This window comes from Flavonifractor sp. An112 (assembly GCF_002161085.1).
GTDB lineage: Bacteria > Bacillota > Clostridia > Oscillospirales > Oscillospiraceae > Flavonifractor > Flavonifractor avicola.
Genome location: NZ_NFLU01000005.1, coordinates 1 through 57135, shown reverse-complemented (window position 1 = coordinate 57135; position 57135 = coordinate 1). Strand labels below are relative to the sequence as shown.

Here is a 57135-nt window from a genome sequence, read left to right as displayed (position 1 = left end):
GCCATGTGGTGCAGCAGAAACAGGGCATCGTGCGGCCGACCACCTGGATTAACGGACTGCCGGTAAATGATTCAGCATATTACGAAAACATGGCATCAGCGGGAAAGATTGACTCCGTTTCAATGCTCAATAATACTCAGTATGTAATACAAAAAATGGATCAACCGGTTCCTAAAAAGGGTGCAGTGCGCCCGAAATCAGATTCGCCAGATGATAAAGTCGAAAGGAAAGCTAAAAAGCCTAGAACTATTATTCCTTTGGACACAATTGCTGGTACTGTTTCGGCAAAGTTAAAGAAAACTTTGGGTGAGATTATTAAAAAACGAGCTGATGATGGTTCTGTGGAAGCTGATGATGGTTCTGTGGAAAGTGTAGTACCTATAAAACACGGACATGTCCCAAGCCTCATCTACTTACGCGCCCCCAGAGAAACAGAGCTTCCATATTGGGGTTCCGGGCCGACTACAACTTCCTCTACACTTGCGCGTAGACTTCAATTTGATGGTAGGGTAGTATTTGCGCATACTCCAACATCTTATAAAGGTTATGAAACAAAGCAACATATGCGGTGGGTGTCAACAGTATTTGCAAATCTCGTAAAAGCATCGGATGAAATTCAATGTTATTTTGATGGACCCAGCAAAACAATTATTGTAAGTGCAAATTTGAACACAACGCTGAAAAGTATTAAAAAATTAGTTGCTGAATACAAAACTTTGGGCGACTTAAAAAAGTTATTTAAGTCTGCTGATGCCAGAAAACCAAGGTCAAAGGCTCATATCTCGGAGCTTGAAGCTTTCAGCGATTATGATACCTTCCATATACGGACAGTTGATCCTCCAGACACCGATAAATATCGAGAAATATCGGAAACAGATGGGATGCATGCCGAGGTGAGAATAGTTTTAGAATTATTGTCTAGAGGGTCTCCATTTGATATAGATAATATTGGCGGACTCCGCGTACCCTGTTTGTGTTGTGCTGTTGTATTGCTTAAAGCATCTTCAATTGATAAAAGTAGGCGTAAAACGTTTCTGTCAGGACGTCACCCAATTTGTCGAATAGGTCCTTTGTGGCCGTCAAACAGTGCGGTAAAAGGAGTTTTGACTTATTTCTGGACTATTGGTAAACCGAAAGAGAGTTTAGAGACTATTGCAGAGAATAAGATCATGAAAATGTTTAGGGCAGCGGTTATGACGGTTACAGCTGTAGAAAGTAATAAAAGTCAGATTTATAGACTTAGAACTGACCAGGACTGTGATTCAGAAACAGAATCTGAAGATTAACCCGAAGCAAAACCTCAATAAGATTCAGAAGTGAAGCAAATTATTGACGGATTGATTCTTGCTAGTTGTCGTGCGACATGGAAATAGTTCCTTATTGCATTTTCAGAGCCATGAAACCAACAGTGTGCAATAAGCTATGCAACATTTATATCAGCTCTCTACAATAAAACAAGCACTGAGTGTGGACTTGTATGTACCATACTTTTCTGTTATCATGTCATTGTGAGCAAATAGGGATCGCCGTAATAGGGCGGTCCCTTTTGTATTGCCATTTTTCCGCCAAAGTATAGCAGCCCAAAAATTGGTAATGATAACTGTGAGGTGGTTGTGATCATGAAGCAGGAACAGCAGAATAAAAAGGACTCGCAGCCGTTGGTAGACATCCGTGATGTAAAGCTGGACAGCGGCCTGGAACAGCCAGAGCGCATCCGCTCGTTCCTCCGGCAGATCAAGAACCCTTACTGTTTCAAAGTGGGCAATGTTGTCGTCAACGTAGCCTATACGGAGGGGGGCGCTACTCTGAATGATTGCTTTGCGGATATGCTGTCGATCCTGTAATGATTTACCACAAGACGCGACTGGACTTTCTGAGGAGGCTGTGATAAGATAAGCATGGACAAAATCAGCGAAACTCCGGTCGTCATTCGGTGGTCCGGCCACCAATATTGCGACAGGAGCGGTAGCTATGCTAATCTCATCAGAGAAGATTTATAAAGCCGCCGACTACCTTAGACTCTCTAAGGAAGACGGCGACTTTTCTTTTTCCAGCAAAAAAGCGGAGAGCGACAGTATCTCCAGCCAGAGAAAAATCATCGAGCGGTTTGTGGCGCAGCAGCCAGACATTGAACTGGTTGCGGAGTATACCGACGATGGCTATACGGGAACCAATTTTGAGCGCCCCCAATTTCAAAAAATGATGGAAGCGGTGAAGGCGGGAAAGATTAACTGTATCATCGTCAAGGACCTGTCCCGGTTTGGCCGAGAGTATATTGATGCAGGCCGCTACATTGAGAAGATCTTTCCTCAGCTCGGGGTACGTTTTATCGCTGTCAACGACAATTACGATAGCCTCAAATTCTCCACAAGCGACAGCTTGATCGTCCCCATCAAGAATTTTCTCAATGATTCATACTGCCGGGATATCTCCATCAAGGTACGGAGCAACTTTGAAAGCCGGAGAAGAAACGGAGAATTTGTCTCCAACTACACCCCCTATGGATACCTGCGGGCCCCGGACGATAAGACTCAGCTTGTCATAGATGAAGTAGCAGGTGAAGTCGTCCGGGACATTTTCCGCTGGAAGGTCGAGGGCATGAGCCCGGTGACTATCGCGGAAAAGCTAAATGCCCGCGGTGTATTGTCCCCGTCCGAGCACAAGCGCTCGCTGGGTATCAATTATAAGACCGCCTTTCAAACGAATGCCCGCAGTAAGTGGAGCCCAAAATCGGTAATCCGGATTCTCACCAATGAGGTCTATACCGGCGTACTGATCCAGGGAAAGCGTACCACACCAAACTACAAGGTAAAGCACACCATCATAAAAGACGAACAGGATTGGAGCCGGATTGAACATGCCCATGAGCCGATCATCCAGGTGCGGGAATTTGAACTGGTCCAGAAGCTGATGCAGGAGGACAGCCGCCGGGCATCCGGCTCCGATACCGTCTATCCTCTGTCTGGTCGGGTCTATTGTGGAACCTGCGGAACCCTAGCAAAAAGGTACTCCGTAACCAACAATGGGGCAAAATATGCCTATTACACCTGCCCAAATGCCAAAAAGGATGGTAGCTGCGAAAAGCGCAGGATCTCGGAAAAGGAACTGGAGAGCACTGTCCTTGCCATTCTACAATCTGAGATTAAGTTGATTTTGAATATGGAGAAGGCCCTGAACCAGATTGAGGAACTGGCCTGGGAACACCGGGAGACAGCCCGTCTGGATAAGGCTATTGAGGTAAAATCGGCCGAGATGCAGAAGTGCCGGACGATGAAGGTCAGCATATATGAGGACCTACAGGACGGTTTGATCTCTCAGGAGGAGTTCCTCCAGATGAAAGACGGCTACTCCCAGCAAATCAGCGAGATTGAGCAGGACATTGGAAAATTAAAGAAAGAACGGGCCATGATCCAGGACGGGGTGGCAAATCGAAGTGGCTGGCTCTCCCAGTTTCGGGAATATCAGAATCTGCCGAGCCTGAGCCGTGCCTCGGTTGTCAATCTGGTGGATAAGATAGAGCTGTATCCCGATAAGAAAATCCGGGTGGTTCTCCGCTATCAGGATCAGCTTGCCAATATGGTAGAGTTCCTGCGGGAACAGGATGCAACAAAGAGTGTTCCTGAAGCGGAGGTGAGCTGACCATGGCAAGAAAAAAGAGAACGGCACCTGTGGCAGTGGAAGCATCCCCCCAGGAAACATCCATCACATTCAACACTGGACTATATGCCCGCCTGTCTGTGCTTGATAATGGCAAAGCGGATGGAGACCCCATTGAAAGCCAGGTCAAGATCATGGAGCAGTACCTCTCGGAGCACTCAGAGCTGAAACTGGTGGACCAATACCTGGACAACGGCTATTCTGGGGTCAGCTTTGAACGTCCTCAGTGGGAGCGACTGATGGATGATGTAAAGGCTGGTAAAATCGACTGCATCATTGTCAAGGACTTATCCCGCCTGGGAAGAAACTATATCGAGACCGGCAATTTTCTGGAGCGTATCTGCCCGAATCTGGGCATTCGGTTTATTTCAGTCAATGACAACTACGATACCCACAACATCCACTCCCGGGACGAACTGACGGTCTCCGTTAAAAATATTGTAAACGACTATTATGCAAAGGATATCTCCATGAAATCCGGCGCAGCGCTGAAAGCCAAACGTCAAAATGGCGATTATATCGGTAATTATGCCCCCCACGGCTATCGCAAGGACCCCGAAAACAAGAATCGTCTCTTGGTCGATCCGGAAACAGCGCCGGTGATCCAGCAGATTTATGAGTGGCGTGCCCAGGGGCTCGGTATCGGGACCATCGCCCGGATGCTTAATGAGCGGGATATCCCATCTCCGGGCCGGTATCGGTTTGAGCACGGGATCATTACCAACAACAATAAAAAAGGCAGCGCACTATTGTGGAACCGCCATGCTCTTTCTGATATTCTCCGCAATATCGCTTATATCGGACATCTGGCACAGGGAAAATGCACAGCAAGCCTGATTCGTGGAATACCTATCCACCGCACCCCTGAGTCAGAGTGGGATATCGTCTATAACACCCATGCGCCTATCGTATCACAAGAGCTTTTTGATCGGGTGCAGGCGGTAAATGAGGCCAACGCAAAGGCTTATAAGGCAGCTTATGGTACTTGCAGCCACCTGCCTACACGCAGCAATCCATACCGCGAGAAGCTGGTATGCGCAGACTGTGGGACCCAACTGAAGCTCTACCGGAGCATAAGCCATGACCGAAAAAAGGCATATTTCGTTTATATCTGCCCGACCTATGAGGAACATCGCGAACTGCGATGCACCAAAAAGTCGATCCGCTGTGATGACTTGGATGCCGCCGTTTTACAGGCACTGCGGGTGCAGATTGAACTCTTCTGCAATACCCAGGCGGTTCTTATGAAACTGGCAGAAAAGAGAGCGTCGGATCGTGACCATGACACACAGGCCAAAAGTGAGATACAAAAACTTCAGCAGGAAATCAAGCGAAAGCAAGGATATGCCCTGGCACTGTACGAGGATTACAAATCCGGACTCCTGACAAAGGAAGAATGTGTTATGGCACGGGAACAGTACCAAAAGGAAATCGAGGCCCTGAGAGAGCAGGTGGAACGTCTGGAGTGCCCTGAGGACAAAGCTGCCCAAGCCGTTGAGAAATCAAAAGAGTGGGAAAAGCGGTTCGAGGAATACCGATACGCCAAAGTGATCTCACAAGAGCTGATTTCTGCTTTTGTGGACCGGATTCAAGTCTGGGCGGATGGTTCCATCAAAATCACGTTCCTCTTTGACAATGAACTGAAAGCCCTTCAGGCCCAACACAAAATACTCCGAGAGGAGGTGGCGTGAGGTGGCGGAAAGACTTGCGGCCTATTACCGAACCTCGCTGGAAGATTTTAACCGTGCTCACGGCTTGGCCAACCAGAGCCAATCCATTGAAAATCAGCGAAAAGTCATCATGGAATACCTGCGAGGAAGTGGCGAGTTGTCTGCCTATTCTGTCCTTGAATTTATTGACGACGGATTGACTGGTACCAATACCGACCGTCCCCAATTCCAGGCTATGATCGAAGCGGCCCGCCAGGGAGAGGTGACCTGCATCGTTGTAAAGGATCTGTCTCGTTTTGGGCGGAACTACTTGGATGTGGGTGACTACCTCGAACACATATTCCCATTTCTGGGCGTGCGTGTCATTGCCGTCAATGATGGTTATGACAGTCAGAAATATATCGGTATGACCGGCGGCATGGATGTTGCCTTTCGGAACTTCATGTATGAGAATTACAGCCGAGACCTTTCCATAAAAGTCCGCTCCGCCATGCAAGCGCGTATGAAGGAGGGACGTTTTGTGAACCATGTGCCATACGGATACCAGAAGCACCCATCGGATAAGCACCAGATGGTGCCGGATAAAGAGACGGCACCGATCGTCCGTGAAATATTTCTCTCCATCATAGCTGGGAAAAGCACCACGCAAATTGCCAAGGAACTCAATGCGCGCGGCGTGCTTACCCCCCTGGAGTATAAGCAACACCGCCTCAAGCCGGCCTGCCGGGAACGGGATCTCATGTGGTCCCATGTGACCGTCCTCAATATCCTCCGAAATATCAAGTATACCGGGGTTATGACCAATCACACCAGAGAAAGTCGCTATATGCGAGACCGAAACCAACGAAGAGTGCCTCAGGAAGAGTGGATTGTCACAGAAGGGACACACGAGGCCATCGTGACTAAAGCGGAATATGAAGCAGCCCAGGCACAAATCAGGACCGTGAAAAACTATGGGCGTAAACCGCCGGATGGTTCTGACAGCGTGTTCTTTTGCGGCCATTGCGGACGCAAGCTGCGAAAATCATTTGGGCTGGACACGTACTTTGCCTGCGATACTCAGCTTTATCAGGAGCAGGCCGCCTGCGCCGGAATCCGGTGGAGTAAGACCGACCTGGAAGCGGTTCTCCTCCCCATCTACCGTACACAGCTTGTTCTGATGGGAGAGCAGGCCCGGAACATCCAGGCTGCCTTTCAGCAACATCCTAAGATCAACTGGGATAACCGATTGGAGAAAATTGACCAGGAAATTGCCCGGCAGAATGCCCGGAAGATCCAATACTACGAGGAATACCGGAGCGGAGAAATGAGCCGTGACCTGTTTTCCCAGCGGAAAGCTGCGCTGGCAGACCGCATTTCTGAACTACAGACGGAGCGTGCAAAAATCGAAGCAGAGCGGCAGCGAGAGCAAGAGGAACAGTCTGAACGACGTGCAGTCCAGGGTGAAGCGGAAAAGTATTTATCGGCCTTCACGGTGAGCGGTGAGGCATTCAAAGCGAGTATGTATGATGCAATCGACCGGGTAACCGTATTCAGCAACCATCATATTGAGGTGCGCTGGAAATTTGAAGATCTGTTCGCAAAATTCCACAAGGAAGAAAGGAGAGCTATATGAAGGTTGCCCTATATTTGAGAGTCGCAAGTGCGGACCAGAATGATAACAATGTGCTGTTATGGCAGGAAACCAGGCTGAGGGAATGGGCAAGGGAACAGGAACATGAGGTTGTGGCGGTGTTTCAAGATATGGCTCCAGGAAATACGCTGGACCGTCCCGGTCTTCAGGCTCTGCTCAGTGAAATAAATCAGAATCGGTTTGAAGCCGTAGCCGTGCATGGTGTCAGCAGACTTGTACGGGAGACCGCACTCGCATTGTCGCTTTCGGAGACCCTCGAAAATTCCGGAGTCAAGGTCTTTTCTTCTGGTGAGTCTGGAGACGTTCTCTCAGGATATACGATGGTTTTTGATGCCCTAAGGAAGGACTATTATCAGCGCCGTCACAGCAGAACACTTCGGCACAAGTAAATGAAAAGAAGGACTCATGACAATCCATGAGTCCTTCTTTTTGTTCACTTGGCAATCAGAAAAACGAACATTTTTCCTCATGATTTTCAAAGAATTTAAGCGTGCGGTTCTGGTAATAAAGTTGATTGAAAAGTCGAGGATATTCTGATATATTGTGTAAAACAGGCGCAACTAAAGCGGATAAATTACATTTTATGTTTTAGTTGACACATTAGGACGATCTGGGGCGCATCGTGATCCCCAAGGAGATCCGCCGCACCATGCGGATCCGGGAGGGCGATCCCCTGGAGATCTACACTGACAAGGACGGCGGCGTCATCTTTAAAAAGTACTCCCTCATGGGCGGGCTGGGGGACTTTGCCGGCCATATGTGCGAGACCCTGAACAAGACCACCGGCGAGATTGCTGTCATCACCGACCGGGACAGCTGCATCGCCGTGGCCGGCAGCGGACGGCGGGATCTGGCCGACAAGCAGATCTCTCCCGCTCTGGAGCAGATCATGGAGGGCCGCCAGATCTACCAACACAAGGAGGGCTCCGCTCCCATCCCCGTGTGCGAGGGCAACGACGCCTATCTGGTGTCCTGCGCCGCCCCTATCCTCTCGGAAGGGGATGTGCTGGGCTGCGTACTCTTTGCCGGTACCGAGGGAGCTCTCCACGACAGCGAAACCCAGTACAAGCTGGTTCAGACCATCGCCGGCTTTCTGGGCCGCCACATGGAGCCCTGACCCTTGTAACAGACCGCCTCCTTTGCTATACTGTGGGCAAAGGAGGCGGTCTTTATGCGTCTGTTTCTGGGCGTGGAGCTGCCAACCGTCTGGCGCGAAGCGCTGGACCGGGGGGCCGCCGCGCTGAAGAAGGCCGGGGTGCGGGCCAACTTCACCCGGCGGGACAACTATCATCTCACACTGGTCTTTCTGGGGGAGACCGACCGGGCGGAGGCAGCTGCCGCCGCCCTGGACCAGGTGGACGCACCCCCCTTTGCCCTCCGCTCCGCCTCTCCCGGCTGTTTTTCCAAAAAGGGCGGGGATATCTGGTGGCTGGGGGTGGAGCCCCTCCCCGGCCTGATGACCGCCCAGCGGCAGCTGGAGGCCGCCCTGAGAGAAGCCGGGTTTTCCCCGGAACGGCGGCCCTATCGCCCCCACATCACCCTGGCCCGGAAGGTGCGCTCTCCCGCCGGGCTGGAGCCCCTTACCATCCCCGGACTTTTCCCCACCCTGGAAACAGAGGCAAACCGGCTCACCCTCTTCTCCTCGGAGCGGGTGGACGGCGTGCTGCGCTACTTGCCTCTGTACCGGGCGGCCCTTTGATATGTAGCGGGCGGAGGCCGCCCGCGCTCAGGCACAGAACCGATGGTTGCCGATCTGGAGGATGAGAGGCCGGCTCCAGATCCAGCTGCTGGTGGCGGTGGCGGGGTTGAAATAATAGATGGCCCCGCCGCTGGGGTCCACCCCGTTAAGGGCGTCCCGGGCCGCCCGCACTGCCGATTCCGCCACCGGCTCATTGAACTGGCCGTCCACCATACAGGTAAAGGCCCCCGGCTGGTACACCACTCCGGCGATGGTGTTGGGGAAGGAGGGGTGCTCCACCCGGTTGAGGATCACCGCCCCCACCGCCACCTGGCCGCTGTAGGGCTCCCCCCGGGCCTCCGCCGAGATCACCCGGGCCAGCAGATCCACGCTGGTATCCTGGGCAGGCGAACCCCCGCCCGACATCCCCAGGGCCTCCAGGGTGGCGGGTCCCACGATGCCGTCGGCGGTCAGGCCGTTTTTCCGCTGAAAATACTTCACCGCCTGGGTGGTCTGACTGCCGAATACCCCGTCCACCGCCCCGTCGTAGTAGCCCCAGTTCTTCAGTTTGGTCTGGATCACCCGCACCTGCTCCCCGCTGGAGCCCTGGCGGTAGGTGGCCGCCTGGGCCTGCTGGGCAAAGGCGATGAGGGAAATGTTGACCGCGAACACCAGAGCCAGTGCCGCGATGCGTCTGCGTCTGTTCATACCTACCCCTCCAATCTCACTGGAGGTAGTGTACGGCGGCGGCGGGCCGGTTATGTGCGCCAATCCCTTCCTGCCTGCATAGGGCCAGTGGTTTTTGGAAATACTGGTACAAAACAGGAAAGGATGTGGGCAGGTGGTACAGGGCGTATCCCGGCAGGTCATTGTGGTAAAATCCCCCGATCCCCGATTTTTTGAGCAGGCCATTTTTATTGTAAAAGAGGATGCCTTCGGCAAGGGGGCCTCCGCCGAGGCGGTGCTCCAGGAGGCCCGCCGGGCTGCCGACGGCTATCTCAAACGCGCCTCCGGCTGGCGGCGGGTGTGCCGGAAGATCCCCGCCCCGGTGTATGCCGCCGGCGGTGCCCTGGGGGCCACGGTATGCTGGCTGCTGGCTATTCTGCTGTAAACACGGCAGGCGCGGAAACGCGCCTGCTTTTTTTCAGGCCGAAAATGTGGTAGAATGGGTTTACATTGCGGCGCAGTTACGCCGCCCCCGGGAGGACAGCATGAAAAAACTGCTTTTTGTATGTCACGGCAACATCTGCCGCAGCCCTATGGCTGAGTTTGTCATGAAGGATCTGGTCAAAAAGGCGGGGCTGGAGGATCAGTTCACCATCGCCTCCGCCGCCACCAGCGCCGAGGAGATCGGCAATCCGGTCTATCCCCCCGCCCGGCGGAAGCTGGCCGAACATGGCATCCGCTGCTCCGGCCACGCCGCCCGCCAGCTGACGGCGGCGGACTATGGCCGGTGGGACCTGTTTCTGGGCATGGACAGCGCCAACCTGCGGAATATGCGCCGGCTCTTTGGGGGCGACCCGGACGGCAAGGTCAAGGCACTGCTGTCCTATATTGGAGAGGACCGGGATATCTCCGACCCCTGGTACTCCGGCAACTTTGAGGCCACCTGGCGGGACGTGTACGCCGGCTGCTCCGCCCTGCTGGCCGCCCTGACCGGGGAGAAGCTGCCCAAGCTGGTGGTGGTGCTGGGCACCACCGCCTGCGGCAAGAGCGGCCTGGGGGTGGAACTGGCCAAGCGCTTTGGCGGCGAGATCGTGTCCGCCGACTCCCGTCAGGTGTATACCGGCCTGGACCTGGGCACCGGCAAGGTGACCGAGGAGGAGATGGACGGTGTGCCCCACCATATGCTGGACGTGGTGGCCCCCAACCAGCCCTACTCGGTGGCCGATTTCCAGGTGGGGGCCTACGCCGCTATCGACGACATCATCGCCCGGGGCAAGGTCCCCTTCCTGGTGGGCGGCTCCGGACTGTACGTCCGGGCTGTGACTGAGGGCTTTGCCTTCACCGACGCCACCCCCGACCCCGCTCTGCGGGCCGAACTGGAGGGCAAGACTGCCGCAGAGCTGTACGCCATCCTGCGGGAAAAGACGGGGGTCACCCTGGCCAACGGGGAGGAAAACAACCACCAGCGGCTGGTACGCTCGGTGGAGAAGGCTCTGGCCGACGGCTGGGAGGCCCCCCAGGCCCATCCCCGCTACCGCTGCCTGCTGCTTGGGGTGAATTTCCCCCGGGACAAAGTGTGTCAGCGCATCGACGACCGGCTCCAGGTCCGCATTGACGCGGGCATGATCGAGGAGGTGGCCGGTCTGCGGGAAGCTGGAGCCACCGACGAGTTCCTGGAAGGCCTGGGGCTGGAGTACCGCTACATCCTCCGCTACCTGAAGGGGGAGATCCCCTCTCTGGACGCTCTGAAGGACGAGCTGGGCCGGGCCATCAAGCGCTTTGCCAAGCGGCAGGTCCAGTGGTTCAACCGGGACCGCGACGTGCTGTGGCTGGATATGGAGGGGGATTTCCTCACCCAGGCCACCCAGGCGGTGGAGCGGTTTTTGAAGGGCCAGTAAAAAGAACCTGTCATAACGCAAATACAGTGTACAGTATTTCTGTCTAAATAGACATATAGAGCCACTAACGCCCCCATTTCATTCTCTTCTTTGAAAAATACATAAAAGCACTTTCGCACTGACACCACATGGAATGTCAGTGCGAAAGTGCTTTTGTACGCTCTTATGCGGATTATGGGGGTAGCTGTGGTCAAAATTATTTTTCTTCACTTTCTGTTATGATCCTTATTCCTCGTTGACCGGCGGTCTAAAACACTGTATAGTATTGAGTGCGATCCCCCATTATAGCAGGCAATAATAATCAGAAAGAGGTTAGTCCCATGTTTTACTAATCGTTTCTATTTTATGCACTTCCCCTTTATGTGTTACAATACTCTGATTGCGCTCACAGTTTACCGTGTCTCCTATCTTTACCTGCTCATAGTCACTTTCACTGCACGATAGAGTAAATTGTTCGCCGGTTGCTTCTTGAATCACAATATAATGGTCATCCCTGGACTCAGACTTATCTATAATTGTGACTTCTCCTGCCATTGGATAGTAACTTTTTTGCACATAGTAAACCCGATATGCAGCATAGCTTCCACCGACCACGGCCACAACTACAACCAATAGTGCGGCTACCAAAAGAATCTTTTTATGGCTTTTCATTGCAATTCCTCCTTCATTAAACTAGGACCTGGCACTTTTCTCCCTAATACATTGTTATATACAAGTATTATACCATGTGCCACTCATATTTGCAAAAGGAGCTTATTATGAAAAAGTTATTGTCATTTTTTCTTCCGCGAGCCATCTGGCAAAGGAACTTGGTCATATAAGATGCTCTCCGATGGTTCTTCTTATAGTACTTACCAAACAGCTCTCAAAGATCATTGTCCAATTCATCTTGTGCTCCATACCAACGATAGTATCTTTGATAAGGGTGAAGGACATTGTGTAATGAATTTCGGTTATGCCGAAAGCAACACTGGCGCCAAATACCTGTTTGTTATGGATGGTTGGAATACGAATGGTCGTTTTGTGAAATTTGACTACTATCCCTACTTCTTTGGGTACAAAATTTGGGTTGCATAACATATTTCTTCCGCCGGAAACCCTCAAATGCGCCCTCCTGTTTCCTACCTTTATTTTACAAAATAAACGGCTGCAGCCGGAAAATTAGGTGGAATAAACTGGGGGTGAACTTCCCCCGGGAAACAGTATGTCAGCGCATCGACGACCGGCTCCAGGCCCGCATTGATGCGGGCATGATCGAGGAGGTGGCCGGTCTGCGGGAAGCCGGGGCCACCGACGAGTTCCTGGAGGGTCTGGGGCTGGAGTACCGCTATATCCTTCGCTACCTGAAGGGGGAGATCCCCTCTCTGGACGCTCTGAAGGACGAGCTGGGCCGGGCCATCAAGCGCTTTGCCAAACGGCAGGTCCAGTGGTTCAGCCGGGATAAGGACGTGCTGTGGCTGGACATGGAGGGGGACTTCCTCACCCAGGCCACCCAGGCGGTGGAACAGTTTTTGAAAGAGCCTTAAACGCAAAAGCCGCTGCGGAAACTTCCGCAGCGGCTTTTTTACGTTTGACTGTTATCCCTCGGGCAGGGGCACCCGGCGGTGCTCCACCGGCCCCCAGGTGGGCAGGGGCAGGCCCTGCATGGCCCCGAACACCCGGCTCTTCAAACCGGGGTACTGCTGGTCCAGGGTGTGGATCAGCTCCTTGACCTCCTGCCGCTTGGTGTAGCCGTCGGCGGGGCAGGGATTGAACACCACCGGCAGGTGGTTGCGCTGGGCGGCGTTGCGGATAAGCCCCTCCCCGCAGTAGAGCATGGGCCTGATCTGGCTGATGCCCATCCGGTCCAGCCAGGTCACCGGCTGGAAACAGGACAGCCGTCCCTCGTAGAACAGGGACAGGAAGAAGGTCTCCACCGCGTCGTCAAAGTGGTGGCCCAGGGCGATCTTGCTGATGCCCCGCTCCTTGATGGCGTTGTGGAGGGCGCCCCGCCGCATTTTGGCGCACATGGAGCAGGGATTTTTCTCCTTCCGCAGGTCGAAGATAATGTGGTGGATCTCGGAGGGCAGCAGAGTGAAGGGCACGCCAATCTGCTCACAGTAGGCGGCCACCGGGGCAAAGTCCATCCCCTCTCCCCCGTCCACATGACCCATATCCAGGGTGTAGGCCTCCACGGTGAAGGGCTTGGGATAGAACTCCCGCAGCCGGGCCAGAGCGGTGAGCAGCACCAGAGAATCCTTGCCGCCGGACACCCCTACGGCAATGCGGTCTCCGGCCTGAATCATGTCGTAATCCTCCACACAGCGGCGGACATAGCTCAAAATCTTGTTCATAGGCACCTCAAAAAATTGAAAATCGAAATGGAGCATTCAAGAGAAAGCAAGAGATATCACGCGATTTCAAGAGCATACACTTTTTCTATTTAAAAAAATCGGAAAACGTGTTGACACTCTGCAGTCAAGGTATTATAATACAAAACGCTCCAATCGTAAAGATTGGGGCCTGTATTCTGTTTAGACATATTTTTTAAGATATCATCAAAATTGGAGGTTTCACCATGTCCACTTTTATGGCCAACAAGGGGAACATCGTCCGCAAGTGGTATATCCTCGATGCGGCTGGTAAGCCCCTGGGCAAGACTGCCGCTACCGCGGCCAACCTGCTGCGCGGCAAGCACAAGCCCGAGTATACTCCTCACGCTGACTGCGGCGACTTCGTCGTGGTCGTTAACGCCGAGAAGGCCGTTCTGACCGGCAAGAAGCTGGAGCAGAAGTACTACCGCACCCACTCCGGTTGGGTGGGCGGCCTGAAGGAGACCCCCTACCGCCTGCTGATGCAGCAGAAGCCCGAGCTGGCCATGCGTGTGGCCATCCGCGGCATGATGCCCCGCAACATCATCACCAAGGATTCTCTCTCCCGCCTGCACATCTACCGCGGCGCCGAGCATCCCCACAACGCCCAGAAGCCCGAAGCCTGGGCGGCCAACTAAGCAGGAGGTACAAAGGAATGTATAAGAGCAAGAAGCCTTATCTGTATGGCACCGGCCGCCGGAAGTCCTCCGTGGCCCGCGTGCATCTGTTCCCCAACGGCACTGGTGCTATCACCATCAACGGCCGTGATATCGACGATTACTTCGGCCTGGAGACCCTGAAGCTGATCGTGCGTCAGCCTCTGGCCACCACCGACACCCTGGGCAAGGTGGACATCGAGACCACCGTTACCGGCGGCGGCGTGACCGGCCAGGCTGGCGCCATCCGTCACGGCATCGCCCGTGCCCTGCTGCAGGTCAACCCCGAGTACCGCGCTGCCCTGAAGGCTGCCGGCTTCCTGACCCGCGATCCTCGTATGAAGGAGCGTAAAAAGTACGGCCTGAAAGCCGCGCGGCGTGCTCCCCAGTTCTCCAAGCGCTAAAATGTTTCAAATTATCCCGGAAAACTTCGGTTTTCCGGGATTTTTTTATGTAATTGTTCTAAACTTGTTTTTTGCCATTCGCATTTCGTCGTTGCAACGTGGTACTATATATAGTTCATTAGACTAATTTTGGACACAATATATAGGGTTATTTAGAGGTTACAAAACTTAATTTTCACATTTGAGGTTACAAAAGAGGTTACGAGTGCCCTCCCAAAATGGTAGTAAGCTGACTGTGTCTCTTGGATAAGGATGCAGTATTTTTGAATGCAATAGAACAGCACACGTGGCAAGGCTTCTGCCGCGCGTGCTGTTTTCTGATAAGGTGACCACCTATCTGGACTTGGTAATTGCCCTGGGCGGCTTTTCAATTCGCTGGAGATACTTCTCAATATGAGCCTGCGAAAACTGTACCTTCCCTCCAGGGTATGGCTGGTAATAGCCAATCAATCTATTGGCTCGAAGCATATCCAGTTTCCGTACCGTAATTCCCAACATGGCAGCGGCCTGACTGCGCGAGTAGAGTTCCAAGAGAAACACCTCCTGACTGAGCATAAAATATCCCTTTATATAAATGGAGAAAAAGTAAACTGAACCTTGCCCCTTTCTTCGGCCTTTTCATTGTAATTCTGGTGCTCCCCTATGCTTTGACCCAAAATGAAAGACGCCTATGCTCAGCACAGGCGTCTTTGTCTTTTACAATAATGCTTGGGCAATTGGTCAGATTATTGGAATTGCCTCTGTACAAATTTTCTATTGCTCGGGTGTATTGGCATCTACGGAAAGAGTAAAGCTCTTCTTTCCGGCAAAGCGTTCACGCAGCAGCGCAACCTGCCGTTCCAGCTCCTCCACAATACGCGTGACCTCTTCTTCAGTATAGTCATACGACACCTTGGAAGTGCAGTTTCCCAACTTCTCAAAATCGTTGATCAGGACATCCATACGCCGCTCAACAATGCGGATAAAGCGTTCATGTTTTTTCTCGTTCATCATCGTTTCCTCCGTCTTTTTCCTGCTTGCCATCAGGCTGCTCAGCCGCCGGAACTGCAAAACCTTTTGATGTAAGGAATTCTCTGCACATAGCCTCAGCTGCCTGGATCAAATTTTCATCCCACGGAAAGTCCTTTTCGTCTTTTGCTAAGAGTATTCGGAGGCTATGATAAATTGCTGCCCTTGTCACTTTCAAATGCTCAAGCCTGACACAACCGGCATAGTCCAAAGCGTCCTCATCCGAGTGGTCCTCGCGCAGTTCGCTTGGGATAAATGGCCAGAACAGCCGCAGGGCATCGTTTACCTGATACTTACCATCTGAAAAATATGCTCTCCAGTCATCGTTGTGATTTTCACCTTCGACAGACAGTTCAAAAAAAGTGTCAGGGAAGTCTTTGGAGAGCTGAATCATATCACTCTGGCAGCTATACCATGTATCGTCCTCATTCAGCCAAACCCCAGCCCCGTCTTCCATGCACTCACACATGATGAACGGAACATACTGTTTCAGTTCATCGCTGATTCTCTGATAGAGATCTTCCGTCATCGGTTTTGCCGTCAGCAAGAAGTTGCTTCTGTATCCCATATCACATTCCCTCCTCAGGGCATTCCAGGATAAACAGTGGGACAATATCTGAATCGAAATTGCCCTCTTTGGGATCAGAAATGCCGTAGAATTTCAGGACACGCTGCTGTGTCTCCTCATTCAAATCAGAAAAAAAGATTTTCAACTCTTCCATGGTTAAATTCCTCCACTCATACGGTAAGAAAGGGGGCTGCGTATGTCTCCATACACAGTCCCCTTTGCTTACAACCTTCCAAAAATCGAATCTGTGATCCGCCGGCGCTCAATAAAGGAGAGCAGCAGATCATCAATGCCCTTATAGTTCGAGCTCCAGCGTTTTGGGATAACCTCGAATCCATTTTCGCATCCGACCTGGATCACTCGATCACGAGCTTTGCGAACATTTTCATTCACATGGAGATCCATATCGAAGGCAACTTTGATGGTATTGATCCCAAAGCGCTTCAATTCCTCAAGCATTCGCACATACTGATTGATATTTGAGACACCGGTTAACCCAACGAATGCACAGGGATGGCCCAGAACTGTGGAAAAGTATCGAGCAATGTCGGCCTTCATCACGCCCTCCGTCAGATAGACGGCATCATCCTCACCGGTTACACCAGCAAAATGTGGACAGCACGAAGCCGTTGCCCCATAATACTTGTCCACACTGGTCAGTGTGTTGAATTTGGAATGAGTATCCTTGTCCAACCTGATTTGGATAGCCTCAATCTGCCCTTCGCAGTTCCTGTCCGGAACCATGATACCGGTGGCTCGAATATCCAGTTTCCACTGTCCGGTCTCTTCATCCACATAGAAACCAGGCACACCTTTCAAGTCACATCCACGCTCCAGCAACTCCGTCACGATTTTAGCAGATCTGACAGCCGGCGTAGTTTTATAACCAAGCCGTATGATTTCGCTGCCAGAGAGCCCTCGTCCCAAAAGGGCTTCCCGGTGAGCGGTGCCCAGGGAAAGCATGGAGAGCAAGTTGCTGTAGGTATTGTCCCGGGCCTCAACGGAGGCCAGTTCAAGGGCCGGCTTACTCTGCTTTACCTTCGTCTGAGCCTTGCGGACTGGATGCTCCGGTGGCTTTTCTCCCGACTGGAAAATCCGGCACAGTTCCTCATACGCTGTGTTTATTGAGATGTTATTCACTTCAGCGTAGAGGTGCAGTACACCGCCGCCCGTTCCACAGCGATTGCAGCGAAACACATTTTTGCTCAGATTGATATTGAGGTGCGCCTTCCGGTCATCACAGAACGGACATCTGCAATGCAGTTGTGTCCCGGAACTGCGAACGACCGGAATGCTGAGCAAGTCTACCACATCTTCAATATTGCATGGCAGATGATTGGAAACACCCATATAGCATCACCTCTTCTCACGGGCTGCATCCTTAGCTGGCTCTCTGAGCTGCCGCATTGACCAGAAGGATCGCAGCGGCCTTCAGCGCCAGATTTCGCCCATTGTACTTCTGAACATACCAATCCAGATCACTTGGTTTCCGCATCGCCACCTCGCCCAGCGTCTTTCCGGCATTATAGCCACAATCCACTTTCACTGCCTTGGCATCCTCCAGCGTCATGGTGTTCAGATAGTCATCCAAAGACATGGGCGTAACCTCCATTCTGATGGAGGAACAGGGGCATCGATACCACCTGTTCCTCCGGACTTAACCAACCAAATTCTGTTTCTCGCGGGCATAGTAGGCTACAATCCGATCGGATAGGATCGTATTGCGCTTGTCCACATCACTCTTGTGAATGGCCATAAAGACCGCTTGTTTCTGACCAATCAGGATCACTTTTACCTTGGCTCGGGAAATCGCGGTATACAGCAGATTTCGGCGCAGCATGATGTAGTGCTCCTTCAGTATCGGGATAATGACTACCGGGAATTCAGCGCCCTGGCTTTTATGGATGCTGATACAATATGAGAGATCCACTTTTTCCAGCATGTCCGCAGAATACTCGAACTCTCGACCGTCCAGCAGCCGGATGTGGATTGTGGGTTCCCCCTCGCCATCCTCACGAATGGCAGTGATTACCCCGACATCTCCGTTGGAGACATCACCCTCACTTTTCGTTTGGATAATGCGATCTCCTTCCCGAAACAGCCTTCCTCCGCATTTGATTTCCCGGACTCCGATACGAGGCGGATTCGCTAATCTGATTGGCTTGAGGGTGAGAATCTAAGTAAATTTGAAAACGCAAAAGAAGGGCGGACTTCGTATAGAAGTCCGCCCTTCTTCCCGCTATTTGTTATTTGCAATCTATCCGCCTATTATTTCCATAGAGCTTATAGGAACGGGACAGCCAGCTTTTATTAACTATCCCGTTCTCCACCTTATTTATTTCCTCAGAGTGGCCCCAGCAGGACTTCCACATTCCCCTCTTTGTCCACATTCAGCCGCATGGGTCTAAGGTAGCGATCGTAAAACTGCGCCTGCTCACCGGTGGAGAGCTCGGCCCTGGTGCGGCGGATGGCCTCTTGAAACAATTCCTGGATATTGAAATGGACTGCTTCGTCCAAGCTCTTTCTGACCTCATTCAAAACCGACTGAATGCGAATCTCGTCGCTGTTTCCGGTGCAGAAATCGTCCATATAGCAATAGGTAATTCCCGCATCGATCATGGCTCGCTTGATATCCGGCCCACACTTGTCCGACTCCACAAGGACCAGGAAATGCGCCTCCGGCATGGCAGAGATCAGACCCCAGTAATCTGAATCGCTGGAGGCCAGAATAAAGGAATCTGTGTCGTTCTGAAAAAATTCCCGGCAAGTTCCGGTGGTAAGGCGAATATCCACCAGAGATTTGTTCTCCTTGATGCGCTCAATCAAATTGTGCTCGATCGGGATCTGGGTGAATTTCTCAAGGATCTTCCAGGCAGTGGTGGTATGGACATCATCGTACAAAATAATCTTGCTGATTTTTCCCAGAAGTGCCGCCTGGTCCAGATTGTTCAGCGTGGCATAGAGCTTGTAGGGATCCGCATTCTCGCAGTCTACAACGACAGCGGTTCTGCTGCTTCGCTCCAAAAAGTCATAGATTCCGTTTTTGGCTATGAGCCCTGCATCTGTGACCTTGCTCATGTCCGTGAAGTAGTCCTCATGATGCTCGTAGAGAAGACGGACAAATTTCTTATCGTTATATAGGATGTTGCCCACATTGGATGGTGCTGACCAGTTCATGTAAACTTGATAGGGATAAATCTCCTTATGGGCATAATAGTCAGCGGCAGCGCCTTTGGCGCCTTTCTCCGTTGTACCGCCTGGCATGATAAACAGTTGGCGGATGTAAGACCAATTCAACCAGATGGGGAAAAGGTTCTTGCAGTTGTTGATCCGGTTTGCGATATGGCTGTTGATGTCTATAATGTACTGAATGGGCTGAGCATTGGCTCGATAGATGGAAAGGCCATCTGCCGACAGCTGATCGATACATTCTCTCGGAATATACTCCGGCATACTGGCAATGCCCTTCAAATCATACCGCATAGCCTGATAGATGTTCCGGTAGTTGCGCTCAAATGCTGTCCGCAACATACAGAGGTTCCGAATGATCCGGGCATTCTTATCTTTTTCAAGCGCCTCATACCACTCCATCTTCGGGGGCTCATGCTCATTTTCAAAGATATGGAACGGAACACCGATGAGATATGCGAACTTGGAGATCACCATGTATGTACCATTCTCATATAACGCATATCGGGAACGATCTGCAGTTTCCTCGCCATACAACACTTCGGCAATCAGCTGCTCCTCTTTCACAAGCCATTGTCCCCCTTTCGCGTTGATTCTCCTTTTTAGTTTATTATACGGGAATGACAATGGAAAGACAACCATTCACCCCGGTATCCAACCAAGTTGACTTTATACTCCCAAAGGAGTATAATCCTTTTAAGGAGGTGGCAGTATGATCCGTCAGTTATTTCATGGATCCCCCAGCATCATAGAGAAGCCCCAATTTGGTTATGGTAAGGTATATAATGACTATGGCCTGGGATTTTACTGTACCGACAGTCTGGAAATGGCAAAAGAATGGGGCGTGGCTCAGAATCGGAACGGGTATGCCAACCGCTATGAGCTGGACTGTGAAGGTCTCAAAATTTTGGATCTGAACGGACCTTCTTTCAATATCCTTCACTGGCTCGCTGTGCTTTTGGAAAACCGTGAGTTTGATGTGCCCTCCGGGCTGGCGCTGGAGGCCAAAGAATATATCCTGAATACTTTTCGCGTAGATTATCAGTCACAGGATGCCATCATCGGATATCGCGCCGACGACAGTTACTTTTCTTTTGCCCAGGACTTTATCAACGGCACGATCTCCTATCGGCAGCTCAACAATGCGATGCATCTGGGAAAACTGGGGCAGCAATTCGTTTTGAAGAGCAAACAGGCATTTGATCGGATTCAATTCCTTGGTTATGAAGTGGCTGATCATGATGAATGGTACGCAAAAAAGATGCTGCGAGACCGGTCAGCCCGACGCGAGTACTTCAGCGTTGAGCGCAAAAAGCGGCAGCGTGGCGATCTGTATATCACGCAGATTTTGGACGAGGAGATGAAGCCCGATGATGAACGCTTACGATAAGGTTTATCTGGAGAAGGCGCGCACCGCCCTCGGGCGTATGCTGGACTTTGCAGTGCATGACCTGGGATACAGTCTGGAGACGTTCTACGGCCTCTTTTTGGCCTCCGGTATCGCAGACCGATTTGGCCGTGGTGACTTCACAGTCATCGTTGGTCAGTCCGGAGTAGAGCTTGCCTATGATGTTCTGGAGCAATCCGGCATCAGCAGAAAGCGGATCAAACCAAACTATCCGGTTGACCGCAGCGTCGAATACTGGACCGGCTGGGCCCTGGCCTATTATCAATGGGAGACAGGACTTTCCTTTGAGGAGATCAATGCCTATATTCCCATTCGGCAAGTATCCGCACTGTATCATCCCTTCCATGAGATGGATATCCGCCAGTTCTGTGATCGGATGAACGAGTTATACCGGATTGCGAAACCGGATACCAACCTGAAACTGCGCCGGCAGAAGGTGAAGCTCACCCAGAAAGAGCTGGCCGATGCGTCCGGAGTGCCCATCCGGACGATCCAGCAATACGAACAGCGCCAGAAAAACATCAATAAAGCACAAGTCGAATACCTTGTAATGCTTGCCAGAATTCTGTGCTGCGACATAGAAGATATTCTCGAAAAGGTCGTATAAAAACCGCTCCCTCCTTTGCTCGGAGGGAGCGATTGCTTTGTTTACTGGGATTGCACATTGCATGCGACAAAAATAGTCCTACACAACTTGTCCTCTGTCCGTTATGATGGTAGTACAAAAGCAAGGGGGGATAGACATGAAACCGACAGCAACCGATATCGAAGATTTTGTCCGGGATTTATTTCATTGGTTGTATATCGATTACCCAAAGCCGGAACTTGCTTTACGACATAACCGATGATGGCTTTTTCTATGACCTGATTTTGCTGGACATTGAAATGCCGGGGATCAGCGGCATGGAAATCCCTCAGCAGGTCAAAGGGTTTCTGCCCAATGCCAGAATTATCTTTGTGACCTCACATACGGAGTATGCGATTGATGCATTTGAACTGTCCATTTTCCGCTATGTGCCGAAAAATAATCTGGAAACGAAGCTGACCGCCGCTATAACTGATGCCGCAAAACTGATTGAGTTGGAGGCTGGACAGGAATACACGATTCAGACCGCAAACCACATGGAGAAGATTCCCTACAAGGATATTTTCTATATCCAACGGGACGGCAAGAATTCCAGTATCGTGTCCAGCGTTGGAACTTCAAAAGTACGAAAGAGCTTGCAGCGGGTATTTGATGAACTGAATGCACCGGAATTTATTTTTATTGACCGTGGTTATATCGTCAATATCGTCCAGATTATGAAGGTCAGCGATAGCATTGCCATACTGAAAAACGGCGATCAGCTACCCATCAGCCGCTCCCACTTGCAGGAAGTCAAGCGACAAATCAATCAATTTTGGGGGGCGCATATATGATGGATTGGGTACGGGTGGTTTCTTGCCTTTTCACCAATGAACTGCGCCTGTTTTTAGGGGTTTATCTCGTGGCAAGGCTGACGGATTTTTCTTTGGAGCGGAAAGCATTGTTGCTGACCGGTGCTGGTGGATGCCTTGCCACCATTCTGCAAGCGGCGTCGTTACCCACCATCGGCGTAATGGCCGTTGAAGTATTGGTTATCACTGCGGTTGCATGGTATTATCAACGGAAAAAATGAATTATAAGATAGCGTTGTTAGCGTATCTTTTTGACTGCGTTGTGGTCTTTTTTGATTTGTTTTCGGGAAAAGATCATCCGCTGTTGTGTTGGATTGTACCGCCGCCGAAAGACCTGTGTTAAGCGCGTAAGGGAAACTATAAGGGAAAACTTTATGGCCGATACGCACGGACCACACAGCCCCGGGACACCAGCGGGAGGCCATTTTTCGGATCGGCTTTGATCTTTGAAAATCACTTTTCTGACGTTTCTTGTTGTGGTATAATATTTCCTCCCGTATTATGTGTTTGGAATCAGTTGTAGTTCCCTGACGTTTCTTGTTGTGGTATAATGGGCCGTCAGAAATTACAATAAAGTATAGCCACTTGGACAACAAACAAGAAGTAAAACGAGAACGGCCCCTAAGATGGTTACAGGTGCCAGAGCAATGATATGAGTGCAGTATACTCATGCCATATGGAGGAGCAATGGAGAGAAGGAAAACGCAGGCTATGGCGTCGCATAGCGCCATATTTTTATTGCTGAGTATTTTTACATTTGTGTTTCTTGGTTCGGAATATCTATATGTCAATATGGTCTCCCGCATTGTCGAGGAAAGCCAGACGGTCATTGCACAAAATTATGCGCTGGGCGTCAATGCCCTTGGATTTCTTATATACCCGCTGATAAACCGCTCTGTCCGCGAGAGGAACAAGACGATCCTTATATTTTCCCTATCGTTCCTCTCCATTATCTGCATATTTTTGATCCAACAGCACATCTCGTTTTCCGTCACGCTTGCGGCAGGCGTGGTTCTGTTTCTGTTGCTGGGCGTTTTTGGCGGCTCCGTTCATTATCTGGCTGCCTGCACGATCCGGACCGAACGCATAGCCGGCCTGGTGGGAATCTCCTACGCGGCCGGCATCCTGCTACAGTACGCAAACAACAATTTGGTAAATATAGAGATCGCGGAGGCCGCGGTACTCTCTGTTTCCCTTGCGGTACTGAGTGTTTTGATCATGCGCACACGCCGCATCCACAAAGAAGCACTCGCATCGGATGAAACGGCGCCGCTCCGAACCGCGCTCCGCCCCGATGAAATGTCCAGAAAGAAAATACCGGCGGGACTGCTCCTGGTACTTCTGGTGGCCCTGATGGCCTGCGTATTCAGCACATTGGATAACGCGATCACCCTGGGCCATGCGGCGGGCACGATGGACATCGGGCAATGGCCCCGTATGCTGCTGGCCCTGAGCGGCCTGGCTGCCGGTTTCCTCTTTGATATCCGGAAAAGAAAATATATGACGCTGATGATGTACTGTGTGATGGTGCTCTCGGTGCTGTGTGTGATTGTTCTCCGGTGGGGCGGGCCATTCCTGACCGGAGTAGCGGTCGCCTATGTGGCCTCCGGATTTTTTGTCGTGTTTTTTACCACCAGTTTTTTGGAGCTCGCTGCCTGTATGCGCCTGCCGGACCTCTGGGCCGGCATGGGACGGGCGGTGAATAATCTCGTGGCGGCGCTGGTTACCAACGGCTCGGTGACGCTGCTCCTTGCCGGCAGGAGTATTACGCTGATCGTCCTCATGCTGGTGCTGTTTGTCGCGGCCAGCATCCTGATGTTTGCCTACACGGTCAAGGCTCATGCCGTATTGGCGCCGCCCCCGGCTCCGGCGGCGGGCTACACGCCGAAGGAAAAGTTCTCTTCCTTTGCCAGCCTCTATTCATTGACTGACCGGGAGCGGGATGTGCTGCAGTATTTACTGGTCTCGGACGGCAGCGTGCAGGATATCGCGCAGCAGATGGCCCTTTCCCGTCCTGTGCTGTATCGCCATATCAGAAGCCTGAATGAAAAGACCGGAACCCAGAGCCGGATCGGCCTGCTGCAGTTCTATTATGAGTGGATGCCGGAGAACAAGGGCGTTACCCCTGAAAAAAGCCCGGATTTCAAGGCGTGAGACAAATGTACCCCCCCTGTCATTCGAAAAAAACGATGTAAAATAAAAAAAGAGACAAATGTAACCTTATATTTTAAGGCCATCTATGCTACGCTTTCCACAGATACTGGCGCAGCATCCCGGCCTACGACAAACCGCGTCAGGATCTCCTGGCGCGGTTTTTTGCGTCCACCCCGTCCGCAGCGGTGTGGGACGCTCAGGCCAGGCAGTCGCTGTATAAGGAGGAAATGAAATTTGAGAAAAACAGGATCTATTTTAGTGGCCCTGCTGCTCCTGTTTGGCCTGACTGCCTGCGGCGGTCCGGGAAACGAACCGGAGAGCGAAAGCGTGCCGAAGGGAGATGGTCAGATAACATCGGAGCCTGCCCCATCTTCCCGGGAACCCGCGGTGTCGATCACGGAAACGGCGGCCAGGACTGTGGATTTGGAACTGTATGAAACCCCAGATTTCAGCATCCAGATTCCCAAGGGCTGGACGGTCACCAGCGGCGGTACAGGGATGTATCACTCCATCCGGATTCAGGACCCCGCTGAGCCCCTCAATCAGATGTTCGTTCTCTTGAAGGCGGATATCCTGCTCCACAGTCAGGAGGGAAAGGACGCCTGGACCTATTATTCCGGCGTGACCGGTATGCCTGATATGCAGATATTTGCCCAGGCTCCCGTGCTGTCCAGCCCATCTACAGAGAATTTTTATCAGATCTTCCCGCAGTACGCCGACTTTGCCGCCCAATATGGCCCCGGCTATGCCGGCTATACCTTCCCCCAGTTTGAGGCCTTCACTGTGACCGAGCGTTTCCCGTCCACCGGCAGCCTGAGCGCCTACGCGCTGGGCGATGAGCTGCTGCGGGCCACCTTCACCGAAGACGGCAGAGAGGGAGAGGGGATGTTTGCCGCGTCGGTCGTGGATTTTGGCAGTGTTCCCATCGCGGCCGGCCCGCCGGTAGGCTACCAGCTCCCCCAGGCGGACGGCGGGTATTATATGGCGTATAACATCATGGCGGTCACAGCGGCCAAGGACACCTTCGTTGAGTGGGAGGGCATTTTGACCGAGAGCCTCGGCACACTGGAGTACTCGGAAAACTTTGTAAACGCCACCATCCAGGCGGGGCAGGAAGTGGTACAGCAGGCCATGGACTTCAGCCGAAATGCAAACGAGGTGCTGAACGGGATCATGTCTTCCTGGAAGGCGCGAGACACCAGCGTGGACATCCAGAGCCAGAAGCAGAGCGACGCCACATTGGGATATGAGCGCGTTTACGACACGGAAACAGGTGATATCTACCGGGCGGAGAACGGCTGGAGCGACAGCTATTCTGGGGAGCGCTATCAGCCGGTGACGGAAGACGAGATGTACGTACAGCCCATCAGCGGCTATATTGAGTGAAAACTGCCCTGCTTACAACGACAGGTAGCTGCATTTTTTTAACGAACAGGAGGAGCGTGAATGAATTATAGCATCTCGAAGATCATCCCATATGTCCGTCGGTATGTGCTCCTTGGAATTTATGACGTGCTGGACGGCGAAAGAGTGCCTTATCAAAAGAAAGAGGACACGGTCGTGGCCAAAGCGGAGGTATACGGCAATCTCAGCACCTTTTCTATCTCTGCCGAGGAGCAAGAGATGGGGACCGAGCTGAAGGTCACCATGCTGCAGTCCTGCGTGGGATTGTCTGAGCAGGGAAAAGAGCGGGCCATGACCGCTGTGATGGATCGAATCGTACAATATCTGGAAAACGAGCTTTTGATGAATAATCGCGCTGCTATAATAATGCCGCAGGAGGATAAATATGGATAAGAAACGTGCAGGAGTAATAAAGCTTTTGATCTTGGCAGTGGTACTAGTCGCTGCGATAATTACCGGTTTTTTAACTGGGGCAATACAACCAGATGCGCTTGCTTCCAGTTGGGCGTTTAGTGCCGATGTGTTGCTGCGCCTTGTTATCATGATGGCAGGGGTACTGTTCGTGGAATACCTGGTAGAGCTTATCTTGGGATATTGCAAGCCAGAGGCACATCGTGCCCGGTCGGTGATTACAATTATCCGCAGCCTGTTGAGATACGCAGCTGCCATCGTTATACTCTGTTGGGGCCTGACGATCATTGGAGTAAATATTACGGTGGTATTGGCCAGCGTAGGGGTACTGACGTTGATCGTTGGGTTCAGTGCAGAGAGTCTTATTGCTGATCTTGTAACTGGCCTATTTATGCTCTTTGAAAATCAATACAACGTGGGAGACATTGTGGAGATAGGGGGATTTCGTGGGACAGTGACCGATATTGGCATTCGCACGACATCAATTACCGATGCCAGCGAGAACATCAAAGTCATCAATAACGCGGATATGCGCAACATTTTAAATCGATCTGATCGCGTCTCAAAGTCTATTTGCGATATACCTATTCCCTACAAGACCGACTTGGAAGACTTGGAGGCAGCTCTTCCAGGGCTGCTTGATGAGATCTACAAAGCACATAGTGATGCAATGAAAGCGGGGCCTGTCTACTTGGGTGTGCAAAGTCTGGCCGACAGCGCTGTTATACTGCGTTTTTGTGTGGATGTGAGAGAGAAAGATATCTACTCAGCAATCCGAATCCTCAATCGAGAGCTGTTGCTAGGCTTCCGTCGGCTGGGAGTGGAGTGCCCCTTCCCGCAGTTGGATGTTCACAGCAGATAGGCTATGAAAAGGAAAGATGTGCGGCATGAGCCGCCTTTAGAGCATAAGCTTCCGTCAGAGGATACTTTACCTGAACAATTTCCTCTGCCAGAGGAGTATATGATCCCGCCGGAACCTTCTCCTGGACCAGAACGCGCACCGTTACCTCCTGAGTTTCACAGCAGCGGAAAAAACAATTCGTTTAGGATGAAGCGCAAGAACATATGGCGTATGGCAACTATGTTGTTCTCGCTGATATTGTTGGCCGTTGCGGTGTATGAGGCCGGATTGCCAGAAGCTGGAGATATGACCTCTTCTATCCCACCCGACGATGCAACGCAAGTACAGCCTAATGATAATTCTATGCAGGTTCCGCCATCAGCAGAGGAACTGCCCCCAGAGCCTAAAGAGGAAAGCTCCATTTACACCGCTACCATAGGCGGCTCTTACGGCCTGATCGATGTGACCCTGGCGGATCCTGAGACCATTTCATCGGCCAAGATCACCATGTTCGATCAGATTTCAGGAGAAACATACTATGAAGATCAATTTGGTGCCGGTATTCCCCAGGAGGATATTAAGACCGGGCATTATAGCACTACATATTATAATTATGTACCGGATTTTGAAGCCTACTGGGCGGCCAACGGCGAGGGCGCTTTCCCTGACTTTGCGTTCACACTGACCATCGAGCGGACAGACGGAGAAAGCGAGGAATACGCGTCCGAGCATATGGGAGACGGCCCGAGCTCCATATCCGTGCGGTACGAAAAGGATGCCGGCGCGGTGAAGGTCCGGCTGTATAACTTGCGGGGCGAGGATTTCATCCCGGTGGTGTGCGGCGCGCCGGAAGACGCTGCGGGCGAGACGGTCAGCGTGACGGTGTTCGTGGACGGCCAGCCCATCCCACAGGAAAACTACACGGTTGCGGATGAAACAGAGGAAAGCCAGGTGTCCCATATGGATACTCCGGATGAGGTGGAGACTGTCACAGATTATATCCGAGTGATCACCGCCACACTGCCGCAGCCCATTTCCGCCGATGCCAAGGCGACTGTCGCGCTGGATATGGAGTTGAACGGGCACCGGTTTACCTACAAAAATCCGATTATAGATCCGCTGGTCTGACACTGAAATTGACAGAAAGGAAGGAGTGGAGAAAATGGTAAAAAATGGGGCAGGAAGCTGCTATCCCTGTTCCTCGCACTGGTACTTGCCCTGGCGATGTCCGTGACGGCCTTCGCCTTCAGCGATACCCGGGGGCACTGGGCGGAGGAAACCATCCAGGCCATGACGGAAAAGGGGTATCTCAGCGGCTATCCGGACGGCACCTTTGGGCCGAACAACACCATCCGCCGGGCGGAGTTCATGAGGATCCTGACCTCCATGTATGGCCTGACGGAACGGTCAGACGCTTATATCCTTTGGACAGACGTCCGCTCTGACGCATGGTACGCCCCCTGTATGGGAGCCGGCCTGCTGCTGCCGCTGTATCCGGGGCACTATATCTATCCGGAGGAGCCCCTGACCCGGCTGGATGCGGCCTACGCCATCCTCATGACCCATGACATCGAATTTGACTATGAGAGCACATCGGCCCAGTCCATGGGCGACTATGCCGGATACGCCGGCGACGCGGACGTGTGCGCCGTAATCTCCACGGCGCTGGACAGGGGCATCATGAAAGGAACGGGCAGCGGCTTCGCGCCTTACGAATACATGACCCGGGCGGAGCTGTGCACCCTGCTCAGCCGGCTGAATCCTGAGGAAGCCGATGTGGAAAAGCTTAACGGCATCATTGACGGCCTGATCGACGATGTGGCCGCCAGCGCGCCTGCCCAGGGGGTGCCGGGCACTGTGGAGGGCTATTCCGAGGAGTATGAGCAGGCGCTCTTTGAGATGGTGAACACGGCACGGACGGAGAACGGACTTCCCGCGTTGTCCTGGAGCAACGCCCTGGCCGGCATTGCCCGAAACCATGGCGCGGACATGATCCAGCGTGGCTACTATGACCATGTGGATCCGGAGGGCCGCGGCCCGGACTACCGGGCGGACGCCGCCGGCATCTCCTATTATCTGATCAGTGAGAACATCGCTGCCGGCAATGTGTCACCGGAGGTCATCTTTGACGGCTGGATGGCCTCCCCCGACCACCGCTACAACATCCTGGATCCGGAGGTGGATCAGGTGGGAATCGGGGTAGTCCTTGGCGGTGAAATGGGGATCTACTGGGTCCAATGCTTCATTGGATAAAGATTATATCAAATAATTGCTTTGTCAAAGGAGGAATCAGGCAATGAAGAAAACTGGAAAACGACTGCGGCGGGCAGCCGCCCTGCTGCTGTCCCTGTGCCTGTCGGCGGGGCTGCTCACCACAGCGGCCCTGGCATCGGATGCGCCGGCGGCGCCCACCAACCTGCGCTTTGAGATTGAGCCCCATGACCCGAAGCAGGAGAAAGTATCAAATTCGCCAACAGACACACATCAATGGGCGATTGTTTGGCGCTGGGATGAAGAAAACCACTGGCGCAACTGTCTGGAGGAGGGCTGCATCGAACAGACTGATAAGGCAGCCCACCTCATGGACACCGATGGCAGCTGCACGGTTTGCGGCTATGACCCGGACTATCCGGACCTGGCTGTACCCACGAACCTTCGCTGGGACGGCACGGTTGCCAGATGGGATCCTGTGGAGAATGCAGGCAATTACAGGCTCACCCTCTATCAAAACGGCAAACTCATGTGGGCTCAAGACGTTAAAGCCACTGAAAGGGATTTTGGCGGATGGTTGAAGGATCCGGGCGAGTTTTATTTCACTGTAGCCCCTATGCAAGCAGGCTATACCTATTCTTATCCGGGACCGGTACCGCACTGGGCGGCGCAAAGCCCGGCCTATATCAATGAGACTGGGAGCGAGGAAGAACAACCCTATAACCCGACCGTAATTGAAAGAATTGAACTGGATATGGAAGCGCCGGCTGCCGGGCAGCCGCTGGGAAGACCGAGGACAGCGGAGGATGCGCTGTACCAAGTGGATGGTTTTAGCTGGCAGCTGTGCGCCGGTCCCGGCGGCAGCGGCATAGAGTATCTGTTCTCCGGGGAAGACAATTTTGAGGATGGTAAGTGTTACCGTCTGTACATAGGATTGCAGGCTGAATTTAACTGCGTGATCTCGGAGAATGCGACGGCTACCTTCAGTGGCCGCTCACCCGATCGAATAGAAATAGAAACTTCCGAGCACGGAGACATCAGCTCGATTGTTGCATGGTTTACCGTAGGTGCGCCGACGGTGCCGACGGAGATTTCAGAGCTGACTTTTTCCAATATTCCGGAGCCAACGAGCGGAATCAATTTCACCGAGGCTCAGGAAGCGGCACAAACCCATATCAATGATAGTGTGGCAGGGATATACCAGGCCAGAGTAAGCTATTACAAATGGGATGGAGTAAAAGACTGGGATTGGCAATACAGCAGCGACGCTTATGATGAAAACGGGCACTATGCCCTTGGCCTTGAACTAAAGGCAGCGGATGGATACAAATTTGGCGAGGACATCACGGTCACGGTAAACGGAAAGACCGCCAGAATCATATCCCAATCCGACTATTCCATCGAAGTGTTTATGCTGTTTAACCCTGATAATCCAATCATAATCAATTATGTCGAGATTAATAGCAAAGCATGGCCCCATGATAAGGTGGAAATCCAAATTGAGGAGGACAACTTCCAAATCAATGACTATATCCACTCCTACGGTGATATGGCGATGTTCACCATCAAGGAAGCGGAGCTGAAGATCAGCGAGGATCAGGGCTCTACATGGCGTTCTTTGAAGTCGACGGATACGCACTTTGCCCAACGGTTTCGGTACGGCTTCTTCGTCACAGTAGAAGCACGGGAAGGTGCGAAGTTTGACCCCAATATGACGGCGTCAATCAATGGAGCAGCTTCGGTTCAGGTATCGAATGATGGGAAAACGGCCGAGATATACCGCGACCATCTGCGGGTGTATAAAAACGCGGGCGTCTCTAGTATGTCCGGCGGTGATACAATCTGGGATGACGACAGCGTCCCCATTGCTATCAACAAGCCTGTGGCGGGAGCCTCAACCCTGGTGCAGGAGAAATATGCCGCCGCAGTCGTAACGAGCCGTTCCCTGGGACTGAAGGCAAACGGCCATTGGTACGAGGTGCCTTATGTGGGCTCCACATATGTGCTTAAGGATAGACCGGAAACTTTTGAGTCCGGAAAAACCTATATGCTGGCGGTAGACTTCGAATGCGAAACCAGTGGGGAATATTCCTTTGGCGGCCCATTTGAGGTGGAGAAATTTGTAAACTATAATAATATTGACGAGATCATCAACTACGCGCGCAAAGAAGCGCTGACCAATGACGACCCCCACTTTAAACAAAGCTATCGTTACTGGTTCACGGTTGATGGCGCTACATCTGAGCCGAAGAAAATCACCTCGATCAACATCACCGGACCGGAAGTCCTGCGGGATGCGCTGGGTGATGAAACGATTTTTTCCCTCAGTGAGGAACAGTTGGCGCAATTCAAGGTGGATGGAGACGTTACGGTTGAGGATATATGGTGGTCTTGGTGGTCTGGCAGTGGCCGACTGTATCTGGATCTGGCCGTGCCCAGCGGACACTATTTTGAGATTCCGAGCAAGCTCTCCGTCAAATACAACGGTAGCGACGCGCAGATATACACGGTGGGCTTTGGTGTTTTACATCCCTACGACCTGCTGTCCGTAACGATCATGGACGTTCCGTCCGCGGCAGCTACGGTCACCCAGGGAGGAGAGGTGACGGAATATGAAACCCTGGAAAGTGCGGTAGCGGCTCTGGGAGAAAATGAGGGTGTTATCACTCTGCTGCGAAGCGCCGAAGTAGTCGGCACAGACGACAGCAGTATTCTGAGCATCCCGGGTACGGCCGAACTTAAAATCAACGAAAACGCCACGTTGACGGTGCCGGAAGGCAAGACCCTGCAGCTGGCGAATCCCGCCTTCCTGGACAGCGAGGGGTCCATCGCGGTTGACGCCGGCGGCACGCTGAAGATCCCGGCGGCTAATGGAACGACGGAAGCCTTTGTGGGCGCAGACAATAACGCCCGAATCCACCTCACTTCCGGCACGCTGACCCTTGATATGGGGGAGGATCTGCTGACCCTCAGCGAGAATGCCGTGACAGAGATCCCGGAGAATCAGGAGGCGTGGCTCCTCCAGAGCACGGACGGCACAACGAAGACCCCGCTGGATGCCGTCATTGAGACCGGCGCGAAGCTGACGGTCAATGGTACGCTGAATGCGATCTCCGGCACCAACCAGAGCGGCTCCACCCTCACTGTGAAAGGCACGCTGGACGCCTCCGGCGGTACCCTCTCCGTGGCAAAGTACGCCAAGGTTGCAGTGGAACGGGGCGGCAAAGTCACCCTGAACCCCGCCTCCCTGCTTTCCGGCAAAGTGCTGGGCAAGGCCACTATCGCCGCCGGCGGCTCCGTTGCTGTGGGCGGTGAGGACTGGATCGGCACCGGCGGCAATGTGAACCTCACCGCCGGCCGCATGACGCTGGACTTCGGCGGCATCGCAAGTGGAACAATCGCCGCCGCGCTCACCGAAAACGCCCGGGCCACCGTCCCCACCGGCAAACGCTGGACACTGAAGGTCGGCATGGACACCCCCTCCGCAAATGTAAACCTGGCGGTGGAGACCGGCTCCACCCTCGCTGTGGCCGGCGAATTCCATGTGGCCAACAACTCTATACTGACGGTGGACGGTGCCGTGGATATCACCGGGCATCTGAGCATCGGTTCCGCAGGCACTGTTAACGGCAGCGGCGGCATCACCAATCAAGGTATTCTCACGCTGGACAAGGGCGAGGGCGAGGCCGTCGGTAATCTGAGTGTCAATGTAGCCCTGAGTGGCAGCGGCAAGGCTTACGCTATGACGGACATTGCCGAAAAGCTCACCAATGCCGAGAAGCTGGAGGACAATATCTACAACAATGTGGAATACGCCTTTGCCTGGGCAGCAAAGGTGCCCGATCCCACCCCCGGTGGCGACAGTGGCGGCGTGAGCACCTATGCCATCACGGTGGAGGACAGCGAGAATGGTGAAGTGGAGAGCAGCCGGACAAGAGCCGCCCGGGGTGACACGGTGACTTTGACCGTCACGCCGGATGAAGGTTACGAGCTGGATACCCTTACCGTCACCGACAGCAAGGGCAAGGAGTTGGAGCTGACCAATAAGGGCGGCGGCAAGTACACCTTTGAGATGCCCAGCGGTAAGGTGACCGTGGAGGCGGAGTTCGTCCCAGAAGAAGCGGAGAAACTGCCTTTCACCGACGTACCTGAAGACGAGTGGTACTACGATGCGGTGGCCTATGCCTACGAGAATGGGTGGATGAACGGAACCACCAGCACCACCTTCGCACCGGGGAGCACCACCTCCCGGGCCATGATCGTGACAATCCTCCATCGGATTGAGGGCAAGCCCTCAATCCAGGAAAGCACTGCTTTCCTGGATGTTCCTCTGGACGCGTGGTATGCCGATGCGGTGGCCTGGGCGGCGGAACACGGGATTGTCGAAGGATACAGCGACACGGCTTTCGGACCCAATGATCCCATCACCCGGGAACAGCTGGCAGCCATCCTCTACCGCTACGCTCAGTACAAGGGCTATGACGTAAGCGCAAAAGCAGATCTGAACAAATTTACAGATGCGGACGAGATCAGCAACTACGCCCTTGAGGCCCTCCAGTGGGCCAACGCGGAAGGGCTGATCAACGGCAAGGGGGACGGCGTTTTGGATCCCAAGGGCCAGGCCACCCGCGCCGAGGCGGCAGTCATCCTCACGCGGTTTAATGAGGTCGTGGCGGAATAAGATTGGACCTGGGGCCGGAAATCCGGCCCCAGGCTGTATATAGGAGAATTGCGTTGCAAAAGATAATCAACGCCGCCTGCTCCTGCTGCTGAAGCTGCTGTATGAACAGACGGATGAAACCCATTTCGTATCCGGTGCGGATATCCTGAGATATTGGGAAGATGCGAGCATCCGTGCCAACCGGAAGAATGTGTACGGAGATAAGGTGACCCCGCATATCCTTCGCCACACATACATCACAAACCTGTTGCTCAGGGGCGTAGATATCAAAACCGTCCAGTATCTTGCTGGGCATGAACGCGCAAAGATCACCCTTGATATCTATGCCCATCTCACATATAATCGCCCCGAAGAGATTATTGAGAAGATCAATATGGCTTTTGCTCCTGGTGCAGTTACGGGGAATTGACGCGTTTTCTAAGAAAAGCCTGGAACTCGCCTATGATTCCTGTTAGGGTCCATGGGCGAGTTCTTTTTCACTAACGATCTGATAAATAGGTTCATGTATGCGCATCCAAAACATTCAAATATTACGCATATTTAAGTAATGCTGTTGATGAATGGATACTTGCGAAAAGCTCAGCACGATGAAAATAACCTCAATATTGAGGTTACAGTAGAGGTTATTTCAGATTTCAAAGTAAAAAAAGCCAGTGTTTTCAATGGTTTCAAACGACAGACTACAAAAAGTACGGCCTCAAGGCTGCCCGTCGTGCTCCTCAGTTCAGCAAGCGCTGATTTTATTGCAGAGCAATCAAAAATGCCGCCCTTTCGGGCGGCATTTTTCTTGCCTGTGGAACTGTCCTTATACCACTAAAAAGAGACGCTGCCAAAGGCAGCGTCCCTTTTCTATTTAGTTGCTGCCCTTGGGCAGGAAGGGGAGCAGGGCGTCGGCCAGGCCGGTGACCGGCATGGTCTGAAGGGTCACCTTGCCGGGGCCGGTGATCACCGTATTGAACAGGCCCTCCCCGCCGAAGAGGACGTTTTTCACGCCGTGAATCATCTGCACATCGATGGAGCAGGTGGCGTCCATCATGGCCAGGTTGCCGGTATCCACCACAATGCTCTGCCCCGGCTTCAGCTCATATTCCACCACCGAGCCGTCCAGTTCCACAAAGGCCATGCCATAGCCGGACAGCTTCTGCATGATAAAGCCCTCACCGCCGAAAAAGCCGGTTTTCATCTTTTTCTGGAAGTGGATGGACAACTCCACTCCCTGCTCCGAGGCCAGAAAGCCCCGCTTCTGCACGATGACCGGGTGGGCAGGATCGATGGGAATGGCCCGAATGGTGCCGGGCAGGCTGGAACCAAAGGCAATCATGCCCGGGCCGCCTACCGCCGTATATGTATTCTGGAAGATGGAATCGCCGGAAAACATCCGTCCAAAGGCCTTGCCAATGCCACCTGCGCCGGTAGACATCTCCATATTGGGGGACATCCACACCATGGAACCCCGCTCGGTGATCATGGACTCACCGGCGGCCACCTGACAGATCACTACCGGCATGGGCTCGCCCTTGATCTCATACTGCATACCATCGCCTCCTTATAAAATGGGTCTCTAAGGCAAGTATACGATAGGCCGTACCGGTATGCAAGTCTCTTTCCCTCTTATGTCTCCACCCCCTCCAACCGCATCACCGACACCTCGAAGGCGGTGCGCTGGCGGCTCTGGCCGTTCTCCAGCTTGGTGTAGGCCCGGCTCTGGAGGCGGCCCTCCAGCCGCACCCCGTCCCCCACTTCCAACTCGCCGCAGCAGCGGGCCAGCGCCCCCCAGGAGATGCAGGGCAGATAGTCCGCCCGGCCATACTTCCGATTTACCGCCAGCATGAGATCGCAGATCTCCCGGCCCAGAGGGGTGCGCCGGAACACCGGCGGCTTGCACAGCACCCCCGCCAGGGTAAGCCGGTTCTCATTGGGCCCCTCTCCCGGCTTGATGCTCTTGGCGTGCAGGGTGATGACCAGCTTGCTGCCGGTGCCGCTTTTGTTGTTGAAGGAGCGCACCTCCCCCTCCACCTCCACCGGCGTCCCCGCCTTTACCGGATACTCCTCCAGCAGTTCTTTAGGCGCAATGACGTTGATGGTGTCCTCCGAGCCGGACAGCCGGAGCACCGTAAGGGGAAAGGTCTCGTACACGACCCCGTGGGTCTCATGGGACCACACCGGGTCCGCCGTGACGGTCCCCCGGAGCATTGCCCGATTCTCATTCCATCCTGTCTGCATATCCATCCACACTCCTGCCTGTTTTGGGTAGCTGTGGCATCTATATGCGGGTTTGTCCCCCGCTATGCCCACCCGATACAGACAGTGGTTGACGATCCTGTCCACTATGGAGTATGATAGGGAAAAGGAGTGCAGCATACATGAACAAGTTTTTGAAAGATGTGACATTCACCAAGGTGTTCTTTATCTGGTTCGCCCTCTTCTTTTTGCTGCTCATGATCAATATGCAGACGGTGCAGAATAGCCTGCTGGTCAGCATCACCGGGGCCGCCCTGAGCGTATTCCTGCTGATCTTCCCCGTCCCGCCCCACTCCTTCCAGCGCCGCTACGGCAAGGAGCGTGCTGTCCATGTCACCCGTGTCCTGGCTGTGGCCATTATTGTGATATCGTTTATTTCCAAAGCGCAATTCTAAACAGAAGGTCCAGCCCATTGTATGGGCTGGACCTTTTTTACTGCTGATTTTGCCAGTCGGCGGGGTAGACGAAGTAGAGGAACCGGGCATGGCCGGTGACGGAAAACTGAATTTCGCTTCCCTTGGGAATGTGGATCAGCTCCCCCGGCCCGGCGGACACCTTCTGCCCATTGCACAGGATGTCCAGCCGCCCCTCCACCACATAGTCCATCTCGTCGTAGTTCAGGGTCCAGGGGAAGGTGGTGTCGGTCATCTCCATGATGCCCACCCCCAGCCTGGGAGACTGCTCCAGGGTGAACAGGTCCCGGGTATACACCTTGTCACCGGGGTTACCGGTGTTCATCCGGTGATCCTCGGTGACGGTAAGGGCAGGCACCTTCACCGCCTGCACCCCGCCCCCCAGGTGCTCCAGCAACACCTGGCGGATGATTTCTTCCAGCTTATGCTTGTCCATGACGGGTCTCCTTTCGGGTGAGGAACATGGCCACCGCCACGGCGGTGACGCCGCCCACCAGCTTGCCCACGATCATGGGGAAAATCATGGTGGAATCAAAGCCGGCGGTAAAGCCCAGGTGGTCACCGAACACAAAGGCCGCCGACACAGCAAAAGCCACGTTGATAATCTTGCCCCTGCGGTCCATGTCGCCCATCATCTGAAACATGGGAATATTGTTGGCCAGGGTGGCCACCATCCCGGCTGCCGCCACGTCGTTCATGCCCAGCAGGCTGCCCAGCTTCATCAGGGGCTTTTTAAACACCTTGGTGATGACGTACACCAGGGGGAAGGCGCCCGCCAGCACGATGGCGATATCACCCACAATGCCGATGCCCTCCTCAATGGAGTTGAGGCCAGGGATAATAGTCAGGGGCGTCAGGGCCTCAATGATGGCGGCGGCCAGACCGATGGTGATGATGATGACAATGATGCGGCCAAAGACCTGGAAGCCCTTCACCATGCCGTTGGGCACAAAGGCCAGCCCCAGGGCGATGAGCACCGCAAAGAGCACGATGGGCAGCAGGTTACGCAGCACCATCATCACCGGGAATCCCGCCACCAAGCCGCCCACAAAGCTGCCGATGGGGATGGTGATGACGCCGGCCAGCACGCCGGTGGCCAGAGCGGGCCGGTCCTCCGCCTTGATGATGCCCAGGCCCACCGGAATAGTAAAGACGATGGTGGGGCCCAGCATTGCCCCTACGATGAGGCCGCCGAACTGGCCCGCCTCCTCCGTCAGGGCCAGCTCCTGAGCCAGGGTGGCTCCCCCCATGTCGTTGGCCAGGATGGTACCGGCGAACATGGCCGGATCGGCCCCCAGGAACTGATAGAAGGGCACCACCACCGGCCGCAGCAGGTTGGCCAACACGGGGGCCAGGCAGATAATACCGATCATAGCCAGGGCCAGAGAGCCCATGGCCATAATGCCCTCCTCAAACTTCTCGCCCAGCCCGAAGCGGTTGCCCAGGATGCGGTCGATGGCCCCCAGGGCCATAAAGAGCACCATCAGATAGACGATGATCTCGTTGATGGACATAAACTGTCCCTCCCTTTTGTGAAACGGGGCGGCAGGTGGGCCGCCCCCTTATGGATCAATGATCCCGATGATGGCGGCGTCCACCGGCACATTTGTCCCGGCGGCGATGCGGGCCGCCCCGCCGGTGGCGATGAGGACCCGCTCGCCCGCCCCCGCCCCTACGCAGTCGGCGCACAGCAGCAGCCTGTCCCCCACCTCCACCGTCAGGAAGGCCTGACCGGTCAGGTTGGGGGCTTTTTTCGTGGCCCATACCTTACCGGCCACCTGTCCCAGCAACACAGATCCCCATCTCCCTCAGCTGCCGCTCCAGGGACAGGCAGCGGCGATAGATTGACGGCGGGGCGGTGCGGCGGTAGAGCCGGTACTCCAGGGCCTTCCGCTCCAGGCACACCCGTGCCCCCGCCAGCAGGGCGGCCAGCACCTCGGTCTCCCCCCGACTGGCCGGGGCCAGAGCAGCCAGCCGCCCCATGGCCCCCACCGGCAGCCAGGTGATGACCAGAGTACGCCCCCGCCACTCCAGCCTCACGGCAAAATCAGGGCTCTATCCCCTTTTTTAAAGCCGCAGGCGTTGGCCTCGTCGTAGTCAATGTGGGCGAAGGTGGCGAACTGGGGGGACACCCGCACCTCCACCCCTTCCAGGGTCAGAGGCCGCTGGGTGAGGCACTTGAGCCGCACCTCCCGGCCATTCTCCATCCCGAAGCGGGCGGCGTCCTCCGGAGTCATGTGGATGTGCCGCTTGGCGGCGATGAGCCCCCGGTCCAGCCGCAGCACCCGGTCCCCGTTGCGCAGGGTGATGCCGGGTGTGCCCCCGATGTCCCCCGACAGCCGCACCGGGGGTGTGATGCCCAGCACCACGCCGTCGGTAAGGGAGATCTCCACCTGGCTCTCCTTCCGCTCGGGGCCCAGCACCACCACGTTGGGGATGGACCCTTTGGGTCCCTCCAGGGTAACCCGCTGGGCGCACACAAACTGCCCCGGCTGGGACAAGTCCTTTACCCGGGTGAGCTGAAAGCCAGGGCCAAAGAGGGTGTCCAGGTCGGCCCGGGACAGATGGACGTGGCGGCCGCTGGCCTCCACCTCCACCGTCAAACGGCGGACGATCTGCTCCGCCAGAGCTTCGATATTAATGGTATTAAGCGTGTTCATATTGTCCCGCCTTTAGCTTGATCATGATGATCCACATGAGGGAGGACAGCCGGTTCAGGGCCAGGATGATGTCCCCCCGGGTCACATTGCCCTCTACATCCTTGAAGGCGGCGTAGGCCGAAAGCTCGGTCTGCCGCACCAGGGTGCGCACCTTGTTCACCGCCAGCAGGGCCGGCCCGTCGGTGTAGGCGGGCAGGAAGTGGGGCTGCCCCAGATACTTGTCCGGATAGTGGGAATACTCCCGCAGCTGCCCGGCGTCGTAGCCGCACAGATGCAGCTCCCCCACCGGCTCGTCCAGCACGTCGCACCGGATGAGCCGCCGCACCAGGGCCAGGGCCTCCTCCAGCTCCTTCACCAGAGCCGGGTAATCACGGCTGGCCTGCTGGGCCAGCATGAGTTCCCCCTCCAAGGCGTCGATCATGCCCCGGAAGGCGATGCGGGGGTGGTCCTTCCGCACCAGGATGTTGCCCTTCAGATGGGTCATGTGCTCCGGTTTTTCGTTGAGGGTTGCGCCAAAGAGCGTGCGGTACTTGGCAGAGGCGGGCGCAGCCGGGTCCTCCCGCCCCTGGGGAAAGACCGCCTGGATCTTGTGGGCGGCCAGCCAGTCCCGGGCCCCGGGGGTCAGCTTCTGGTCCTTGTTGACCACCACCGGCCCCCGGGTGCCGTTGTCCGACATACGCCGCACGTCCTCACGGGTGAGCAGCTCCATTTATTCGCTCATGCCCTCGCCGCCGTGGGGCAGGATGTGGTCCACCTCGGCGTGGGGGCGGGGAATGACGTGGACGGAGATCAGCTCGCCCACCTTCTCGGCGGCGGCGGCGCCTGCGTCGGTGGCGGCGTTGACGGCTCCCACGTCGCCCCGGACCATGACGGTCACCAGACCGCCGCCCACCTGCTCCTTGCCTACCAGCTGCACGTTGGCAGCCTTTACCATGGCGTCGGCGGCCTCAATGGCCCCCACCAGTCCCTTGGTCTCCACCATACCCAGCGCGTTTGTATTTGCCATGTTCTGTTTCCTCCTGTCAGTTGTCTGTTTCATAGGCTCCGCCGGTTGGGCTGGAGCCGGTTTGCTTCTTCTGCCCCGGCCCGGCTGGGCCTTCTTTTTGGGGGCCTGCCGGGGCGTCTCGGCCACCGGCATATGGGGCGCTCCCCCCGCCTCGCCGGCCTCCTCCCCGTTGGCAGCCTGGACATCGTGCTCCATGTCCTCCTCCAGACCCTGGGGGCGCTCGGCCATCAGGGAGTTGGTCAGGTTCTGGGCCTCCTGTAAGATGGCCTCATGGGGGTCCAGCAGCACGCCGTCGGCGTTGACTTCGCTCATCTTACCTCAGCCTCCCCATGATCTGCTCCACCAGGCGGTTGAGCAGGGTCTCGTCCACGGTGCAGGAGGAAAGGGCCGGGCTGCTCCCCCGCAGCTCCTCCAGTTCCTTCACACCCCAGGCCACCCGCTTGATGTTGATGAGATCCAGGGGCCCGATGTTGTTGGAGCTGGACGACCCGCCCACCGCGCCGCAGCCCAGGGTGAGGGCGGGGAACAGGCAGGTGGTGGCCCCGATGCCCCCCAGGGCGGAGGGGGTGTTCACCAGCACACGGCTGGCGGGGACAGCGGCGGCAAAGCGCTTGGCTACCTGTTCGTCCTCGGTGTGGATGGAGAAGGTGTGGCCCGCGCCCTCCCACTCCAGGATCTCGATGCAGCGGTTGAGCACCGCCTCCTCGTCCTCCTCCACAAAGCAGCCCAGGATGAGGCCCAGCTTCTCGCTGGAATAGGGGTGGCCCTTGCCCACCCCGGTCTCCCGGGCCACCAGCACCCGGGCGGAGGGGGGCACCCGGTTCAGGCCCGCCAGCTGGGCCACGGTGGACACACTCTTGCCCACGATGGCCGGGTTCATGGTGCCGTTGGGCCGCAGGATGAAGCGGGAGAGCTGCTTGGTCTCCTCCTCGTCCAGCAGATAGGCCCCCTGGGCACGGAGGGCGGCCTTTACCGCCGGTTCCATTCGCCGGGTCATGATAACGCTCTGCTCGCTGGCGCAGATGGTGCCATTGTCGAAGGTCTTGGAGTCCAGAATCCGTTTTACTGCCTGCTCCACGTTGGCGGTGTGGTGAATATAGGCCGGGCCGTTGCCGGCGCCCACGCCGATGGCGGGGGTGCCGGAGGAGTAGGCCGCCTTCACCATGGCCGCGCCGCCGGTGGCCAGGATGAGCCGGGTGGTGTCGTGGCGCATGAGGGCGTTGGTGGCCTCGATGGTGGGGGTGGTGATGCAGGAGATGGCCCCCGCCGGGGCCCCCGCCTCCTCCGCCGCCCGGCGGATCACGTTAACCGTCTCCTGGATGCAGTTGGCCGCCCCGGGATGGGGGGAGAACACGATGGGGTTACCCGCCTTCATGCAGATCATGGCCTTGTAGATCACCGTGGAGGTGGGATTGGTGGAGGGCACCAGTCCGGCCACCACACCTACCGGCACGCCGATGTCCACCGTCCGGTGCTCCCGGTCCTCAGCCAGGATGCCGTGGGTCTTTTGGTCCCGGATGGCCTCGTACAAGGTCTCCGCCGCAAAGCGGTTTTTGATCTCCTTGTCCTCCTTCCGGCCAAAGCCGGTCTCCTCCACCGCCATGTCGGCCAGCCGCCTGGCGTGCTGGGCGCCGGCCCGGGAGATGGCCGCCGTAATGGCGTCCAGCTGCTGCTGGCTCATGACGGCCAGGGCCTTTTGGGCCTGCTTGGCCTGGGCCAGCAGGTCCCGGACCTCCTGAACCGATCTCAGATCTTTATCAAATTCCATAGGATCACACCTCCTTGGGATGGTCCGCCACCGCCTTTACCGCCTCGGCAAAGGCGGCCGCCGCCGCGTCGCAGGCACTCTGGGTGCCGGTGAGCAGGCCGCCGCCGAAGTTGGTCTCGCTGGGGGGCTCAAAGAGGGCCACCAGCTCCACGTCGGAGGCCTTCATGGCCTCGTCCAGACCCACCATGGCCTCCAGAGGCGGGGCGATGAGGTAGGCCAGAGCCTCCCCCTCCCGCACCCCGGCCACCTTGGACAGGTAGGTGCCGGTGCGGGAGACGGTGTAGGCAAAGTAGATGACGGAGTCATCCTGATTGGCGGAGCGGAACCCCGCCCCGCTGTTCATAAAGTCCACGCAGGCCCGCAGGCCGGACTGAACCTCCGCCGGGTTGGGCCCGGCCAGGATGCCGATGACCTCGCCGGCCAGGGCGGTGGAGGCATTGGCCGCACCGGCATATAGGGACTTGCCGTACACCACCTCCACCGCCGCCGCCTTGGTGGCCTCGTCCAGGGCGCAATAGGTCATGTCGTCGCTGTCGGCGGTGATGAGGCCGATGGAGCGGTACTGCCGGGGCAGGCCCAGCTTCTTGGCTAAGGTCTCGCTGACGTTGGCGATGGTGCGGGTAGAGAGCACCTTGACCGGGATCAGATCGTCTGTCATACCGTCACCCCCTCAAACTTTCCCCACGGGGCAGGCCCCGCGGGGACCCCAAGTGTATTTTCATCTGCTCGGGCGAAGTGAATTCGCCCGGCATCAAGGTTTTGCCTGGCGGCAAAACGCTTGTACGCGCTGACGCGCGCCCCGCCGTGCGGGGCCCCGTTGCCGCTGCTATCCTCAACGCAGGTCAATTCCACTCGCCTTCCTTTCCAGCATGGTCTTGATGAGTTCCGCAATGTGCGCCCCCGCCTCTACGGCGGTGGTGCCCCCCTTGTGGATGTTGGAGATCACCGTCCGCTTGGACTCGGGGATGCCGATATGGGGCTTGTAGGTCAGGTAGGCCGACATGGATTCCGCGGTCACCAGGCCGGGCCGCTCCCCTACCAGCATACACACCACTTCTGCACCCGTCAGATCGCCAATGTGGTCGGAGGCGCCCACCCGGCAGTACTTTACATAGAGTACCGGGCCGCCCTCCAGGCCGTAGGCCTTCAGGCCCGCCCGCACCGCCTGGAGGCAGTCCACGGCGTTGGCCTCAATGGCGGCGGAGCTGAGTCCGTCCCCTACCACCAGGGCAATCTTCGGGTTCTGCCCAAAGGTCTTTTTGATGATAGCCTGGTTCTCCTCGTCAAACCGGCGGCCCCGGTCGGGCCGGGTCAAATACTCGTCCTTGGTCTGGCACAGGGTCTGGACAGGCACAAAGCCGTTGTTTACCGCGAACTCGTCAGGTACATGGGAGAACACCGAATCCTGGGCGGCGGCGTGGTCGGCCCGCATCCGCAGCATGGAGATGGTCCTGTATCGGGCTCCCGCCCGTCCCAGCCCCAGCCGGGCCGGGGTTTTTAATTTCAGATCCTGAAAGGCCTGGCCGCTGCGGGGGTTGTCCACCAGGTACTGCCGCCGCAGGTCGATCTGGGTGATATCCTCCAGGCAACCCTGGCTCACGTCTTCCTGCCGGGGGGCAGGCCGGGCCGTGGTCACGGCAGCAGGCTTCCCCGCCAACTCCAGCACCATCCGCTCCACCATGGAGCGCAGTTCTTGTTCATTCATAACGTCCTCACATACTCCATATTCTTCGCCCCGCCGTAAACGGCAGGGCTTATTCATTCCGTTGTTCGTCCTCTCCCCAACGAACCCGCTTTCGCTGGGCTTCGTTGGGGGCCCCGTGGTCTCCTTACCCCAGCAGCACCGAAGCGTCACCCGCCAGGGGGGTCAGCTTGCCGTTCTCCACAAAGCCCATGTCCTCCAGCCACCGCTGGAAGGGCGGGATGGCAGTCAGGCCGAACATCTCCCGCAGGGCGGCGGTCTCATGGAAGCCGGTGGTCTGGTAGTTGAGCATCACGTCGTCCCCGTGGGGGATGCCCATAAAGTAGTTGCACCCGGCGGCGGTGAGCAGCACCGCCAGATCCTCGATGTCGTTCTGGTCGGCCTTCATGTGGTTGGTGTAGCAGGCGTCGCACCCCATAGGGATGCCGGTCAGCTTGCCCATGAAGTGGTCCTCCAATCCAGCCCGTATTACTTGCTTGGAATTATACAGATATTCCGGCCCGATGAAGCCCACCACCGTGTTCACCAGGTAGGGCTGGAACCGCTTGGCAAAGCCATAGCACCGGGCCTCCATCACCACCTGGTCCGCCCCGTGGTGGGCCTCGGAGGACAGCTCGGAGCCCTGGCCGGTCTCAAAGTACATCACATTGGGCCCCACGGCGGCCCCCTCCTTCAGGGCCAGCTGCCGGGCCTCCTCGATGAGCTTGCCGTCCAGACCGAAGGCCTCGTTGCCCTTCTGGGACCCGGCGATAGACTGGAAGATCAGGTCGCAGGGAGCACCCTTGCGCACCGCCTCCATCTGGGTGGTGACGTGGGCCAGCACGCAGATCTGGGTGGGGATATTCCAGCGGTTGCGCACCTCGTGGAACCGATCCAGCACCCGGCGCACACTTTCCACCGAATCGTCCACCGGGTTCAGGCCCAGCACCGCGTCCCCCGCCCCGTAGGTCAGGCCCTCCAGCAGAGAGGCCAGGATGCCGTCCGGGTCGTCGGTGGGGTGGTTGGGCTGGAGCCGGCAGGACAGAGTGCCCGGCAGGCCGATGGTGGTGTTGCAGTGGGCGGTGACCTTGATCTTCTTGGCGGCGTAAATGAGATCCATGTTGCTCATCAGCTTGGCCACGGCGGCGATCATCTCCGCCGTCAGGCCACGGCTCACCCACCGGATGGCGTCGCCGTCGTGGTTTTCCGCCAATAACCACTCCCGCAGCTCGGCCACCGTCCAGTTCTTGATCTGGTCGTAGATCTTTTCGTTTACGTCGTCCTGAATGATGCGGGTGACCTCGTCCTCCTCATAGGGGACGGCGGGGTGGTTGCGCAGGTCGGCCAGGGTCAGGTTGGCCACCACCACCTTGGCCGCCACCCGCTCCTCGGCGTTCTCGGCGGCAATGCCCGCCAGCCGGTCTCCCGACTTCTCTTCATTGGCTTTGGCCAGGGCGTCCTTCACCGATTTGAATTCATAGACGTGCCCCAGCAGCTTGGTCTTGAGTATCATGTGATCGCTCCTTTTGCGGCTACGATTTGTTAAATACAAGGGTTTTGATAACGATGGGTAATACCGCGCCTCCGGCCACCGGGGCGCCGATGTCGATATAGTCCCCGTTGTCCATCTCCACCCCGTCCAGACAGAGCAGGGGGCCGGACAGCAGGGCGGCCATGGCCTGACCCAGCACCTTGGCCTGGTCGGCCTCCACCGCCACGATGGGGACAAAGCCCGCCTCCACCAGAGGGGCCAGGCCCTCCGCCACCCCCCGGGCCAGTTCTTGAATGCGGTGGTAGGAGGGATTCTTCTCCCCCCGCAGGGCCAGGGCCAGCTGCACCAGCCCCCCCTGGTCCTGGTACCAGCTCAGCTTGTCTTTGATCCGTCGGGCCAGTTCCTCCGGCCCTCCCCCCTCCTCCCGGTTCGCCAGCTTGAGGATGGGAATATTTTTCAAGGGAAAGGTGATGTCCCGGTAGAAGATGGTGGAGCCGGACAAATCGGTGGCGTGGCTCCCCGCCCCCACCACCGTGGCCCTTATAGTCTCCGCCCCCCGGAAACGGCCCGCCTTCTGGAAGGCCGGGGAGGCCGCGATGGCCCTGCCCAGCAGCACGCCCATATCTCCGAAGGCCAGCCAGTCCGATGGCGGATGATCGATGCAGTCGGCCACCCCGCCGGAGAAGGACACCACCGGCACCTCCTCCACCGTCCAGCGGGTGCCCTCCGTGAGAAAGGCGTCCAGCCTGTCCCGGCCGGGCCGCAGGCCCGCCGCCTGCTCCAACGCCTCCGCCATGATTTGAAGGGTGGGCTGTAAGCTCTCCGGCGTCACCCGATCACCCACCGCCGGGGCGGGACATCCCGCCCGTGCAAAGACCGGCGACACATAGGTGACCCGCCCGTCCTTGTCCACCTTGATGAGCCGCCCGCCCACGTCCAGGCAGCCGGTGCGCACCAGCTCTCCATTTTGGTACAGCGCCAGGTTTGCGGTGCCGCCGCCGATATCAAAGTGTAATACGGTTGTATGATGTTCCTTTGCGTATTCATCCGCACCCGCTCCACGAGCCGCCAGGATGGACTCCAGGTCGGGCCCGGCGGTGGCCACCACGAAGTCCCCGGCGAACTCCGACAGGGCGGCAAGCACCTCCTGGGCGTTCTCCTTCCGGGCGGTCTCCCCGGTGATGATGACCGCCCCGGTGTCCACCTGGGACTTGTCAAAGCCCGACTTGCGGTACTCCTCTTCCACAATGGCCCGCACCCCGGCGGCGTCGATGACGGTATCGGACAGGAGCGGGGTGAAGTGGATAGCCGAGCGGTAAAGCACCTCCCGCCCGGCGATGGACACCCGGGGTACCGTAAAGGGGGTGGCCCGGTTCTCCAGGGTCAGCCGGGACAGGATGAGCTGGGTGGTGGAGGTGCCGATATCAATACCTACAGAGAGTAACTGTTCTCCCATTACGCCAACTCCCGCAGAATGGCCTTGATATCCTGGGGGGTGACGCTCCGGGGATTGGAGGGGGCGCACAGGTCGGCCAGGGCGGCGGCGGCGATCTCGTCCCCCTGGTCCCGCACCGTCTTTGCGTCCACCCCGCACTCCGACAGGCGGCCCGGCTGTTCCAGGCGGCCCCGCAGCCGCTCGATGGCAAAGGCCAAACCTCTGGCCGTGGGCGTCAGGCCGCAGGCCTTGGCCAGGGCGGCGTACCGCTCCGCCGTCTCCCGCCGTGCGGCGTTGAAGCGGATCACATGGGGCAGCAGCATGGCGTTGAGCCGCCCGTGGGGAATGTGGAACCGCCCGCCCAGGGCGTGAGCCATGCTGTGGCTTAGCCCCAGCCCGGCGGCGTTGAAGGCCATACCCGCCAGGTTGGAAGCCAACAGCATACGCCCCTTGTCCTCCTGGTCCCCGTTAAAGGCGGCGGGCAAGTTCTTCCAAGCCAGGGCAAAGGCTTTCTCCGCCAGGGCGTCGGTGTACACATTAGCCCCGGCGGCCACATAGGCCTCGGCGGCGTGGGTGAGTACGTCCATGCCGGTGTCCGCCGTCACCTTGGCGGGCACACCAGCCAGGAATACCGGGTCCAGCACCGCCCGGTGGGGCAGCAGAGCGTCGTCCACCAGGGGGTACTTCACTCCCTTCTGGCTGTCGGTGAGGACGGCAAAGGAGGTGACCTCCGAGCCGGTCCCGGCGGTGGTGGGCACCGCCCAGAAGGAAATCTCCCCTGTAGCCCCCAGCTTCTTGCCGTACTCCACCATGGCCTTGGCGCAATCCAGGGCGGAACCGCCCCCAAAGGCCACCACCGCCTGGGGCTTGAAGTCGGCCAATGCCCTGGCTCCCCTGGCCACCACCTCCAGAGGCGGGTCAGGCACCACTCCGGTAAAGGTCTCCACGGTGCAGCCGGGCAGCCGGGCTTTCACTTTGTCCAGCAGGCCGGACTTGGCCAGAAAATCGTCGGTGACCACCATCACCCGCCCGCCGGCCAGCTCCTCCAGGGCAGCCAGGGCGTCCTTTCCAAAGGAGACGGCGGTTTTCAGCTTAAATGTTTCCATGCGCGTTCCCCTGTTTCTTCCTTGATGGCCTTAGTATGGCGGCGGCGGTCAGGAATATACCAAAAGCCTGCGAAAGAAAAGCTTCATCATTCCTTTAGAATCTGTTCACAGCCTGTTCACCATCCCTTGGCGAAAAACGGATATGATAACAGCGTCAGGTACAAATGACAAACCATTCTCCTCTCTCTTACCTCTCTGTTCAAAACAAGGAGACCCGCCCAACGGCGGGTCTCCTTGTTTTTTGTGTTGGGTGTATGCAAACGTACAACAAATGCCCCTGTTTCACCATAGGTAAAAGGGAGGGTAGCCATATGTGGGATATGGATGGACAGGGACAACAATTTTACCATCTGCTCCAGCTCTTTGCCGCCCAGCTGGAGCCCGCCCGGGCTATGGAGGTGGCCTGGGTCTATCCGGAATTTACGCCCGGCACGGTGTACCAGACGGGGGACTATGTCCGCCGTGGGTTCAATGCCGTGGGGGACCCCCAGCTCTACCAGGTAACCCTGGACCACCGTGCCAGCGCCGGTGTAGTGCCGGAGCGCACCCCGGAACTCTATGAGCCGGTAGGTCTGGACAGCAGGGGCGTACCCCTGTGGAGCCGCCCGGCAGGGGACCGGGACGGTTACGCCGTCGGAGACGTGGTGTCCTTCCGGGGGACCCGGTACCGATGTCTGGCAAACGCCTGCCTGTTGAGCCCGGAGGAAGCCCCGGATCAGTGGCAGGCTACGGCCTGTGAAAACGCAGAAGAGCCGCCGGTCGATTGACCGACGGCTCTTCCACGTTGTTCAGAGCGGATCTCTGTTGATGGCGTTTTACTTGCCGGACATACCGTTCTCGTAGGCCTGGATCATCTTCTTGACCATCTGGCCGCCCACGGAGCCGGCCTCACGGCTGGTCAGATCGCCGTTGTAGCCCTGCTTCAGGTTGACGCCCACCTCGGCGGCGGCCTCCATCTTGAACTTGTTCAGGGCCTCGCGAGCGCTGGAAACCACGGGCTGATTGCTGTTGCTGTTGGACATGATGTTGCATCTCCTTTGCAATCGTTTTGTTGGATCGGTGATCCGACCATAGCTTTGCCTCAGCCCGATTTTCTATGCGGATTTTTTCTTTCCAATCCATGGAGGCCAAAAATGATCCATTTTTGCACTTTTTTCTCTGCATAACAAAACAGGGGCGCGCTGCTGATGCATCGCGCCCCTGTTGGCGTGAATGTTTACTTCTTCAGGTTCTGCGCAAAGTTGGTGAAGATCTGCGCCACTTCCGCGCGGGTGGCGGTGCCGGTGGGATCCAGAACGTTGCCGCCCTTGCCGGACAGCAGCTTGGAGCCTACCGCCCACTCCATGGCCTCAGCGGCCCAGGAGGAGGTCTTGGCGCCATCGGTGAAGGTGGTCAGATCGCCCTTGGCGGACACATCGTAGCCCTTGCTCTCAGCGTAGCGGTACAGGATGGTGGCCAGCTGCTCGCGGGTCACGGTGTCGTTGGGGGCAAACACGGTGTCGCTGTAGCCCTTGACGATGCCCTTGGAGGCAGCCCAGTTCACAGCGTCGGTATACCACACGCCGCTCTCCACGTCGGTGAAGGACAGGGTGGCATCAGCCTTGGGCTGGCCTTCCAGCCGCCACAGCATGGTGACCACCATGGCACGGTTGGTGCTCATGAGAGGAGCAAAGGTGGTGGAAGCAGTGCCGGACATCAGCTTGCTGTCATAGGCATACTTCACCGCATTATAGAACCAGTCGTCGCCATATACATCATCAAACGGCAGGGTGCTGACCACAATATCCATGGTATCTTCAGACAGCATCTTGGAATAGATGGTGTTGGTGGCAAACAGATAGTCGTCCTGCTGGTGGGCACGGTTGACAATGGAGTTGGCGAAGATGGTAATATCCATTCCGTCCTGCTCCACCGCAATGGCCTCCACGCCGCCGTCGATGCTACCGCCGGCCATGCAGCCCACGATAAAGCTGTCCTTATCGGTGGCCTGGATCAGCACCTCAGCATTCTCAGGATAGGCAGTGAGAACGGTACAATCCAGCGTGTAAATCACGTCGTCACCATCCGCCTCTTGGCTGGCAGTGATGAGGCTTTCGGAGGGATAAGTGACATGATGGAGGGCCTCCATACCTCTGGAGTCAGCAGTAATTCCTGTCACCAGGTTCTCCTGAATGTAGGAGAGCGGCTCAGAACCGGTGGCAATATAGGGCGTACCGGCCTTGACCGCCGCAACGGCCTCAGCGCCATAGGCGCCGCTGTCCAGCGCCACCGAGCCAATGATGATATCCGCCTTGGCAGGATCATCCGTTACGGTGAAGCCCAGCTGCTTCACATAGGCCATCACATCGTAATTGGAGGTACCGTTGTTGTGGATGTTATCGTAGTTGATGAAGCCATAGCCATTGGCAAACCACTCGGTATAGTACCCAGAAGTCACCTTGTCGTCGCCGAAGTCGGCATAGCGGCCGGTGAGGAACAGGGTGGGCTTGCTGATCTGATGGGCCACAGGCATCTCATTGGTGCGGGTAGCCACCAGCGCATAGTCGGAGGATACCATGTTATAGGAGGAAGCACTCACCACGAAATCGCCCTTGTAGTCGCCTTCGGTGATCATACCAACCGCCTTGCCGGCGTCCAGCAACGCGTTGACGGCCCGGACGGTCTCGTCACCGTTGTTGGACAGGATGACGATGGAACCGCTGCCGGTGACCTGACCGGAAGCGGTAACCTCAGTCAGTTCCTTCAGGGCACCGTCAAAGGCGCCGATGGTGTCAATGGCAATGCAGTCAAAGCCGCGCATACTGGGGAAGCTGGCCACGGACTCAGAGTACAGGGAGGGGAAACCGGAGGCAGATGCATCATAGCCCAGGTTGAGCACGCAGTTGGCGTAGTTGCGCTTGGCCTGGTACATATTGACCACCAGAGAACCGGCCTTGTAGGTCACACCGTCCACCGTCACGTCCTTGGTGAGGGTGGAGACCTTCACGCCGTTGCGCATGAGGAACTCCGCCATCTCATAGGCGTCAGCGGGATCGCGCTGGGACTCGGCGTCCACAGGCAGCACATAGTACTCGGGGAAGTACTTGTTGTTGCCCTCATAAGGAACGCGCCAGGTGTCGGGATCCAGCTGCTGGTTGCTCATATCCACATACCAGGGCTCCATCTCTTCCCGGTGGTCCTCGTTGTTGATGCCCCGGCGGAAGAACTCCAGCTGGGCCTTGTAACAGGTGTCCTTACAGTCGGACAGGAACTGCCACAGGCCGTAGGCGCCGCACTCCAGCAGGCGGACGCTGGATTCGCCGCCGGAGGGGGTCTCGATGGTAAAGCCCATGGAACCGCAGTTGAGCATGGCATAGCTGGGGGTGTAGTTGGTGCTCAGGTCATCCCAGGCGTCCCAGCCGGTTTCAGCATCAAAGCTGTCGCGCAGGGGGGTGTAATAGGTCTGATACTTGGTCTCAAACTCGTCCTTGTGCTGGACGGACATGGTGGCCAGAGCGGCGTTGCCGTAGGCCTCGGCGCCCAGCAGGAACTGCTCCACGAACAGGTCATACTCCAGGTTGGGCTCATGAGGAGGCGTACAGGGCTCTACCAGGAACTGAGCGGTAAAGCCGTGGAACTCCACGAAGGCCACGGGATTCCACTCGTTAATCAGCTTGGTGATGTTCTGGGTCTCCACCTGAGTCTGGTTGGAGGCATCCCGGTTCAGATCGAAGCCGTTGCCGTTGGGACGGGTGTTGTAGGTACGGCCGTCGGGGTTCTCATCGGGGGTGACAATGATGATGAGGTTGTCCAGGATCTCGTCCACCTTCAGCTCCTTGTTCGCACTGAAGGTATAGTACTTGCTGGCATCGGTGCGGCCGTCGTTGCCGTTGCCGTTGACGTCGGTGGCGCTGATCTTCAGACCGTAGCCGGTGAAGCCGTAGGTGGTATCGCCGTCATCGCTGTCGATCTCGAAGTCCACAATCTTGGGATCGTACTGGCCCTCATCCACAGTCTTGCCATCGGTCAGACCGGTGATGGTATTCCAGGTGACGGTATCCTCGGTGGCCAGGGTACGCAGCAGATTGACATGGGCATCCACACCGCCGGCCTCGTCGGGGTGGACGTTGTTCATCATGATGGGGATGCGGTAGTCCTTGCCGCCTTCGATCTGGGCCAGCACCGCATCGGGATCGGTCTGAGCCAGGGCGTTCATTTCCTTAAAGTCGGCCACGGACTGGGCACTGTCGGACACCACGGCATACCACTGGTCATAGCCGTCGGTGCTTTTACCGAAGGACTGGACGTCGAAGTAGCGGCCATTGGCCTCAGCCAGCTTCTTGATCTCCATCAGCTCATCGTACAGCTCGTCCTGCCGGACGTTGCTCTCGTAGACGTTGATCTCCATGGGGGTGGTGGCCAGAACGGTATCGCCGGCCTTGGCGGACAGCTCGTAGTTGCCGATGAAGCCCGGCCACACGTTACGGGCGTAGCGGAAGGTATTGCTGCCAATGGCCTGCAGGGAGTTGGTCACCAGAGGCAGCGAGTCATCCTTCATATTGAAGAAGATGCCATGGCTGAAGGTCAGCTTCACCGTAGCGTAGCCATCAGCCACGGTTACCGTGGGATCTTCCAGGGTGAAATAGGGGACGCCGTCAGCACCATGCTGATTGATGGTGCCCCAGCTCATCCAGTTCTGCAGGTCATCGCCGGTGTAGATGTACGGGTAGAGCGCAGGGTCCTGCACATCCACATCGTCTCGCGTCAGGCTCCAGGTAATGCCTTTTGCCCAAGTATTCCACTGATCCGTTGTCCATTTGCTTTGCTCAGTGGAGACCGGAACCGTCAGGGTTGCATGAAACGTTTCCTCGCTCATATCCAGAGTGAGCAGGTCGTCGTCCAGCGTGAGTGTGGCTGTCCCCTGGTCAGCATCGGTTTTTACTGGTTCCTCAGCTGATACAGGCAGAATCGTCAGGGAGAAGAGCATGGATAATGCCAACAGCAATGCAAGAAAAGAATGGGAGCGTTTCTGATGTTGCCGCATCTATGATGCCTCCTTTTTTGAATCGATTGCCTTATTGCGCGGGTCCCGATACCGAATATTTATCAACTACCTCCGCGTCCTCCTTCCTCTTTCAAAAATTCGGTACCGTTCGAAAGCACTGCTTCGCGTGGATATATCCCCATATATCCCGCGTCAGTTCTTTCAGATATATTTAAAGTATACTATAGGTTCCAGAATACCACAATACGGATAAACTAGCCAAAGTTACGCCCATCTAAATTGTGCATAACATCGAATAACTTGCGTTTTTTCTATATTTGGCAGCAGGAATCTCTTTTTACATCGTACTGCAAAACCATGCAATCCCCGCTTTCATTTTTCAGACTTCATGCACTTCTCCGAACCCCCACGGCAGACAAACAAAAAAAGACTTGAAACCGAAGTTTCAAGTCTTTTTGGTGGAGATAAGCGGGATCGAACCGCTGACCTCTTGAATGCCATTCAAGCGCTCTCCCAGCTGAGCTATACCCCCATATTCACTTGGCGCCGGTCAGGTCGACCGAACGAATCGTATTTTAGCACGGGTCACCCGCTCTGTCAACTCTTTTTTTCATTTTTCTCAAAATTTTTTAGAAGCAGAATCCGGGCGCGCCATGACGGCGCGCCCGGATTTTCCTTATTCTTCCGTTGTCTTGTCCTCAGAGGGCTGATCCGGCTGGGACGGAGCGGAGGACTCCTCCTGGCTGCCCCACAGGGGAATGGCCTGGGGTTTCTCCTCCGGCTTGTTCTTCTCCTGCTCCCGCCGCTCGGCCTCGGCGTACTGGTCGGCCAGAGCAGGGTCACGGCCCTCCAGAATGGCCACCATCTCGGCGCCGGTAATGGTCTCCTTCTCCAGCAGGTAAGCCACTACCTTGTCCATGTCCTCCCGGCTCTCGGAGAGGATCTCGGTGGCCTTCTTGTAGCAGGAGTCGATGATGCTGCGCACCGCCTGATCCATAGCCGCGGCGGTATCGTCGGCACAGTCCAGGCCGTAGCCGCCGTCCAGATACTGGTTGCGGCGGGAGGCCAGAGCCATCATGCCGAACTCCTCACTCATACCGAACATGGCCACCATATTGCGGGCGATGCTGGTGGCATCCTGAATGTCCTGCGCGGCGCCGTTGGTCATGGTCTTCATGACCAGCTCCTCGGCCACACGGCCGCCCATGGAGACGCAGATCTGGGCCAGCAGCTCGTCCTTGGTGTGGAGGTTCTTGTCCTCCTCCGGCAGGTGGAGGGTGTAGCCCAGAGCGCCCTGGGTGTGGGGAACAATGGTGATCTTCGTCACCGGCTCGGCGTGCTTCTGCCGGTAGGCCACCATGGCATGACCCACCTCGTGGTAGGCCACCAGCTTCTTCTCAAACTCGCTGAGGACGCTGCCCTTCTTCTCGGCGCCGGCAATGACCAGCTCGAAGGCAGTAAGCAGGTCCTGCTGGTTGACCGCCTTGCGGCCCAGACGGACCGCACGGAGGGCGGCCTCGTTGACCAGGTTGGCCAGGTCCGCGCCCACGGCGCCGGCGGTGGCCAGAGCCACCTTCTTCAGATCCACATCCTCCGCCAGCTTGATCTTGCGGGTATGGACCTGGAGGGTTGCCAGACGGCCGGCCAGGTTGGGCCGGTCCACGGTGATGCGCCGGTCAAAGCGGCCGGGCCGCAGCAGGGCCTGGTCCAGCACCTCGGGCCGGTTGGTGGCGGCCAGCAGGATGACGCCCTTGGTGGGGTCGAAGCCGTCCATCTCGGCCAGCAGCTGGTTCAGGGTCTGCTCCCGCTCGTCATTGCCGCCCATGCGGTTATCGCGGGATTTACCGATGGTGTCGATCTCGTCGATGAACACGATACAGGGGGCCATCTTGTTGGCCTCCTTGAACAGGTCGCGGACACGGGCGGCACCCATGCCTACGAACATCTCCACGAAGTCGGAGCCGGAGATGGAGAAGAAGGGCACGTTGGCCTCGCCGGCCACGGCCTTGGCCAGCAGGGTCTTACCGGTACCGGGAGGGCCCACCAGCAGAGCGCCCTTGGGCAGCTTGGCGCCGATCTCGGTATACTTCTGGGGGTTGTGGAGGAAGTCAATGATCTCCACCAGGGACTCCTTGGCCTCGTCCTGACCGGCCACGTCTTTAAAGGTGACACCGGTCTTTTTCTCCACATAGACCTTGGCGTTGGACTTGCCCAGATTGCCCAGGCCGCCGCCCATCTTGCCCGCCATGCTGCGGAACAGGAAGGAGAAGAGCAGCACCATGACCACCATGGGCAGCACCCAGGAGATGAGCATGGAGACGATGGGGTTAAGCTCCTCCACATACTCGGGGCCGAAGCTGGTGACGTCGTGCTCCTCCAGCAGGTCGATCAGCCCGTCGTCCCGCACCCCCGCCTGGGTGATGGGGGCACAGTAGTAGGTGGTTTTGGTCTTGTCCCACTGGGAGGGGGGCGGCACGGTGGTCTCCTCCTGCTCCCCGGTGAGGCCGGCGGCGGTGGCGGTCTTAGTGATGTTGCCGTTGGCGTCCACCGACACCCCGTCTTTTAAATAAATGGTGTACTTGTTGGACTCCATGAGCACGCCTGCCACGCAGTCCTCCTTGACCAACTCCCGGAAGGTGCCGTAGCTGATCTCCACCGAGTTGGCCTGGCGGAACATGGAGGTGGCATAGTTCACCAGCACCGTCAGCACCAGGGCCCACAGGATGATGGACACGATGGCGGTGATGTTGCGCTTGTTATTGCCTCCGCCCTTTCCGCGGTTGTTGTTCTGGTGATCGAAATTCAAGAGGATGCCTCCTTGAGTGCATTCATTCCTATCTGGAAAGTAATTATAGTTATAGCACACGCACCCTCAAAAAACAAGAAAGGGAAGGCCGAAAGCTGTAAACTTTCTATGAAACCAGCCGGGTTCAAAGGGGTAATTTTTATCTTTTTCTGCGGCAGGTCTTGTGGTATACTGGTAGCGATCAACAAGAAAGGCGGAACCAATTATGAAGGAGCGCAGACCGGCCCCTCAGGCCGAGGCAGACGGCATCATCGAGGGGCGCAACGCCGTCACTGAGGCCCTGCGGGCGGGCACGCCCATTGATAAAATTTTCCTGGCCCGGGGAGAGACCGACTCTGCCCTGGCCCACATCGCCGCCGCTGCCCGGGACAAGGGCATCGTGGTGGTGGAGTGCGACCGGAAGAAGCTGGACTTTATGAGCCGCACCCACTCCCACCAGGGTGTCATCGCCCAGGCCGCGGTGCGGGAGTACGCCAGCGTGGACGACATTCTGAACGCCGCCCGGGAGAAGGGGGAGCCCCCTCTCATCGTGGTGTGCGACGAGCTTTCCGACCCCCACAATCTGGGCGCGGTGATCCGCACCGCCGAGTGCGCCGGAGCCCACGGCGTCATTATCCCCAAGCGCCGTTCGGCGGGCCTGACGGCGGTGGTGGCCAAGACCTCCGCCGGCGCGGTGAGCCATATTCCGGTGGCCCGGGTGCCCAACCTGCCCGCCCTGCTCAAGGAGCTGAAGGACGAAGGGGTATGGGTGTTCGGCACCGCTGCCGACGGGGACCGGCTACTCTACGACGCCGACCTGAAGGGCCCCGCCGCCATTGTCATCGGCAGCGAGGGGGACGGCATGGGCCGTCTGGTATCTGAGACCTGCGACTTCCTGGTCCGTATTCCCATGAAGGGCAAGCTCAACTCCCTCAACGCCAGCGCCGCCGCCGCCATTCTGCTGTATGAGGCCGTGCGGCAGCGGATGGGCTGACAACCACTGATCTTCAAAAAAAGGAGCACGTTCCCATGGCAAAAGACCGGGATGACGAACTGAATGAGGATCTGCCCGGCGGGGACGAGTTCTCCCTGGAATCCATTCTGGCGGAATTCGGCGGCGGGCAGAAAAAGAAAAAGCCGGATGAGGAGGATACCATACCCTTCCCGGTAGTACCCAAAAGCCAGCGTCCCTCCTCCCCCTCCAAAAAGCCGGGGCGGGTGCTCACCTTCCCCGACGGCGGTCAGGAGCAGGCTCAGAAGGAACCCAAGGCCGCCGCCACCCGGCAGCCGCCGGTGGAGAAGGCCCCCCCGCCCAAGCCGGAACCCACCCCGCAAAAACCGTCCAAAGCCCCTCCGGTGGAGGACAATGTGCTGGACTTTCCGGAGGAGGCCGCCGGGCCGGAGGAAAGCCCCCTCACCCAGGGCATCAACCGACTGCTGAAAAAGGCGGACGACTACGCCGAGCATATGTTTGAAGAGGAGGGCATGGAGGACGACACGGCGGTACGCCGGGCGGAGGAATTTATCCCCGGCACCGGCGCCGCCCCCCGCACCTCCATCCACAACGCCGGTCTGCCCTGGGAGCTGGGCCTGGCGGAAACCCATCAGACCCTGATCCAGAACGGACTGCGGTCCCGGG

Annotated in this window: 58 protein-coding genes, 1 tRNA gene and 1 pseudogene; 31 read left to right on the top strand and 29 right to left on the bottom strand. The window is 56.4% G+C overall.

Going from position 1 to position 57135, the window contains the following annotated elements:
- Nucleotides 1-5 precede the first annotated feature (5 nt).
- From B5E56_RS14725 to thpR, 8 genes are all read left to right on the top strand, one after another.
- Nucleotides 6-1286: a hypothetical protein gene (locus B5E56_RS14725; protein ID WP_087389030.1), complete on the top strand. Its 1281-nt coding sequence runs from the start codon at nt 6-8 to the stop codon at nt 1284-1286.
- A gap of 333 nt (nt 1287-1619) precedes the next feature.
- The gene (locus B5E56_RS05980; protein ID WP_087389029.1) at nt 1620-1844 is read left to right on the top strand and encodes a DUF6870 family protein; all 225 of its coding nucleotides are present in this window, start codon (nt 1620-1622) and stop codon (nt 1842-1844) included.
- A gap of 127 nt (nt 1845-1971) precedes the next feature.
- Nucleotides 1972-3639, top strand: coding sequence for a recombinase family protein (locus tag B5E56_RS05975; protein WP_087389028.1), 1668 nt, complete (start codon nt 1972-1974; stop codon nt 3637-3639).
- Nucleotides 3640-3641: 2 nt separating this feature from the next.
- Nucleotides 3642-5348, top strand: coding sequence for a recombinase family protein (locus tag B5E56_RS05970; protein ID WP_087389027.1), 1707 nt, complete (start codon nt 3642-3644; stop codon nt 5346-5348).
- Between the two features lies 1 nt (nt 5349).
- Complete coding sequence (locus B5E56_RS05965; RefSeq protein ID WP_087389026.1) at nt 5350-6942, top strand: recombinase family protein; 1593 nt, start codon at nt 5350-5352, stop codon at nt 6940-6942.
- Nucleotides 6939-7349 (top strand): recombinase family protein, encoded by a 411-nt coding sequence (locus B5E56_RS05960; RefSeq protein WP_087389025.1) that lies wholly within the window; start codon nt 6939-6941, stop codon nt 7347-7349. The genes B5E56_RS05965 and B5E56_RS05960 overlap by 4 nt, the downstream gene beginning before the upstream one ends.
- Before the next feature lie 221 nt (nt 7350-7570).
- On the top strand, nt 7571-8077 hold the full coding sequence (locus tag B5E56_RS05955; RefSeq protein WP_343214234.1) for a stage V sporulation T C-terminal domain-containing protein: 507 nt from the start codon (nt 7571-7573) through the stop codon (nt 8075-8077).
- Between the two features lie 54 nt (nt 8078-8131).
- Complete coding sequence (gene thpR / locus B5E56_RS05950; protein WP_087389023.1) at nt 8132-8659, top strand: RNA 2',3'-cyclic phosphodiesterase; 528 nt, start codon at nt 8132-8134, stop codon at nt 8657-8659.
- Between the two features lie 27 nt (nt 8660-8686).
- On the opposite strand, the gene sleB is transcribed toward thpR, so the two are convergent.
- Complete coding sequence (sleB, locus tag B5E56_RS05945) at nt 8687-9346, bottom strand: spore cortex-lytic enzyme (protein ID WP_087389022.1); 660 nt, start codon at nt 9344-9346, stop codon at nt 8687-8689.
- 133 nt (nt 9347-9479) lie between these two features.
- Here sleB and B5E56_RS05940 point away from each other — a divergent pair, with 133 nt between their 5' ends.
- From B5E56_RS05940 to miaA, 3 genes and pseudogenes are all read left to right on the top strand, one after another.
- Complete coding sequence (locus B5E56_RS05940) at nt 9480-9749, top strand: translation initiation factor 2 (protein WP_206404957.1); 270 nt, start codon at nt 9480-9482, stop codon at nt 9747-9749.
- Between the two features lie 100 nt (nt 9750-9849).
- Nucleotides 9850-10284, top strand: a pseudogene (locus tag B5E56_RS05935) (low molecular weight protein-tyrosine-phosphatase); the annotation flags it as partial.
- Nucleotides 10258-11202, top strand: coding sequence for a tRNA (adenosine(37)-N6)-dimethylallyltransferase MiaA (gene miaA, locus B5E56_RS05930; RefSeq protein WP_242958807.1), 945 nt, complete (start codon nt 10258-10260; stop codon nt 11200-11202). The pseudogene B5E56_RS05935 and the gene miaA, both read left to right, overlap by 27 nt.
- A gap of 312 nt (nt 11203-11514) precedes the next feature.
- Here miaA and B5E56_RS05925 read toward each other — a convergent pair whose 3' ends face one another.
- Complete coding sequence (locus tag B5E56_RS05925; RefSeq protein ID WP_087271308.1) at nt 11515-11853, bottom strand: hypothetical protein; 339 nt, start codon at nt 11851-11853, stop codon at nt 11515-11517.
- 413 nt (nt 11854-12266) lie between these two features.
- Here B5E56_RS05925 and B5E56_RS05920 point away from each other — a divergent pair, with 413 nt between their 5' ends.
- Nucleotides 12267-12728, top strand: a complete 462-nt coding sequence (locus B5E56_RS05920) for a tRNA dimethylallyltransferase (protein WP_087271301.1) — start codon at nt 12267-12269, stop codon at nt 12726-12728.
- A 51-nt stretch (nt 12729-12779) separates the two neighbouring features.
- Here the strand turns inward: B5E56_RS05920 and B5E56_RS05915 are convergent, their stop codons facing one another.
- Entirely contained in the window at nt 12780-13535 is a 756-nt protein-coding gene (locus B5E56_RS05915; RefSeq protein ID WP_087389021.1) for a tRNA lysidine(34) synthetase, read from the bottom strand.
- A 224-nt stretch (nt 13536-13759) separates the two neighbouring features.
- Between B5E56_RS05915 and rplM the strand changes: the two genes are divergently transcribed.
- Both rplM and rpsI read left to right on the top strand, forming a co-directional pair.
- On the top strand, nt 13760-14191 hold the full coding sequence (gene rplM, locus B5E56_RS05910) for a 50S ribosomal protein L13 (RefSeq protein ID WP_087188632.1): 432 nt from the start codon (nt 13760-13762) through the stop codon (nt 14189-14191).
- A 17-nt stretch (nt 14192-14208) separates the two neighbouring features.
- Nucleotides 14209-14613 carry a 30S ribosomal protein S9 gene (gene rpsI, locus B5E56_RS05905; RefSeq protein WP_087188633.1) on the top strand — a complete coding sequence of 135 codons (405 nt, stop codon included), beginning with the start codon at nt 14209-14211 and terminating at the stop codon, nt 14611-14613.
- Between the two features lie 753 nt (nt 14614-15366).
- Here rpsI and B5E56_RS05895 read toward each other — a convergent pair.
- The 7 genes from B5E56_RS05895 to B5E56_RS05870 all read right to left on the bottom strand — a co-directional run bounded on the left by B5E56_RS05895 (nt 15367) and on the right by B5E56_RS05870 (nt 19945).
- Nucleotides 15367-15603, bottom strand: coding sequence for a hypothetical protein (locus B5E56_RS05895; protein ID WP_087389020.1), 237 nt, complete (start codon nt 15601-15603; stop codon nt 15367-15369).
- On the bottom strand, nt 15584-16189 hold the full coding sequence (locus tag B5E56_RS05890) for a hypothetical protein (RefSeq protein WP_087389019.1): 606 nt from the start codon (nt 16187-16189) through the stop codon (nt 15584-15586). The genes B5E56_RS05895 and B5E56_RS05890 overlap by 20 nt, the downstream gene beginning before the upstream one ends.
- Before the next feature lies 1 nt (nt 16190).
- Entirely contained in the window at nt 16191-16343 is a 153-nt protein-coding gene (locus B5E56_RS14595) for a hypothetical protein (protein WP_158098674.1), read from the bottom strand.
- Between the two features lie 68 nt (nt 16344-16411).
- The gene (locus B5E56_RS05885) at nt 16412-17539 is read right to left on the bottom strand and encodes a CHC2 zinc finger domain-containing protein (protein ID WP_087389018.1); all 1128 of its coding nucleotides are present in this window, start codon (nt 17537-17539) and stop codon (nt 16412-16414) included.
- Nucleotides 17540-17570: 31 nt separating this feature from the next.
- A complete protein-coding gene (locus B5E56_RS05880; RefSeq protein WP_087389017.1) occupies nt 17571-17786 on the bottom strand; it encodes a hypothetical protein in 216 nt (71 codons plus the stop codon).
- Between the two features lie 60 nt (nt 17787-17846).
- Nucleotides 17847-18131 (bottom strand): ATP-binding domain-containing protein, encoded by a 285-nt coding sequence (locus tag B5E56_RS05875; protein WP_087389016.1) that lies wholly within the window; start codon nt 18129-18131, stop codon nt 17847-17849.
- Between the two features lie 401 nt (nt 18132-18532).
- Entirely contained in the window at nt 18533-19945 is a 1413-nt protein-coding gene (locus tag B5E56_RS05870; RefSeq protein WP_075703397.1) for an NYN domain-containing protein, read from the bottom strand.
- Between the two features lie 145 nt (nt 19946-20090).
- Between B5E56_RS05870 and B5E56_RS05865 the strand changes: the two genes are divergently transcribed.
- From B5E56_RS05865 to B5E56_RS14395, 13 genes are all read left to right on the top strand, one after another.
- Nucleotides 20091-20768, top strand: coding sequence for a DUF3990 domain-containing protein (locus B5E56_RS05865; protein WP_087389015.1), 678 nt, complete (start codon nt 20091-20093; stop codon nt 20766-20768).
- On the top strand, nt 20749-21393 hold the full coding sequence (locus B5E56_RS05860; protein WP_075703396.1) for a helix-turn-helix domain-containing protein: 645 nt from the start codon (nt 20749-20751) through the stop codon (nt 21391-21393). Before B5E56_RS05865 ends, B5E56_RS05860 begins: the two co-directional genes overlap by 20 nt.
- Before the next feature lie 263 nt (nt 21394-21656).
- The gene (locus B5E56_RS05855) at nt 21657-22205 is read left to right on the top strand and encodes a LytR/AlgR family response regulator transcription factor (protein WP_242958791.1); all 549 of its coding nucleotides are present in this window, start codon (nt 21657-21659) and stop codon (nt 22203-22205) included.
- Nucleotides 22202-22444, top strand: a complete 243-nt coding sequence (locus B5E56_RS05850) for a hypothetical protein (protein ID WP_087389013.1) — start codon at nt 22202-22204, stop codon at nt 22442-22444. The genes B5E56_RS05855 and B5E56_RS05850 overlap by 4 nt, the downstream gene beginning before the upstream one ends.
- Before the next feature lie 466 nt (nt 22445-22910).
- Nucleotides 22911-24377, top strand: coding sequence for a helix-turn-helix transcriptional regulator (locus B5E56_RS05845; RefSeq protein WP_087389012.1), 1467 nt, complete (start codon nt 22911-22913; stop codon nt 24375-24377).
- Nucleotides 24378-24611: 234 nt separating this feature from the next.
- Nucleotides 24612-25763 carry a hypothetical protein gene (locus B5E56_RS05840; protein WP_132587296.1) on the top strand — a complete coding sequence of 384 codons (1152 nt, stop codon included), beginning with the start codon at nt 24612-24614 and terminating at the stop codon, nt 25761-25763.
- A gap of 60 nt (nt 25764-25823) precedes the next feature.
- The gene (locus B5E56_RS05835; protein ID WP_087389011.1) at nt 25824-26174 is read left to right on the top strand and encodes a hypothetical protein; all 351 of its coding nucleotides are present in this window, start codon (nt 25824-25826) and stop codon (nt 26172-26174) included.
- Nucleotides 26167-27054, top strand: a complete 888-nt coding sequence (locus B5E56_RS05830; RefSeq protein ID WP_087389010.1) for a mechanosensitive ion channel family protein — start codon at nt 26167-26169, stop codon at nt 27052-27054. Before B5E56_RS05835 ends, B5E56_RS05830 begins: the two co-directional genes overlap by 8 nt.
- 3 nt (nt 27055-27057) lie before the next feature.
- Nucleotides 27058-28161, top strand: coding sequence for a hypothetical protein (locus B5E56_RS05825; protein WP_158098673.1), 1104 nt, complete (start codon nt 27058-27060; stop codon nt 28159-28161).
- 102 nt (nt 28162-28263) lie between these two features.
- Nucleotides 28264-29286 carry an S-layer homology domain-containing protein gene (locus B5E56_RS05820; RefSeq protein WP_158098672.1) on the top strand — a complete coding sequence of 341 codons (1023 nt, stop codon included), beginning with the start codon at nt 28264-28266 and terminating at the stop codon, nt 29284-29286.
- 43 nt (nt 29287-29329) lie between these two features.
- Nucleotides 29330-33925 (top strand): S-layer homology domain-containing protein, encoded by a 4596-nt coding sequence (locus B5E56_RS14875; protein ID WP_242958789.1) that lies wholly within the window; start codon nt 29330-29332, stop codon nt 33923-33925.
- Between the two features lie 76 nt (nt 33926-34001).
- Nucleotides 34002-34334: a tyrosine-type recombinase/integrase gene (locus B5E56_RS05810; RefSeq protein WP_087389007.1), complete on the top strand. Its 333-nt coding sequence runs from the start codon at nt 34002-34004 to the stop codon at nt 34332-34334.
- A 138-nt stretch (nt 34335-34472) separates the two neighbouring features.
- On the top strand, nt 34473-34742 hold the full coding sequence (locus B5E56_RS14395; RefSeq protein ID WP_143383136.1) for a hypothetical protein: 270 nt from the start codon (nt 34473-34475) through the stop codon (nt 34740-34742).
- Between the two features lie 36 nt (nt 34743-34778).
- Here B5E56_RS14395 and B5E56_RS05805 read toward each other — a convergent pair whose 3' ends face one another.
- Entirely contained in the window at nt 34779-35459 is a 681-nt protein-coding gene (locus tag B5E56_RS05805) for a TIGR00266 family protein (RefSeq protein WP_087389006.1), read from the bottom strand.
- A 77-nt stretch (nt 35460-35536) separates the two neighbouring features.
- The gene (locus B5E56_RS05800; protein WP_242958788.1) at nt 35537-36148 is read right to left on the bottom strand and encodes a single-stranded DNA-binding protein; all 612 of its coding nucleotides are present in this window, start codon (nt 36146-36148) and stop codon (nt 35537-35539) included.
- Nucleotides 36149-36288: 140 nt separating this feature from the next.
- Between B5E56_RS05800 and B5E56_RS05795 the strand changes: the two genes are divergently transcribed.
- Nucleotides 36289-36561, top strand: a complete 273-nt coding sequence (locus B5E56_RS05795) for a hypothetical protein (RefSeq protein ID WP_087389004.1) — start codon at nt 36289-36291, stop codon at nt 36559-36561.
- Nucleotides 36562-36598: 37 nt separating this feature from the next.
- Here the strand turns inward: B5E56_RS05795 and B5E56_RS05790 are convergent, their stop codons facing one another.
- From B5E56_RS05790 to B5E56_RS05725, 13 genes are all read right to left on the bottom strand, one after another.
- Nucleotides 36599-37015: a cupin domain-containing protein gene (locus tag B5E56_RS05790; RefSeq protein ID WP_087389003.1), complete on the bottom strand. Its 417-nt coding sequence runs from the start codon at nt 37013-37015 to the stop codon at nt 36599-36601.
- Nucleotides 37002-38093 carry an ethanolamine utilization protein EutH gene (gene eutH / locus B5E56_RS05785; protein ID WP_087389002.1) on the bottom strand — a complete coding sequence of 364 codons (1092 nt, stop codon included), beginning with the start codon at nt 38091-38093 and terminating at the stop codon, nt 37002-37004. Before eutH ends, B5E56_RS05790 begins: the two co-directional genes overlap by 14 nt.
- A gap of 48 nt (nt 38094-38141) precedes the next feature.
- Entirely contained in the window at nt 38142-38372 is a 231-nt protein-coding gene (locus tag B5E56_RS05780; RefSeq protein ID WP_087389001.1) for a EutN/CcmL family microcompartment protein, read from the bottom strand.
- The gene (locus tag B5E56_RS05775) at nt 38347-38619 is read right to left on the bottom strand and encodes a hypothetical protein (RefSeq protein WP_087389000.1); all 273 of its coding nucleotides are present in this window, start codon (nt 38617-38619) and stop codon (nt 38347-38349) included. The genes B5E56_RS05780 and B5E56_RS05775 overlap by 26 nt, the downstream gene beginning before the upstream one ends.
- Complete coding sequence (locus B5E56_RS05770; RefSeq protein WP_087388999.1) at nt 38616-39239, bottom strand: phosphate propanoyltransferase; 624 nt, start codon at nt 39237-39239, stop codon at nt 38616-38618. The genes B5E56_RS05775 and B5E56_RS05770 overlap by 4 nt, the downstream gene beginning before the upstream one ends.
- Nucleotides 39226-39948, bottom strand: coding sequence for an ATP-binding protein (locus tag B5E56_RS05765; RefSeq protein ID WP_087388998.1), 723 nt, complete (start codon nt 39946-39948; stop codon nt 39226-39228). The genes B5E56_RS05770 and B5E56_RS05765 overlap by 14 nt, the downstream gene beginning before the upstream one ends.
- Nucleotides 39949-40245 carry a BMC domain-containing protein gene (locus tag B5E56_RS05760; RefSeq protein ID WP_087188677.1) on the bottom strand — a complete coding sequence of 99 codons (297 nt, stop codon included), beginning with the start codon at nt 40243-40245 and terminating at the stop codon, nt 39949-39951.
- Nucleotides 40246-40558: 313 nt separating this feature from the next.
- The gene (locus B5E56_RS05755) at nt 40559-42013 is read right to left on the bottom strand and encodes an acetaldehyde dehydrogenase (acetylating) (RefSeq protein ID WP_087388997.1); all 1455 of its coding nucleotides are present in this window, start codon (nt 42011-42013) and stop codon (nt 40559-40561) included.
- A gap of 4 nt (nt 42014-42017) precedes the next feature.
- Nucleotides 42018-42671, bottom strand: coding sequence for an ethanolamine utilization microcompartment protein EutL (gene eutL, locus B5E56_RS05750; protein ID WP_087388996.1), 654 nt, complete (start codon nt 42669-42671; stop codon nt 42018-42020).
- 174 nt (nt 42672-42845) lie between these two features.
- A complete protein-coding gene (gene eutC, locus B5E56_RS05740) occupies nt 42846-43718 on the bottom strand; it encodes an ethanolamine ammonia-lyase subunit EutC (protein ID WP_087388994.1) in 873 nt (290 codons plus the stop codon).
- Nucleotides 43719-43842: 124 nt separating this feature from the next.
- A complete protein-coding gene (locus B5E56_RS05735; RefSeq protein WP_087388993.1) occupies nt 43843-45207 on the bottom strand; it encodes an ethanolamine ammonia-lyase subunit EutB in 1365 nt (454 codons plus the stop codon).
- Nucleotides 45208-45226: 19 nt separating this feature from the next.
- Entirely contained in the window at nt 45227-46642 is a 1416-nt protein-coding gene (gene eutA, locus B5E56_RS05730; RefSeq protein WP_087388992.1) for an ethanolamine ammonia-lyase reactivating factor EutA, read from the bottom strand.
- Complete coding sequence (locus tag B5E56_RS05725) at nt 46642-47727, bottom strand: iron-containing alcohol dehydrogenase (protein WP_087388991.1); 1086 nt, start codon at nt 47725-47727, stop codon at nt 46642-46644. Before B5E56_RS05725 ends, eutA begins: the two co-directional genes overlap by 1 nt.
- Nucleotides 47728-48038: 311 nt before the next feature.
- Here B5E56_RS05725 and B5E56_RS05720 point away from each other — a divergent pair, with 311 nt between their 5' ends.
- Nucleotides 48039-48494: a hypothetical protein gene (locus B5E56_RS05720; RefSeq protein ID WP_087388990.1), complete on the top strand. Its 456-nt coding sequence runs from the start codon at nt 48039-48041 to the stop codon at nt 48492-48494.
- Between the two features lie 48 nt (nt 48495-48542).
- Here B5E56_RS05720 and B5E56_RS05715 read toward each other — a convergent pair whose 3' ends face one another.
- From B5E56_RS05715 to ftsH, 4 genes are all read right to left on the bottom strand, one after another.
- Entirely contained in the window at nt 48543-48749 is a 207-nt protein-coding gene (locus tag B5E56_RS05715) for an alpha/beta-type small acid-soluble spore protein (RefSeq protein WP_087188670.1), read from the bottom strand.
- 194 nt (nt 48750-48943) lie between these two features.
- On the bottom strand, nt 48944-52750 hold the full coding sequence (locus tag B5E56_RS05710; protein ID WP_087388989.1) for an S-layer homology domain-containing protein: 3807 nt from the start codon (nt 52748-52750) through the stop codon (nt 48944-48946).
- Nucleotides 52751-53167: 417 nt separating this feature from the next.
- Nucleotides 53168-53243: transfer RNA gene (locus B5E56_RS05705), tRNA-Ala, on the bottom strand.
- Nucleotides 53244-53387: 144 nt separating this feature from the next.
- Entirely contained in the window at nt 53388-55517 is a 2130-nt protein-coding gene (gene ftsH, locus B5E56_RS05700; RefSeq protein ID WP_242958787.1) for an ATP-dependent zinc metalloprotease FtsH, read from the bottom strand.
- 205 nt (nt 55518-55722) lie between these two features.
- Between ftsH and rlmB the strand changes: the two genes are divergently transcribed.
- Nucleotides 55723-56490, top strand: a complete 768-nt coding sequence (gene rlmB, locus B5E56_RS05695) for a 23S rRNA (guanosine(2251)-2'-O)-methyltransferase RlmB (RefSeq protein ID WP_087188673.1) — start codon at nt 55723-55725, stop codon at nt 56488-56490.
- A gap of 35 nt (nt 56491-56525) precedes the next feature.
- On the top strand, nt 56526-57135 hold a 610-nt coding region (locus B5E56_RS05690; protein WP_242958786.1), incomplete at its 3' end, for a glutamate synthase-related protein.

What these genes read in the sequence shown, in the direction of transcription:
- B5E56_RS05980 (WP_087389029.1), top strand. Translation starts at nt 1,620, where the DNA reads ATGAAGCAGGAACAGCAGAATAAAAAGGACTCGCAGCCGTTGGTAGAC.
- B5E56_RS05975 (WP_087389028.1), top strand. Translation starts at nt 1,972, where the DNA reads ATGCTAATCTCATCAGAGAAGATTTATAAAGCCGCCGACTACCTTAGA.
- B5E56_RS05970 (WP_087389027.1), top strand. Translation starts at nt 3,642, where the DNA reads ATGGCAAGAAAAAAGAGAACGGCACCTGTGGCAGTGGAAGCATCCCCC.
- B5E56_RS05960 (WP_087389025.1), top strand. Translation starts at nt 6,939, where the DNA reads ATGAAGGTTGCCCTATATTTGAGAGTCGCAAGTGCGGACCAGAATGAT.
- thpR (WP_087389023.1), top strand. Translation starts at nt 8,132, where the DNA reads ATGCGTCTGTTTCTGGGCGTGGAGCTGCCAACCGTCTGGCGCGAAGCG.
- sleB (WP_087389022.1), bottom strand. Translation starts at nt 9,346, where the DNA reads ATGAACAGACGCAGACGCATCGCGGCACTGGCTCTGGTGTTCGCGGTC.
- B5E56_RS05925 (WP_087271308.1), bottom strand. Translation starts at nt 11,853, where the DNA reads ATGAAAAGCCATAAAAAGATTCTTTTGGTAGCCGCACTATTGGTTGTA.
- B5E56_RS05915 (WP_087389021.1), bottom strand. Translation starts at nt 13,535, where the DNA reads ATGAACAAGATTTTGAGCTATGTCCGCCGCTGTGTGGAGGATTACGAC.
- rplM (WP_087188632.1), top strand. Translation starts at nt 13,760, where the DNA reads ATGTCCACTTTTATGGCCAACAAGGGGAACATCGTCCGCAAGTGGTAT.
- rpsI (WP_087188633.1), top strand. Translation starts at nt 14,209, where the DNA reads ATGTATAAGAGCAAGAAGCCTTATCTGTATGGCACCGGCCGCCGGAAG.
- B5E56_RS05895 (WP_087389020.1), bottom strand. Translation starts at nt 15,603, where the DNA reads ATGAACGAGAAAAAACATGAACGCTTTATCCGCATTGTTGAGCGGCGT.
- B5E56_RS05890 (WP_087389019.1), bottom strand. Translation starts at nt 16,189, where the DNA reads ATGGGATACAGAAGCAACTTCTTGCTGACGGCAAAACCGATGACGGAA.
- B5E56_RS14595 (WP_158098674.1), bottom strand. Translation starts at nt 16,343, where the DNA reads ATGGAAGAGTTGAAAATCTTTTTTTCTGATTTGAATGAGGAGACACAG.
- B5E56_RS05885 (WP_087389018.1), bottom strand. Translation starts at nt 17,539, where the DNA reads ATGGGTGTTTCCAATCATCTGCCATGCAATATTGAAGATGTGGTAGAC.
- B5E56_RS05880 (WP_087389017.1), bottom strand. Translation starts at nt 17,786, where the DNA reads ATGTCTTTGGATGACTATCTGAACACCATGACGCTGGAGGATGCCAAG.
- B5E56_RS05875 (WP_087389016.1), bottom strand. Translation starts at nt 18,131, where the DNA reads ATGCTGGAAAAAGTGGATCTCTCATATTGTATCAGCATCCATAAAAGC.
- B5E56_RS05865 (WP_087389015.1), top strand. Translation starts at nt 20,091, where the DNA reads ATGATCCGTCAGTTATTTCATGGATCCCCCAGCATCATAGAGAAGCCC.
- B5E56_RS05860 (WP_075703396.1), top strand. Translation starts at nt 20,749, where the DNA reads ATGATGAACGCTTACGATAAGGTTTATCTGGAGAAGGCGCGCACCGCC.
- B5E56_RS05850 (WP_087389013.1), top strand. Translation starts at nt 22,202, where the DNA reads ATGATGGATTGGGTACGGGTGGTTTCTTGCCTTTTCACCAATGAACTG.
- B5E56_RS05845 (WP_087389012.1), top strand. Translation starts at nt 22,911, where the DNA reads ATGGAGAGAAGGAAAACGCAGGCTATGGCGTCGCATAGCGCCATATTT.
- B5E56_RS05835 (WP_087389011.1), top strand. Translation starts at nt 25,824, where the DNA reads ATGAATTATAGCATCTCGAAGATCATCCCATATGTCCGTCGGTATGTG.
- B5E56_RS05830 (WP_087389010.1), top strand. Translation starts at nt 26,167, where the DNA reads ATGGATAAGAAACGTGCAGGAGTAATAAAGCTTTTGATCTTGGCAGTG.
- B5E56_RS05825 (WP_158098673.1), top strand. Translation starts at nt 27,058, where the DNA reads ATGAAAAGGAAAGATGTGCGGCATGAGCCGCCTTTAGAGCATAAGCTT.
- B5E56_RS14875 (WP_242958789.1), top strand. Translation starts at nt 29,330, where the DNA reads ATGAAGAAAACTGGAAAACGACTGCGGCGGGCAGCCGCCCTGCTGCTG.
- B5E56_RS14395 (WP_143383136.1), top strand. Translation starts at nt 34,473, where the DNA reads ATGCTGTTGATGAATGGATACTTGCGAAAAGCTCAGCACGATGAAAAT.
- B5E56_RS05805 (WP_087389006.1), bottom strand. Translation starts at nt 35,459, where the DNA reads ATGCAGTATGAGATCAAGGGCGAGCCCATGCCGGTAGTGATCTGTCAG.
- B5E56_RS05800 (WP_242958788.1), bottom strand. Translation starts at nt 36,148, where the DNA reads ATGCAGACAGGATGGAATGAGAATCGGGCAATGCTCCGGGGGACCGTC.
- B5E56_RS05795 (WP_087389004.1), top strand. Translation starts at nt 36,289, where the DNA reads ATGAACAAGTTTTTGAAAGATGTGACATTCACCAAGGTGTTCTTTATC.
- B5E56_RS05790 (WP_087389003.1), bottom strand. Translation starts at nt 37,015, where the DNA reads ATGGACAAGCATAAGCTGGAAGAAATCATCCGCCAGGTGTTGCTGGAG.
- eutH (WP_087389002.1), bottom strand. Translation starts at nt 38,093, where the DNA reads ATGTCCATCAACGAGATCATCGTCTATCTGATGGTGCTCTTTATGGCC.
- B5E56_RS05770 (WP_087388999.1), bottom strand. Translation starts at nt 39,239, where the DNA reads ATGAACACGCTTAATACCATTAATATCGAAGCTCTGGCGGAGCAGATC.
- B5E56_RS05765 (WP_087388998.1), bottom strand. Translation starts at nt 39,948, where the DNA reads ATGGAGCTGCTCACCCGTGAGGACGTGCGGCGTATGTCGGACAACGGC.
- B5E56_RS05760 (WP_087188677.1), bottom strand. Translation starts at nt 40,245, where the DNA reads ATGGCAAATACAAACGCGCTGGGTATGGTGGAGACCAAGGGACTGGTG.
- B5E56_RS05755 (WP_087388997.1), bottom strand. Translation starts at nt 42,013, where the DNA reads ATGGAATTTGATAAAGATCTGAGATCGGTTCAGGAGGTCCGGGACCTG.
- eutL (WP_087388996.1), bottom strand. Translation starts at nt 42,671, where the DNA reads ATGACAGACGATCTGATCCCGGTCAAGGTGCTCTCTACCCGCACCATC.
- eutC (WP_087388994.1), bottom strand. Translation starts at nt 43,718, where the DNA reads ATGAATGAACAAGAACTGCGCTCCATGGTGGAGCGGATGGTGCTGGAG.
- B5E56_RS05735 (WP_087388993.1), bottom strand. Translation starts at nt 45,207, where the DNA reads ATGATACTCAAGACCAAGCTGCTGGGGCACGTCTATGAATTCAAATCG.
- eutA (WP_087388992.1), bottom strand. Translation starts at nt 46,642, where the DNA reads ATGGGAGAACAGTTACTCTCTGTAGGTATTGATATCGGCACCTCCACC.
- B5E56_RS05725 (WP_087388991.1), bottom strand. Translation starts at nt 47,727, where the DNA reads ATGGAAACATTTAAGCTGAAAACCGCCGTCTCCTTTGGAAAGGACGCC.
- B5E56_RS05720 (WP_087388990.1), top strand. Translation starts at nt 48,039, where the DNA reads ATGTGGGATATGGATGGACAGGGACAACAATTTTACCATCTGCTCCAG.
- B5E56_RS05715 (WP_087188670.1), bottom strand. Translation starts at nt 48,749, where the DNA reads ATGTCCAACAGCAACAGCAATCAGCCCGTGGTTTCCAGCGCTCGCGAG.
- B5E56_RS05710 (WP_087388989.1), bottom strand. Translation starts at nt 52,750, where the DNA reads ATGCGGCAACATCAGAAACGCTCCCATTCTTTTCTTGCATTGCTGTTG.
- rlmB (WP_087188673.1), top strand. Translation starts at nt 55,723, where the DNA reads ATGAAGGAGCGCAGACCGGCCCCTCAGGCCGAGGCAGACGGCATCATC.